We start from the raw sequence: 57671 nt of genomic DNA on the forward strand, positions 1-57671 counted from the left end.
AAAAGCTATCTGCATCTTCTTTTTGATCCGCGACAATCATTTTTTCACCGTTTAAATAGTGTTCTAATCTCATCCACGTTGGGTCATCAAGATTGGAAACCTCAATAATACCTATGGCACCTTTTTCTTTGGCGAGGGTATTCTTTTCTTTTGCTGCAGAAAAAGCAGGTCTGATATTTTTATTGTCTTTAGTTCCTATAATGGCAATTACATATTTCCCTTTTACATCAATACCATTATAATCTTCTTCTAGACCGTGATTTATGAAAACAGCTTTTCCTTTATAACTGGCATTTCCAGATGCTACAGTAGCTATTTTATTAAGCACTAAAGCTCCTGTTTTAAATTCGGTCTTTGTAGCTCCAGATGTTTTCTCCAGATCTACATTTTGAAGATAGCTGGTTGTCTTGGGAATTGGTTTTACTCCGTACCCTCGTAGCATATTAGCAAGGTATTGCGCAGCAATTTTATTTTCGGGGCTTCCGGTTTGCCTACCTTTTAGTTCATCTGAAGCCAGAAAATAAATATGCCCTTCAATTTCACTTTTAGAAACAGTAGATTTTACTTTTTCGACATCATCCTGTGCCGAAATAGAGATTGTAAAAAGAAAAAGTAACGAGAGTATAATAGATTTTTTCATGAGTGAGAATGATATAATTGTGTGATCAAATTAATGGTATAGCGTATAATTAAATATAGCTACCTTCTTTTCAAAGATAACAATTGTTTGTACTTTGTTATAATACAAGAAGTTGTTTTCTAATAAATATTGTCAAAAACAAATGTTAATTCTCATTTCTTCGATAGATAATAAGTTCTTATCTTTTATAAATTATACTAACTTTATCTAATGAAAAAAGAAAAAAAAGTATTTAGAAAAGGCTTTGCATTCAAAATCTTTGAGGCACCAGAACAGTCTCTGTTTGATAAGCTTTTTGATATTTTTCAGGAAGTTATCACTCATACTTCGGGAGATCTTGATGAGGCTTTAGACTGGATGAGAGAATTAGATAAAGAATATCAACTTACTGATGAGAATTACACGCTGGATGATTTTGTAGAGGATTTAAAAAAGAAGGGGTACATTCGAGAAGAGATCAAACCAGATGGTAAAGGAGGGATGTCTATTACAGCCAAAACCGAACAGGCAATTCGCAAAAGGGCATTAGATCAAATTTTTGGAAAGCTAAAACGAAGCGGAGCAGGGAATCACAGAACAAATTATATTGGTAAAGGGGATGAACACTCTGGGGAGTTTCGTAATTATCAGTATGGAGATTCGTTAGAGCAAATATCAATAACAGAAAGCCTTAAAAATGCACAGATCAATCATGGTATTGGTGATTTAAATCTTACCGAAGATGACCTTGTAGTCGAAGAAACTCAGTTTAAAGCACAAATGAGTACAGTACTAATGATTGATATTAGTCACAGTATGATTCTGTATGGTGAGGATCGTATAACTCCTGCCAAGAAAGTTGCAATGGCACTTGCAGAGCTTATTATTACCAAATACCCTAAAGACACATTGGATATCTTGGTTTTTGGTAATGATGCATGGCCAATTGCGATCAAAGATTTGCCTTACTTACAGGTAGGACCATATCATACGAATACTGTAGCAGGTTTACAGTTGGCTATGGACATGTTGCGAAGAAAGCGTAATACAAACAAGCAGATTTTTATGATTACCGATGGTAAACCCAGTTGTTTAAGAATGCCAGATGGACAATACTATAAAAATAGTAATGGATTAGATAGGTACATCGTAAGCAAATGTTATATGATGGCTCAACAAGCCAGGAAATTACATATCCCCATAACGACTTTTATGATTGCACAAGACCCTTATTTGATGCAATTTGTAAGAGAGTTTACCTATGCGAATCAAGGAAAAGCATTTTATACCGGCCTTAATGGTTTAGGAGAAATGATTTTTGAAGATTATGAAACGAATAGAAAAAAAAGGATACGAGGATAAACTCGTTTTGAATTTAAAAGTAATTGTAAGAACGAAAAAGAAAAGATGAAAATTTTAGATATAAAGACATTAGGCCAATTAAAAAAATCGGGATATAAAAGTATATCAATAAAAGATGAATTAAGAAATAATCTAAGAACTAAGATTAGTAATAACGAAGATACTTTTACAGGTATTCATGGGTATGAAAATACAGTGATTCCCGAATTAGAAAGAGCAATTCTTTCTAGGCATAATATTAATTTATTAGGGTTACGGGGTCAGGCAAAAACCCGTTTGGCAAGACAAATGATAAATCTGCTGGATGAATGGGTTCCTGTGGTAGAGGGGTCAGAAATTAATGATGATCCGTTTCATCCTATTTCTAGATATGCGACTAACTTGATAGAAGAAAAAGGAGACAACACGCCCATTAGCTGGTTACATCGATCAGAACGTTTTGCAGAAAAATTAGCAACTCCAGATGTTACTGTGGCAGATATTATAGGAGATGTAGATCCAATAAAAGCCGCTAATCTAAAATTAAGCTATGCAGATGATCGTGTGATTCATTTTGGGATGATCCCAAGAGCAAACAGGAGTATTTTTGTTATTAATGAATTACCAGATTTACAAGCTCGTATACAAGTGGCATTATTTAATATTTTACAAGAAGGTGATATCCAGATTAGAGGATTTAAACTTCGATTACCATTAGATATACAGTTTGTGTTTACAGCAAATCCAGAAGATTATACGAATCGAGGAAGCATTGTAACACCTTTAAAAGATAGAATAGGATCACAGATTCTTACTCACTACCCCAAAACTGTAGCAATAGCAAAAACAATTACCCAGCAAGAGGCTAAATTAGATTCGTGGCAAGCCGATTTGGTTTATGTACCAGAGATTGCAAAGGACTTATTAGAACAAATTAGTTTTCAGGCTAGGGAAAGTGAGTTTATTGATCATAAAAGTGGTATAAGTGCCAGGATGAGTATTACTGCTTATGAAAATTTGTTAAGTATGGCAGAATACCGGGCATTGCGATCTGGCGATGATCAAACAGTATTGCGATTAAGTGATTTTACCGGGGTTATTCCTGCTATTACCGGCAAAGTAGAATTGGTATACGAAGGAGAGCAGGAGGGAGCTGCTTCTGTAGCAAATTCCTTAATTGCTGATGCTATCAAGACTTTATTTCCCGAATACTTTCCGAAAATCGAAAAACTAGAGAAAGAAGGTTATGAAAGCCCATATCAGAATCTGATAAATTGGTTTTTTGAAGAGAGCGGATTCGAATTACTAGATGATATATCAGATAAAGAGTATAAAGAAAAACTAGATGCCATTACGCCGCTTAAGAATCTGATTAATGAATATCATCCCGAAATGAGTACAGAAGAAACTTATTTTATGATGGAATTCTTATTGTGGGGATTGGTAGAATTTAAAAAACTAAGTAAACATAGATTATCAGAAGGATTTCATTTTAATGATCTTTATGGAAGTTATATAAGTGGACTATAGTTGGTAACGTTTACCACCAAACTAAAAAAAACATTAATAAGAATCTTCATTACTTCTCATCCAGAGTAATGGAGATTTTTTTGTGATAATAATATCTGCTCCTGCTCTTTTATATCTTCAAAAGAAAACCAGGCGTCACTATATTTTGGATTAGTAACCCAATGTGTCTTCTCCTTTTTTATAGAATATTTAAAAACATCATTCAGCATTATAAAAATATGTAAAACTTAAGTAACATTTTAGATCACTAAGACATATATAGATACACAAAAAAAACTTAATTCAAATGATTAAAATATTCACATTACTATTAATGTTGTCATCATTTATTTCATTAGGGCAGCAAACAACAGAATTTATTATTTCCGGCGGTATACAGGATAACGATCCAAATATTAATAATGTTTTATCAGATGCGGTTACAAGTCTTAACGGAAACGGTACTATTACAATAAAAGGAGATATAGAAGTTCGTGTTGATTTCAATATTCCTGAAGGTATCGAACTAAAGTTTTTTAAAGGGAATAAATTTATAATAAAGGGTAATACTACACTAACCATAAATGGTAGTATTAATGCAGGTCAATATCAAATTTTCGAATTAGAGGATAATGGAACTGTCGAAGATTGTTTTTGGGATAGATGGGATTTTACCTTAGATGACGGTAAAGTTAGAGGTAATTTAAAAAACAATTATATAATACCACAATGGTGGGATATTGATGATACTGGTGTTATTCCGTGTGGTCAAAATTTTCAAAAAGCAATTGAATCATTTCCAAGTGTTCAAAAATTTGTAGCAAATGGAAAATTTTTACTTGAAAAGACTTTACATTTAAATCAAAACAACCACTATTATGATTTTAGTGGTGCTACTTTTGTCGGGGTTAATGAAGATAGGGACGTATGTCAAGCTTTTAAGGATAGTTATCTATTATGGTATAATACTCCCGCACCTCATGGGTTGCCAACAACATTTCCAGCTACTGATACAGGTGGTTTAATTAATATAGGAAAACTTAGAGACTTAACAGAAACGTCTCCTTATTCGGTTGTAAATGTAACTTTATACGGAGGTATTTATATCCCTAAGAATAAATATGACAATGCACTAGGAATATTAAATGCCAAGAATATAAAAATTTTAAACGTAACTATAGACTGTTATAATGGACAAAGAGGAATTGCGCTCCAACCTCATAAAAACTGGAATGTCCCAACAAGGACAGACCATATAATTGTTAGAGACGTTATTCAACAAGGAGGAACTAACGTTTTCAATATAGATATTGACTCAAATAGTAATACATCTAATGTTATTGTTTCTAATGTTGTTGGACATGATATTGGAGGTCATACAGCTGACCCAAATGATAGTATTAGAGAAGCGGCTTTTAGAATTTCCTCTGGAGGTTCTATTCAAAAAATTCATAATATTACAATTTCTGAAGTAATACTTTCAAGCGTTTATAAAGCTTTTAATGTTAGTGGAGCTAGCGGTATTCTTTCAAATATTCAAGTTATTAATTCAGAAACGAATTGGTTAGAGGGAACTAATCCAGATTTAAAAGTTGAAAATGTTAGAATACATTGATTTACCATTTAATCTAAATCAAATAGAATAAATTACCACCAAACCACAAAAAAACGGTCATAAGAATCTTCATTGCTTTTCATCCAAAGTAATGGAGATTTTTTTTGCGACAATGCTACCTGTACCTGCTCTTTTATATTTTCAAAAGAAAACCAGACATCACTATATTTTGGATCGGTAACCCAATCTTTTTTCTTCGGAATATTAAAATGACAACTACCATATTGTTCTGAAGTAAAATCCTTTAATGGTATCCAAAAACCAACAATGCATTGATTGTTTATAATAGGAAATAGCTCTTTTTTCATAGATAAAGGAACAAAAAGATTTGCCATATAACATACACATTGATGAATACTTTTTGGATCTATATGCAAGTCTTCTAGAATAGGTAAGGTCTCGTTTCTGTAGAGTAAGGGCAATTGTTTTGTCTTCAGTTTTTCTACTTTTTGAAGTAAAGCATCTTTACGGTTTGGGCCAATCCATTGTAGAAGTTCACCTTGAATTAATGGGTCATACAGATAAAATTTGTATACAATTTCAATATGTAAAGTGTTATTATTTCTACGATCTTTTACCAGAAAATCTAATTCTCCGATGGTGATTTTATCCTGGTATACCTGAATATTCTTTGCTATAATCTCGTACTTATCAGTATTGGTAATACCATATTCAAAAAAAAACTCTATACGCTTACCTAATACTTCATTATCCCGAATATTAATTTCTGTTTCGTTAGGTAAAACATCGTTTTCTAGTACTTCTTCGATATCAAAAGGAGATAATCCTAAAAGAGTTTTGTCGGTCCATAAGGGTTTACTATTTAAAAACCCTAGATATTCATTTTTGATTGACATTTAAGCTTTAGGTAAATTTTGATTTTGAAAAAACCGAAAAGTATTTATTAATGATAGGTTTCAGTATTTTTCTATCTACAGGTTTAGAAACAAAATCATCGCATCCTGCATCTAATGCTTTTTGGATATCTTCTTCTGTAGAATACGCCGTTTGCGCTACAATAGGTAATCCGGGTCTCATTTTCTTTATCTTTCTTGTAGCTGTATACCCATCCATTACAGGCATTCTTATATCCATGAGAATTAAATCTATATGTTCATTTTTTTTACAAATCTCTACTGCTTTCTTACCATTTTCTGCACGATGAATTACAAATTTATACCCTTTCATTTTAAGTAATATCGTTTTAAGGAATAAAAAATTTACATCTCCGTCCTCTACAATTAAAATAACTTGTTTTATAGGAATATCCGGAATCTTTTCTTTATCCAAAGGAGTATCAGATGTCACAGGATTAACAATGGGATTGTATGGTACAGTTAATGTAAATATTGAACCTTTATTAACCATTGAAACAAAAGTAACATTACCACCGATTAGATTGGCGTTTTTCTGAGCAATTGATAAACCTAATCCAAGACCATCATAGCTTTTTGTAGCTTCTTTTTCGGATTGTGAGAAGTTTCTAAATATTAGTTCCTGATCTTCGGGTTTAATGCCGATTCCCGTATCTATTATGGTAATGACCAAAGAACTATTTTCAATTTCGCAAGAAATTTCTATCATACCTTTGGTTGTAAATTTAATTGCATTATCAATAAGATTTTGTAAAATCTTGTGGATTTTTAGTTTATCCATAAGTATGATCCCCTGATCATCTGTTAATTTATTATTGAGGTATATTGCAATATTTTTGCTAATCGCTTTACTCTGAAAATCGGAAAATAGTTTTTGCAACGTCTCATTAATATTTATTTCTTCAAAACGAACTTCGACCTGATTAGTCTCTAATTTTGAAATTTCGATGATATCATCGATAATGTTGATTAATTGATTACTACTATTTATAATAATTTTTGAATATTCTTTTTGTTGATCCGATGTAATTTGTGGGTCATTAAGTAATTCAGAAAAACCAATAATACCATTCATAGGCGTACGTACTTCATGAGAAATATTATGAATAAATGCGGTTTTTAATTTATTACTCTCTTCGGCTCGTTCTTTAGCAATTTTTAATTCTTTTGTTTTTTGTTTGATTAAGTATTTAAGATATCTGTTAAGAAGAAGAATAACAATTAACGACAATAGAATAATTCCGGTAAGTGTAATCCAGAAGCTTGCTTTTTTATAAAAAGGAACGACGGCATTATATAGCCAATTGTCAAAAATGATTTCCTTTTCATGATCAGTAATATTATTAGTCGTCTTAGCAATAATATCACTAAGCATAGCATTACTTTTTTGAACTGCAAGGCTTGGAGCGTATGTATATGGAGTTTCTGAAACAATTTTAAGATTATCTAGGTTTTCTGTTTTTATAAGGTAATTGGCTACTGCTTTTGGTCCTATATAAGCATGGTATTTTCCTGAGCTAACTTTTTTTAAACAACTTAAATCATCTATTTCTGTAGAAATGTTGAGGTCTTTTTCATACTCTTTTAGGATCTCATATATCGCATAATCTTTAGGAACTGTAATTATTTTGTCGTTATAGTCTTTTAGATGTGTACCATAATCAACATCTTTTTGAGTTACAATAGTATGACTAGACTCAAAGAGTTGTGAGTAAAAATTAAAGTAAGCATCTCTTTTATTGGTTTGTTGGATTTCTAAAACGATTTCAATTTTATTATTTTTTGCATCATTTAGAAGTTGTTCCCAATTAGTATACAGTTTTCGTTGAAATTTGTGATTTGTTTTCTTTTCGATAAGGGAAAGATAATCGATTAAGATACCATCTATTTCGTTATTCTCATTAATAAATTGATATGGGGCATAATATGGAAAAAGCCCAACAGAAATACTATCATTGTTATGTAGCCAATCTTTCTCTTTGTCACTTAAGACGGTAGATTTCGAACAAGAAAAAAACCCTATCCATATACTAAAGAAACAGAAAATATATAGTAATTTTTTTGCCATAGCTTTTTACTAGTTATCCCTTACTTTTCTTGCTCCTTATTAATAAAGATACTATTTAATAGTAACACTTTCAAGAAACACCAGGCTTATTTATAGAACAAAGTGAATTAATATAAATTGATAAATCATAAACTTTTATATCCTAAGACATTGTATTTCTTTTAGAAAGAATATATAGATAAATGTTTATGGATAACTTTTTTTAAAATTTCTGGATCAATAGGTTTAGCTATAAAATCATCACATCCAGCAGCAAAAACGTTTAGTATATCTTCTTTGTTAGCATAGGCTGTTTGTGCAATCACAGGAAGTTCTGGATGTAATTTTTTTATCAGTTTTGTAGCATCATATCCATCCATTTCTGGCATCTTCATGTCCATAAACACCAGGCTTATGGGATTGTTTTCTTTACAAAATATTACTGCTTCTTTTCCATTTTTAGCACGATGAATGGTAAAGTGATAATTTTCTATTTTTAGTAAGATTGTTTTAAGGACCAAAAAATTAACGTCGCCATCTTCTGCAATCAGGATGGTGTGTTGCCTGGTTTTTGTGTCTTTGTATAATGTAGATGATATTGTATTAAGAGGATTAGAAATGGTAATAGGGCGATAGGGCAACTCAACTCGAAATGTAGATCCTTTGTCAGGAATAGAAGAAAAAGATAACTCACCTTTCATCAGGTTAGTGTACTCTTTGGCGATAGTAAGCCCCAATCCTAATCCTCCATATTTTCTTGAAATTTGATTTTCTGATTGAGAAAAACTCTTAAATATAAGCTGTTGATTCTTAGGGTCAATTCCTATTCCAGAGTCCCGTACATTAATAACCAAAAGATCTGCTTGTAACATAACCGAAATAAGTACAGCTCCTCTTTGAGTGTATTTAACCGCATTTTTAACTAGACTAGTTATAATTTTGATAAGCTTAGATTTGTCAATATGCACATAACGTTGATTGTCCAACAGGTTATTATTAAGTATAAGGGAAATCCCTTTTTTCTTTGCTATTATTTCGAAAGTTGAAAAAACAATATCAAAAACTTCGTATAGGTCAGTCTCTTCCCGAGTAAGAATGACCTGTTTAGTTTGTAGTTTAGAAATTTCAAGTATGTTATCCATACTATCAATTAATTGTTTACTGCTGTCAACTATAATTTTGGTGTATTTTGCTTTTTGGTTATCTGTTGTGCTAGATTCTTTAAGAAGTCTCGAAAAACCAATAATACCATTCATTGGTGTTCGAATTTCATGAGATATGTTATAAATAAATGCTGTTTTTAATTGATTATCCTTTTCGGCATTATCTTTTGCTATTCTAAGTGCTTTTGTCCTATGTTTTACAGTGTAACCCAAATAAAAGTTGATCCCTAAAACAATGAGTAAACCTAGCAATATAAAAAAGACAAGAGGAATCAAAAAATTGGGATTTTTATAAAATGGTTTTGTTTTAGTGTAAAGCCAGTTTTCTACAATATTTTGTTTTTCGCTATCAGAAATATTGTTAATTGTTTTTTGAATGATTTTATTTAAAACAGTATTGTCTTTATCTACAGCAATACTCGGGATATAAGAGTATTTAGTCTCGGCTATGATTTTAAGATTGTCGAAGTTTTTAGACTTTATTAAAAAATTAGCTACAGTTTTTGGACCAAAATACGCATCGTGTTTTCCTGTCTGCACCATTTGTAGTGCTATACTTTCGTTGAGATAAGTTTTCAGTTTGATTTCTGGATGCTTTTTTCTTAAGTATTCTTCTGAAGAATACCCAAGAGGAACTGTTATAGTTTTTGTGCTAAAATCTTTTAAAGTAAGTCCATCAGGAGTATCTTTTGAAGCTACAAGAACAAAAGGAGTGTTAAAGAATTCGGTATAAAAATTTAGATATTGACTACGATCCCAGGTTTGTTGAGCTTCCAGAATCATATCAATCTTTTTACTCTTGGCATCCTTTACCAGTTGTGACCAATTAGAATAATACCTTTTTTTAAATTTATGATCTATTTTATCTTCAATCAGGTTAAAATATTCAATAAAAATACCTTCAATAGTAGTGTTGTTATTTATAAATTGATACGGAGGGTAGTACGGAAATAAAGCAATTGTAATAGAATCATTTTGTTTTAACCAATCCGCTTCAGCGTTCGTTACTATTTTTTCTTTTGAACAAGAAAAAAATAAAATTGAACACAGAAAAAACAGAAAGGGTAAAAGAAATGTTTTTCGATTACGCATTTAAATCAAATCTTCTAAGGTGATGATAATGATGTTGTTAACATATGTTAGAATTAAAGATAAGCATTATTTGTCCAACTATTAAGATAAGATATGCTACTTTTTTATTTCTGTACCGTCGGGATATAAAGCGAACCTGCCTTTAGAAGGGGAATGCACATGATCATAACTATCCCAAGGCCAACCTCCAAATTCTGTTTGTTGATATTCTTGTATAGCTTCCCTGATTTCTATTTGGCTGTTCATAACAAATGGCCCATGTTTTACTACAGGTTCGTTAATAGGCTTACCTTGCAATAGTAATATATGAGCTTCTGTATTACCGTTTTTCAAAGTAAATTCCTGATCTGCGTTTAGAATAATTTCATGCTGTACAGGAATAGTATATCCTTCACTAGTAACTTCGGTTCCTTTAAAAAAATATAACGATCTGTTTATACCCTTAGAAGCTGTAGGAAAGTTAAACGTTGCATTAGCATCCATTTTGATAGTCCATATTGCTATTTCATTAAGAGGATCTGCTGCCCAGGAATCAGGAGCAGAAGCGGGAGCTGTTGTATCATCTAATTTTCCAGCAATTAGGGTAATCTCGGTATCCTGTCCAAACTCATCCTGTTTCTTTATTTTAGGAACTTCTTCACTCCATAACATTTTAAAATGTGGCTCTTCCATTTTCTTATCCCTCGGAAGGTTAAGCCAAATCTGAAACAATAAAAAAGGATTTTCTTTTTCGGTATGTAACAATGGGAACATTTCAGAATGTTGAACACCTTTGCCCGCTGTCATCCATTGTACATCACCATTACCAAAACGTCCTGCAGCCCCAAGTGAATCAGAGTGATCCACTAATCCTTTCTGAACAATTGTAACAGTTTCAAAACCACGATGCGGATGTGCCGGAAAACCAGGAATCTTGGTGCCATGATACATTCGCCATCCATCTTTAAGCGTAAAATCCTGACCGATATTACGTCCTTCTAACGATGCATCGGGACCTAATTCTCCGTTTCCTTTTGGATATTGATCCTCGTGATATGCACAAAATAAAAATGGATCACTGGTTTCCCAAGGGAAGCCTAACGGTTTGATTTTAATAATTGCAGCCATAAGCTTAATATTTTGATCTCTTATTTATAGTAACAGGTGATTGGCAATAAATGCTCTAATATTATCAGTCGCTTTAATCAGGTCTTCATTACGAAGGTACATCAAGTGATCAATACGATACCCTTTTAAAGTATAGACTATTTTTAAATTTTCCATTTGCGTTGAGTTGCCAAATCACATAATTAACATTAAAATAAGTCGTAGCATCATCGTTTTTTTGATTAGTGATTCTTTACTTTAAAGATACTGTTTAATAGTAAAATTTTTTGATTTTTTTGTTTCACGGAAAACAGGGTAGTAGTTGAAGTCTATACTAGATATGTTTGATTTAAATAATTGATATAATAAGTAGATGCAAATCTAATGACAACAATGATCTTTAGAATACTATCTATGTTATAAAATTTACTTAGAAGATTACCTGAAATAGAAGAAAAACATTTTTCAACTATACCATAAATGGATTTATCTATAAACTTAACCGAAGATACTTTGAGACAAAACTTATAGTTCGAGTTACAAAAATTAGAGTGAAAACCAATATTCGATTTATTAATTATTAAATATTTTATACGATGAAAAACATTTTAAAATTAGAAGGAGTTCGAAAACTAAGTAAACATCAACAGTTACATATTAAAGGTTCGGGGCCATCATTACCGCCAACTATTAAATGTTGCTCAAGTGGAGATGGTTGTACTATGGATAATAATCAAAGTTTATGTATCCCTGGTCGCTGTGACAAACGAGGAGGTTGCATCCTATTCTAAATAGTATGAAACAAATAGAGGGTGTATGGTTTTTCATACACCCTCTATTTGTTTCGAACCTTTTTAGCTTAAGGAGAAGAATCAGTAATCTTTAAGAACAATTCAACTGGATTTCAGCCATAAGCTTAATATTTTGATCCCTTATTTATAGTAACAGATGATTTGGTAATAAATGCTCTAATATCATCATTCGCTTTAATCAGATCTTCATTTCGAAGGTACATCATGTGACCACTGCGATATCCTTTAAAACTTAGGCGATCTTTAAGTTTTCCATTTGCGTTAAGTTGCCACATCACATATTTAGCATTAAAATAGGTCGTAGCACCATCATAATAACCCGATTGGATCATCGTATGAAGGTTCGCATTCATGGCCATAGCTCTTCTTAGGTTTTCACCGGTATTATTACCTTTGGTTCTATCCCAGGGTCTAACAGGGCCAAACATATTGTATTTTAAATCGGTTTTAAATTTTAATTCCTGACTGTAATAATAGTTAATAGCAGGTGTAAAAGAATGAAGCCAGGAAGTTAATTCACTGTTATAATCAGGATTATCCCCTGCGTCTTTTATATCCATTCCTTTATAGCGAGAATCCAATCGGCCAATTGTATATCCTTCTTTATCTCGTAAAAGGTCTTTCCAGAAATATGATTTTGGTACTTCGAGATTATGTTGTCGTATTGTTTTTTTAGAAAGCCCAGAGTAGTACGCCATCTTGTTAATAACTTCTTCTTTTTTGGAAGCGTCCAGATATCCGCTTTTTACAATGGCTGGAAGCAGTTCATTAATGGTATAGTTCTCTACTTCTGGAAGTACTTCGAGTAAATCTTTATTCTGAAGCTCTGGAGACAACATCTTATGATACCATGCCGCTGCTGCAAAATAGGGTAATCGATTTGCTACTTCTACAGGGCCATCAAATTTGAAGCCTATTTCAGTAGGAGAGACTAATATTACTCCGTTAAGATACATCCATTGGCGATTTTGAAGCTCTAGAGCCAGACCAGAAACTCGTGTGGTTCCATAGCTTTCTCCGATAAGGTATTTTGGAGATCGCCAACGATTATTTCGGGTTACAAATGTATTGATCCAATCGGCCAGGTATTTTACATCTGCTTTTACCCCGAAGAATAATTTTTTATCAGGCATTTTTCCATCTTTTCCGGGGATCATTCTAGAATATCCTGTATTTACCGGGTTTACAAAAACAATATCTGCTACATCCAATATCGAATTTGGATTAGCTTTAATTCCGTAGGGCTGTACAGGAAACCCTTCATTATCGATCTTAAGAATACGAGGCCCTGTATAGGCAATATGCATCCAAACCGAAGCTGATCCCGGACCACCGTTAAATGAAATGAGTAAAGGTCGATTTTCATCATTTTTAATATCAGATCTTTTGTAATAGGTATAAGATAAAGAAGCTATAGGTACTCCTGTTTCATCCCAAACTGGTTGAAATCCCACCGTTGCTTTATAAGCAATGGCTTTTCCTTTTATCGTAGTTGTATGATTAGTTACTATAGTAGTATCAATAGGAACTTTAACGTTTTGTGCTTCGGCATAAAGCGAAATAGTAAACACTGTAATGAATAAAGAAAATATGTTTTTCATTTTTATGGTATCGTAATTAGTATTTTTAGTTTTTACTGGCATTCTGAGCAATTTGTTGCAATTTTTGATCGATAGCTTCTTTAGATAACCAATGCCCTCTAATCATTACACCAGAAACCTGTGTTAAAGCTTTGATGTCTTCTAGTGGGTTTGCATCCAGAATAACAATGTCTGCATCCAATCCCTCTTTGATTTGCCCAAATGTATCTTCTTTACCAAAAAACAAGGCAGGATTCATTGTTCCTGATTGCAGCACATCTAATGGCGTTAACCCAGCTGCTATCATTCCGTTGATTTCGTGATGAATTGAGAATCCGGGAACATTAAATAATTGCGGGGCATCAGAACCTAATAATATTTGATGACCACTATCGTGTAATTTTTTTAATAATGTTCTTCTTATAGTATTAAATTGTTGCCATTGTTCTTTATTAAAATTGGGGTTCTCTTCGGTATATTGACCTTTTCGTTGCTTCCAATTTTGCAAGGTAGAAGCAGGCATATATTTCATTTCGGGATCTTTCAATAACTCATCGGCAGTGACCGGAGCAAACCATCTTTCGAATAAACTTTGAGTAGGAACAATCCAGGTATTATTGTCTTTTGCAAGTTGTACCAATTCATCAATTTTGGACTCATCTGCCAGAGGAGTGAAATTGTACCCAAAGAAACCATTATCTCCCGGGTTTACATTTTCAGATTCGGGAACCAGCCCTTCTAAAAAGCCATCAATATGATCAATAGAAGCGTATTTACTTTGTATAGCATGTCGTATGCCAACATCAACAGGAACATGCCCAGAAAAAGGAATACCTACTTCGTTGGCAGTTTTTACCAATTGATCGAATACTTCTATCGTAATACCAGGATGGATTTTTAAGAAATCATACCCTTCTTTTTGATACGCTGTTATTTTGGCAACAGCTTCTTCTTTTGTCTTTATAGAATTTCCGTTAAGAGATGGGCTAGAGGTAAAAATTCTAGGACTTAGGAGATCACCGGTCTCTGCACGTTGTCTTAGTTTTAGATGAGAAGGATCACCAAGCATACCTCGTATTGTTGTTATCCCGTTAGAAAGGTATAAAAACAAAACCTCTTCGATACGTTCTTTTGATGTCGAAGGTTGTGGGATATGTGCATGCATTTCTGCTAATCCTGGAATGATGTATTTTCCTTTGGCATTGATTTTTGTAGTATATCCTTCTGGATTTTCTATACTACTAGTGACTCTTTTTATTTTTCCAGAATCGATTACAATCTGTTGTTTTTCGATAGTAGTACCATTACTTACATCTACAATAGTGGCATCTGTAACCAGGATAGCAGTTGTACTCACTTGTTTTTGAGGTTGAGCACAAGAGGTAACCAATGCTGTAAGTAGTATGAAAAGATATGTTCTCATCACCAGAGTTTTAAAATTTGATTGTTGATCTTTTTAGCCCTTGCAAGGGCCATAGATCTAATTATGTCCTATGTGACATCCACATCCTGGTTTCATAAAGCTTTGTGCTTCTTTATGCCATGGGAAAGCTTGACTATAATTAGCATTCTCCCACCAGAATTTAGTTCGTGTTTTGGTTGTATTACCAATCTCATTCATGGTATCGGTATCATATAAGCGTCCGTTTACCATAGTATATTTTACAGTTTCTGTATTTCTGATATTTTCTAACGGATTTTTATCAAGAACGATAAGGTCGGCTAGTTTTCCTTCTTTTAATGAACCAATATCATTTCCTGCACCAATATATTCTGCGCCATTTAGAGTTGCAGCTCTTAGTGCTTCGATATTAGTCATTCCTCCTTGCTGAAGTAACCATAACTCCCAATGCGCTCCCAGGCCTTGTAATTGTCCATGCGCTCCCAGGTTTACTTTAACTCCGGCGTCGGTTAATGCTTTACATGTTTTCGAAACCAGGATATGTCCATTTTCATATTCTTCATCAGGAACCATAGTTCTATGTCTTGCGCGAGCATCTATAATAGCTCTGGGAGTATATTTAAGTAGTTTTTCATTTTCCCAAACCTTATCTTTCTGGTAGAAATAGTACTCCCCATTCATCCCGCCATAATTTACAATTAATGTAGGCGTATACCCTGTATTACTAGTTTTCCATAGTTCATTTACATCTTTATAAACCGGAGCAACAGGAATATTATGTTCAACTCCTGTATGTCCATCCATAATCATACTCATATTATGATAAAAAGTTGATCCTCCTTCGGGTACTACATTGATTTGAAGTTCTCTTGCTGCCTGTATCACTTGTTGACGCTGATCTCTACGTGGTTGGTTATAACTCTTCACAGATTTAGCGCCAAACGCTTTAGTTCTTCTTATAGAAGATCGTGCATCTTCCAGTTTATTGATCACTGCTTTAAAGTCTCCATCTGCTCCGTATAGGATAATTCCTGTAGAGTAGAGGCGTGGTCCCACCATTTCTCCACTTTTAATCATCTCAGACATAGTAAAAATCGACTCTGTATTGGCAGAGGGGTCATGAGATGTGGTTACCCCAAAAGCTAGATTGGCATATAATTGCCAATGTTTTTGAGTTGTTAGACCATATCTAAACCCTCCTACGTGTGCATGTGCATCTACTATACCTGGCATAATTGTTTTACCTTTTACATCATATACCTTTGCGTCGCCTGGTACGGGCACTTCAGAAGTAGTTCCGATTTTTTCAATACGGTTATCTTTAATAATGATAGTTCCATCTTCGATTACCTTATCACCTTCCATCGTGATTATTCTGGCATTGGTAAATGCAATTCTACCTTGTGGTACATCTGTTTTTACCTCTAAACCGATTTTGATCCCTGTTGCGGTTACTTCTCCTACTTTTTCTGGAGAGTTAGGCAAAAATGTAAAGTGGTCTTTAACCTCATTAGAGAAGTACTCATCCCCAAGGGTCCATATTATTTTTTTACTATCTCTGGACCAATGAAGATTAACCCCTGCATCTTTAGAGACTTGAGATACTGGTACAGCCTTAGAGTTATTATCCAGGTCTATTTCTTTACCATTAAGGACGAGTGGAGCAATAAATGCTTTATGCAGATTGGTAAAAGCAATCCATTTATTATCAGGACTAGGTACTAATCGGTTGGCATATTTAGATTTTATATGTGTCTTTTTATCTTTTCCATTAAGATCAACAGATTTTAACTCCTTAGTAAGGTTTCCAAAGTATGTACCTCCGGTTTGATAAAAGATACGTTTTCCGTCTTTAGAAAACATAGGATATTCGCCTTCTTCTGTTATTAGTTTAGCATTACTACCAGAGGATGACATAGTATAAATACCAGTATTTTTAGTAAAACTTAAACCCTGATCACTATTTCCATCTTCTTTTCTGAAAGCGATCAAGTTATTTGTAGCATTAAATACCGGAGTTCTATAAATTCCTTTTTTTGTGGTTAGCTTGGTAGAAGTACCTCCCGAAGCAGGAATTTTATGTATTGCTCCCAGATTTTCATCATTCCAGGTGACATACACAATATGTTGACCATCTCTAGAGAAGCTAGGCTCAAACTCAAAATCAGAAGATTGGGTAGTAAGACGTTGCGGTTTCCCTTTGGGTAGACTTTTACTCCATAAATGCCCAAGAGCACTAAATACTATAGTGTTACCATCTGGAGAAGTAACTGCGTTACGAATTACTTTGGAGGTAAACTTTTCGGGAGAAACCGGAGTGTTAAAATGCAAAGTTTCGGCAATTTTGATAGTAGCATCTACCGTAAACGGGATATTAGTCACTTGCTGATTCTCTACATTGATTTTATTGATTTTTCCACCAGCCCAGAATATGATTTCTTTGTTGTTAGGCATCCAACTAAAATTAGGATATATCCCAAAAATCGCCCACGCCTCCTGTTGATCTTTGTTTAATTTATCATAGATTGGCCATTCTTCACCGGTTTCTAGATTATGAATATACAATACCGTTTTGGTACGAACTCTTTTTACGAAAGCGAGTTTTTTGCCATCCCTAGATACTTGTGGTCGTGCAGCGCCTCCTGGTCCCCCAGTAACAGTAATCGTTTTTCCGGTTTCGAATTCATATCTCTTAATAGCATAAATCTGCTTGTTTGGATCTTTATTGTACTGAAAAAATCCACCAGGATACATATCCTCTGCATAGTACATATATTTACCATCAGGAGAAATATGAGGTTCATTAACATCCTGTTGGTCATTTTTTCTCTTGGTTAATTGTAACCCAGAACCCCCCGTGATATGATACTGCCACATTTCACCTGCACCCAGAGAACGCTGAGAGGTAAAGTGTTTTCTTGCTACCAAATAATTACCATCGGGCATCCAGACAGCATTGTTTAATAATCTAAACTTTTCTTTGGTAATTTGTTTAGGCTGACTGCCATCACTATTCATCACCCAAATATTATCACCTCCACCGGCATCACTGGTAAAAGAGATTTTTTTACCATCTGGACTAAAACGAGGTTGTACCTCAAAAGGGATTCCTGTACGTAATACTTTAGCTTTTCCGCCAGAAACAGGGATACTATAAATATCTCCCAAAAGGTCAAAAACAATAGTATTCCCATCAGGGCTAACATCCAGATTCATCCAGGTACCCTGATCTGTGGTAAATGTATGATCTTTATAATTAAATTCTCCTTTGGGATTAGAAACATCCCATTTCTCTTCTTCTTTTTTGTTTTTTTTGTCCTTTTGAGCTTGAGTATTGAAGATTAAAAATACCCCGATAATCAGAGAGGTAACAATATGTTTGTGCATGATGAGTAATTTATATGATCCGAAAATAAGGATTTATCATACAAAATATCTTAAAGTGATGTTAATGCGATTTTGAAAAAAAATAGAATCTTAGATTCTATTTTTTTCATCTTCAATCCCTGTTTTACGTTTTCTTGATTTTTTTACTTCTTTACTTCCAAAAGTATAGGTTAAATTAAAATTAACCTGTCGGCTATCCCAACCTCCATTACCTTGTATGGATAAGTCTCCAAATCGAGTATCTCCTTTCCATGGAGAAGTATATAAGATATCATTAAAAGCTAAACGAGCATTTAATTTATTAGAGAAGAAACGTTTTTGAAAAGCAAGGTTTAATGAACCTAAACTTTTGATTTGATATGTTCCTCCCCAGATAGATGGTGAGTTAAACCATCCCGAGATTTCCATTTTGTAACCTTTGGGTAATGAAAACGTATTTTGACCATATAAACTTAATGTGTTTTGAGATACTGAAACAAAGTCTTGATTATTAGCTTCAAAAATGGTTCTGTATGCATTAAGACTGTAATATACATTCCACCAGTCGTTAATTTTGGTAGGGTAGGATATACTTAGATTAATAACTTTTTGATCTGCTACATTTCTGGTAATAATGAAGTTTTGATTTTCACCCTGGGATTCGGTTACTTGTGCAAAATAATCACCTATTATACTGTAACTTAAAGCGGTAGTTAGTCTATAGTTATAAGTATGTGCAAGTTTTATGTTATCGGTGTATTGCGGTTGTAAAAACGGGTTTCCTTTTCTAAAAGATAATTCATTAATTTTATATTCAAAAGGATTTAAATTTTGGTAGTTAGGTCGTTGTATTCTTCGACTATAGGTCAATGCAAAAGAATTCTTTTGATTCATTTGATAAGTGATACCTCCGCTAGGAAAAAAATCAACATAATCCCTTTTTACTCTGTCGTCAACTGTATTTTGACTACTAAATAATTGTCCATCAGATTTGGTTTGTTCTACTCGAAGACCAAATTGTATGTTTAGTTTTTTGAATTTACGGTTATAGTTAAAATATCCGGCATGAACCTGCTCATCATACGCAAAATCATTGCTTTGATCCAGATTAAGAATATCTTGCCCATTTATTCTATCGAAGAAATCAAATTCATTCTCAGTATTTATATTAGAATATTTAACACCCAATCCTAATTTTCCTTTAAGAAAGTCTTGTTCGTAATCTACTTTTGCTGTAAAAATGGTAATATCTATAGGTGTATTAAAGAAATTAACGGTTTCACTTTGTAGTTCGGTTTCGTCTCCGTTATAATACCGATTGGGTTGCAGGTTTGCCCTGTCATTATTATACTGCCCATAATCCAGATCTATATTCATGCTATATCCTAGAGTATCTTTATAGCGATAATTTAGATTAGCGTATAGATTACTGGTTTTGGTGTCGGTATCACTTCCGGCAACTAAAACTTCTTCTGGAGTACTATTTCCTGGAGGAATAATAAGCGTTCTGGAATCTGTATTTGAAATAGAATTATTAAAGTTTCCGGTAAGAATAACACCTAAAGTAGATTTACTATTCATGAAGTAATCATATCCCAATTTTAGGTTATTACTATTGTTTTCATTAACCGTTTCTGATTTGGCATCAAGAATAGTATTGTTTTGTGTTCTGTATAAGTCTATAAAGCTAAAACTCTTTCCAAAACGATTACTATACGTCCCAAATAGGTTAGATTTTTTATTTCTGGTATTAAAGGAAACAGAAGTAGTATATCTTGCATAATCTCCATAAGTGATTCCGGCATTTGCAGAACCATTCGTACCTAAGCTTTTATCCCTTTTTAGCTTAATATTGATAATCCCGGCATTACCTTCGGCGTCATATTTTGAAGATGGTTGTGTAATAATCTCAATGGCTTCGATATCACTAGATTGAATAGTTTTTAAGTAATTAATGAGATCTTCTCCTCTAAGTACAGAAGGTTTGTCATCTATATATATCAATACTCCGGTTTTACCCTCTACAATAAGATTATCATTATTATCAACGATAACTCCGGGAGCTTTTCGTAAAAGTTCATAACCAGATGTTCCTGCCGCGCTAAGGGTATTTTGTACGTTAAAAACAGTCTTATCTGCCATTACCTGTACAACTGGCTTTTCTGCAACTATAGTTATTTCATCCAGGTTTTCTGTTTTTACATTAAGTGTAATCTGGTTTAGATCTATATCCTCTCCATTAACTATAATAGGAGCAGACGTATAGTCATCGAACCCAAGGCTGGAGATAATACCTTGATATGTTCCGTTTTTGACATTTTCGATATTAAACTCACCTTTTGTGTTGGTGATCACTCCTTTTATGAATTCTTTGTTAGAAACTCTGATAAGAGAAATTGTAGCAGCATCAATTGGCATTGATTGTTGATCCAGAACAATACCCTTTATCGTATTCTGGGCTTTTATTACATTTAAAGACATAAATACAAGGATGATACATACGATCCATTTGTTGTTTTTTCCACACATAATTGTTTTGTTTTTTTGTTTCGACAAATTTGAAAAATGAAACAATATGGAACATCTGTAAACCGACGAGTTGACTATTACTTCGTTAAACAGGAAAGGACAACTTATCTTGATATAGGACAATTCGTCGAAATATATATGCCGAAGAAGTGTTTTAGTTTTAGCTTTGTACTTATTAGAATACAATTATGAAAAAGCCTTTTCTACAAAGAAGAATTTTTGACATTCGGATTATCGAACTTATTGTTTTTAGCTCTATCTATTTATTTTTTGCATCTGCCTATCATATTGCATTGTGGATAAATCGTGGCGGATATCAGCAAGAGGATAACATACTGTTTGATCCAATAAGTTTTATGGATGATAGCGGATTAGGTTATACCTTAAAATTCATTATCACTCTTCCTATTTGGTGGCTTCTTTTTAGAAAATTAAGGACGTGGTCAATAAAAAAGAAGTTACTGCTACATCTAATATTGCTCCCTTTATTTGTTATCATATGGCAACAATTGTATAGTTTTTTTAGTACTATATTTGGTTTTTTCTATTTAAAAGGACCTGCACAAATTTGGGATATATACCTTCCTGCTTTATTTTATATTTTACAATTTGGAATCTTTCATTCTTATCAATATCATGTTGACAATCAGAAAAAGATAAAAATTGAAGGAGAATTAAGGGCTGTAGCGTTAAAAAGTGAGTTGTCGGCATTAAAAGCCCAGCTAAATCCACATTTTTTATATAACGTATTTAATACCATTAGTGCTTCAGTGCCTCCAGAAAATGAAAAGACAAGACACTTAATCGCAGAATTGTCAGACTTGTTTAGATACCAATTACAAGCTTCTCAAGTCGAAAAAGTTCTTTTAAAAGAAGAGTTAGATTTTGTGAAAAAGTACCTGGCACTAGAAAAAGAACGTTTCGAAGAACGTTTACAGATAGAAATTGATGTAGATGAGAAGGTGATGGAAGAAATGATACCTCCTATGTTATTACAGCCACTGGTTGAAAACTCTGTAAAACACGGACTTGCTTCCCTGATAGATGGAGGAAAAGTATCAATTACAATTTCTAAGAATGATGATAAACTATTTTTTGAAATTGCGGATACAGGTGTTGGAATAAAGGACAAAGAACAAGTATATGGTAAAGGTATAGGATTAACCAATACCAAGATGCGAATAGAGAAGATGTACAATTCTACTCTTAAACTAAGTGATAATACACCACAAGGATTAAAAGTTAATTTTGTTATATAATAGATGAAACCAGCATTAAAAAAATTAAACGTGTGAAAAAAGTACTCATTATAGATGATGAAGCGGCTGCAAGAAAGCTGATTAAGGAATACTTAATTGATTTTCCAGAACTTATTCTGCTAGGAGAAGCTAATAACGGAGTAGACGCGGTTAAAATGATAAATGAATTTAAACCAGATCTTGTATTTATGGATGTACAAATGCCAGGAATGAGTGGGTTTGATGTATTAACGCATATCGAGGAAATACCACAAATCATTTTTTCGACAGCATATGATAAATATGCATTACAAGCTTTTGAAGTACATGCAATTGATTATTTACTTAAACCATATACCAAAAAAAGATTTAAAGTAGCTATCGAACGTTTAAATTCGTATATGGGTGAAAACAAAGTAAGGCCTCTGGCAGAAAGTCTATTGATGGATCAACCTAAATATCCAGAACGAATACTCGTGCAGTCACAGGGAAAACTAATTACAATAGCCGTAAAAGATATTATTAGAGTAGAAGCTTATGGGGACTATTCTAAATTAATAACAGATACAGGAGTGTATCTTAGTAATTTTGGTATTTCGGTTCTGGAAGAAAAATTTAATAATACAATTCTAATTAGAGTGCATCGCTCTTCTATTATAAACCTCAACAAGGTAAAAGAGTTGAATAAGTATACAAAGAGTTATGATGTAATTATGCAAAACGAGGATGTGGTAAGAGTAAGCCGAGGTTATATGGATAATATAAAACGACTAATGTTTTAACTATATATTACCAATTCCCTCTGGATTTTATATTCGCTTCACAGAATTTAATAATCTCTACAATACGTTTATCACGGGTTTCTTGTCGTTTGGCTTGATTAATCCAATAGAGGTAACTTTTACGGTAGCTTTGTGCAAAGTTTTGGTAGTTTTCAAAAGCCAAAGGGTTTTGATCAAAGGCATGTTGTAAGTCTTTGGGAATGACACCATTTTCTACATCATCTAGAGCAACCCATGAACCGTTCTTTTTGGCTACTTCGATACTTATCAAACCACTTTGATGCATCAAATCATTTTTGATAAGATCTATGATGTAGGTTTTATTGACTTTGCTCCAAACACTTTTGGGTTTACGAGGACAGAAATATTGCTTGCGACGTTGATCATCTAGTCTTTTTACCGTAGAATCTATCCAACCATAACATAGTGCTACTTTTACAGCTTCTTCCCATCGCATACTTGGTTGTTTGCTTTCTACTTTATAAAGTATAAGATAAACTCCCTGAGATTGATGGTGATTTTCATGAAGCCAGGAACGCCATTCCTGATCATTTTTAAAATATAATTCGGGTTTGTCAGACATAAAAAATGACCTTGATAAAATTACGTTTTCAAGGTAATAATTTTTTGGAATACAATATATATTCAAAATATAATCAGATTCCTTTTTGATGCCCTGCTTTTTTTTAGTTTTGCATTCTTAAATTAGAAAGATATGATTTCTGTAGACGGAATTGCTGTAGAGTTTAGTGGTGAAACATTATTTAGTAATGTTTCTTTTGTTATTAATGAAAATGATAAAATTGCCCTAATGGGTAAAAATGGTGCGGGTAAATCCACTATGATGAAAATTATTGCCGGAGTGCAGAAAGCAAACAAAGGGCATATTAGATGTCCTAAGGAAGCAGTGATTGCATATTTACCGCAACATCTATTAACAGATGATGATTGTACTGTGTTTGAAGAGGCATTAAAGGCGTTTAGCGATATTTTGGGGATGCAGGAAGAAATGGATCGGTTAAACAAAGAACTCGAAACTCGTACCGATTATGAATCTAGTGAGTATATGTCAATTATCGAAAAAGTAACCGATCTGGGAGAGAAATTTTATGCTGTAGAAGAGGTTAATTATGAAGCCGAAGTAGAGAAAGCACTAAAAGGACTTGGGTTTAAGAGAGAAGATTTTACACGACCTACTAGTGAGTTTAGTGGCGGGTGGAGAATGCGTATAGAGCTTGCTAAAATATTACTACAGAAACCAGACCTTATCCTTTTAGATGAACCTACCAATCATGTAGATATAGAATCTGTGATTTGGCTAGAGGACTTTTTGATCAATAAAGCCAAGGCAGTTATTGTGATCTCTCATGATAAAACCTTTATCGATACGATCACCAATAGAACTATAGAGGTGACAATGGGAAGAATCTATGACTATAAAGCAAATTATTCGCATTATCTTCAGCTACGAGAGGAAAGAAGAGCGAATCAAATAAAAGCATACCAGGAACAACAGAAATTTATTGCAGATACCAAAACATTTATCGAACGGTTTAAAGGAACCTACTCAAAAACCAATCAGGTAAACTCACGAGAACGCATGTTAGAGAAGTTAGAGATTATAGAGATTGATGAGATCGATACTTCATCTTTAAAACTTAGATTTCCTGCATCAGTTCGATCAGGAGATTATCCTGTAATAGCAAAAGATTTATCAAAAAGTTATGATGACCATGTAGTATTTAAAAACGCAAATTTATCGATTTCGAGAGGAGAAAAAGTATCATTTGTAGGACGTAACGGTGAAGGTAAATCTACAATGATCAAAGCAATTATGGGAGAGATTGAGTACGAAGGGGCTTGTGACCTGGGACATAATGTTAAAGTAGGATATTTTGCTCAAAATCAAGCGGCATTATTAGATCAGAACCTTACCGTGTTTCAGACAGTTGATGAGGTAGCAGAAGGAGAAGTACGAACACAGATCAAAAATATTTTGGGACAATTTATGTTCGGAGGCGATGATATCGATAAAAAAGTAAGTGTTCTTTCGGGAGGAGAACGAACACGACTGGCGATGGTTAAGTTACTTTTAGAGCCTGTTAACCTTTTAATTCTAGATGAACCTACAAATCACCTAGATTTAAAATCAAAAGATGTACTAAAGGAAGCTTTATTAAATTTTGATGGTACCTTAATTTTGGTTTCTCATGATCGTGACTTTTTACAAGGGCTATCACAAAAGGTATTTGAATTTAAAAATAAAAGAGTAATTGAGCATTTTGAAACTATAGACGATTTTCTTTCTAGAAACAAGATTGAAAACCTAAAAGAAATTGATCTTAAATCATAACGGTACGACTGTTATTGCTTTAAAAACCAATACATCACTCACCAAGGCGCTATAAATAATATACGATCTATCAAAAAATCCGTTAGATTTGTAGACCAATAATCTGAATGTAATCAAAGAAGGTTAGTTTTTTTTGAATGATAAAAGTATCGATGTATAAAATATATAGCGAATGGAAGTATTAGAAATCATATTATTGATTTTGGCATATTCCCTAATTATCATTGCATTATTTTTGGAGGTTATTTGCTATAAAAAAAACATTGAAACGCTTGAAACTATATATTTTACGATTTCACTACTTTTATTAATCGTTGCATTAACAGTGACCTATTTTTTTAGACCTTTTAACCATTCCGATAATACTAATATTTTTATTTTATTGGCGATGATATTGGTTGCACTTACTACTCCTTTGCATATTCTAGAAGAGAGACGTCACACCATAAAACCTATTTTCAGAAAAGTACTAATAGCCTTTTCTGGAGTGTTAACCATACTTGTTATTGCGGGTCATTTTACTAAAATATTAAATGTTTTACAGTATGTAGTAGCACTATTTTTAGGGATTTCTGTTGTTTTATCTATGATTCTGATAAGAACGACCAAACCAAAAGTAAACATAGCACATCGTGAAAAAATAGAACGGTATATTGCTATTGCCGTCCTAATTATGATTCCACTTTCTTTGTTAACCAATTATGCTGTAGACCTAAATGGCATAAACACAAAAATAGGATTTACACTTCCACTGATTTTTATTGTACTTGCAGGAAGCAAATTATGGAGTGATATAGAACGCCTGTCTCTTTTTAAACCTAAAAACACGGTGAAAGAGCAAAACCTAATTAATTACTCCTTGACCAATAGAGAAAAGGAAATTGCTTTACTTCTTATTAAAGGAAATACATATAAGCATATATCAGAACAGCTATTTATATCAATTCCTACTGTAAAAACACATGTTTCTAATATTTACAGAAAATGTAAAATAAATAACAGAATAGAACTTATTTCGTTGTTATCTAACTGATTACTCTTGTTTTTTTGTCTCTAATACGGGTATCATACTTTTGTATGATATTTAGAATAACCTACTATTTAGTACAAATTCCCTATTGTCGCAATATAGTTTGTTATCCATTTTTGCGGTATTATTTTCATAAACATAATACCAAAACATGAGACAAATTTTTCTAATGACTTTCGTCCTGTTCTATTCATTTAATGTGTCGGCGCAAGGAGATATACTACCTACTACAGATAAAAAAAGATTAGATTTTGCCAAAACCTATTTTGAATTGGGCGGAAACTTGCTCCCATCATTTACAGGGAAACGGCTCTCGGGAAATGAACTTATTAGTTTTAAACATCCAGAAACTCTAAATACAACCTTATATTGGGGTGGCTTTCATTTTTGGGGACATGCAGAATTCTACGTATCCTTTCCTTTAAAACAGTTTAATCTTAAATCGAATGAAGAAACAGATGTAGAATTTACACATTATACCATTACAGGTGCCCGGTTTTTGCCTTGGGCATATCGAGAAAATAAACTCAGACCTTATGTTGGTATTGGTTGGTCTGCGTTAGATTTTAAACAAATTGTAAAGCCAGATGAAGATCAGCCTAAACTTGAAAAAAACTTTGCATGGACTGCCGATGCCGGAGTATTATATGGATACAAAAATTTTACAGCTAGATTAGGAGTCAACTATTATCCTGATAACGTATGGAATTACCCCATATCCAAAACTGAATTTCAAAAGATTAAGACTCCAAATTTTAGTTTACAACTAGGGCTACTCTATGCGATGGATCTTACCAAAGATAATGGAGATCCTACTATTAATAAAAGATGGAACAGTTATCCAGAAGTTTCAAGCCTGGGCTATAATGCTTCAAGTTTTGGTGATTTTTTTGCTGCTGTCGGACCCTCTGTTTCTTTTTCTCTAGCAGAATCTGAATACAACAATAGTGAATACCCATACCTAAATAAAAAACAAGCATCTGGCGGCTATTTTGATATTGCTTTGGGATATCAGTTTAATACTGCTAATATGTTTACAGCAGTATCGTTTAGAAATCCAAAATTTGAACAACAAGCATATGGAACCAGGCAAACCATTAAGAAAACTTCTATCGCATTAGAAACAGCTAAATTCTTAACCGATTATACTGGTTTTGCACCTTTTATCGGTTTAAATGTAGCCTATGATCATATCAAATATTCAGAAATTACAGATGAGGGAAGCAAAAAACTAACATTTAATAAAATTGAACCTGGTATCACTATTGGATGGGATATCGTTCCCGGGAAATCCGAAGAGTATTTAATTTTAAGAACAAATTTACGTTGGTATCCTCTCTCTTCTTTCGAAGTAGATGGGAAAAAATTTAATTTTAATCAATTAGAATACAATTTAATACAACTTGTTTTTTACCCCGAACGATTTTTGAGATCTAAAAAGAACATTTTTAAGTAACCTAATAAAACTTTCTTTAGTACACGATAAAAAACAAACCAACAAATATTTAAAATTATACGTTTTATTAGACCCCACAGGTTTTAAAAACCTGTGAGGTTTTGATAATAAATTAACGATATACTTAATTGGATCAAGAATAGTTATTTTTTGTCATGTACTGAGAAAATTTTCAAATCAGAAAGTATACTGACATAGGGTTGTCATTCCTCCACTTTATTTTTACTTCGAAATAAATAAAAGTAGAAATGAAAAATAATAAAATAAACTTTATAGAATTACAAGCAATAGATTTAAATGAAATCAAAAAATTCTATGGTAATACTTTTGGTTGGACCTTTACAGATTATGGAGATCAATACTGTGATTTTCATCAAGCGGGAATTGATGGAGGATTTGCCAAAGTAGAAAAAATTAGTACAGGAGGTACTCTAGTTGTTTTATATCATGATGACTTATCACATGTATTAGAAAATGTGCGAAAAAATGGTGGAAAAATATCCAAGGAAGTATTTTCCTTTCCTGGTGGGAGTCGATTTGAGTTTATAGATCCCAGCGGAAATAAACTGGCAGTTTGGACAGATAAGTAAAAAGAATAGATATAAAATAAAAAACATATAATGAAAAAAACATTAGTGGTAAGCTACGCACCAAGAAAAGGGTCTTATACGAAGCAATTGGTTGATGAATTTATTAAACTAGCCGATAGCAAAACAGAAATTACATTTTTAGATTTAGTGGCTTCTCCGCCAGATTTATTGCTTGGTGATAATCTAAATTTAATATTGTACGGAGGACAACCAGAATATACAACTGAAGAAAAAGAAAGACTTTCAAATCATTTTCAATTAATCCAACAGGTATTAGATGCAGATAACATTGTATTAGCTTCTCCTATGTATAATTTCTCGTTGCCAGCTACAGTAAAAGCCTGGATTGATACTATAGTAGTTATTAATAAAACATTTGCAGTTACAGAAGATGGTAATTATAAAGGGCTTTGTGAAGGGAAAAAAGCATTAGTATTAGCAGTAGCTGGGGGAGATTATTCTGAAGAAACAATTGATGAATACTTTTCTCCAACTATTAAAAGAAATTTTGAATTTATAGGAATTCCTTCTCAACAAATTTCTGCTTTTGGAGTAACTCAGTACCAAGAAAAAGTAGATACTATTATTTCAAATGCAAAAGCTGAAATTGAGAAAGTAGTAGAGCAGTGGTACTAAACCATTATTAGGCTTGGTGTAACATAATTGAAAGTTTTTAATCTATACATAAAACTTTCAATTATGTCAAATAAACGATCTAAAGTATTTTTTTGCGCATTGCTTTTTCATATTGTAGTTTCCTTAAGTTCTTATGGTCAGACTGATTCACTGTTATTAAACTACGAACAGTATACCTTAAAAAACGGACTTGATGTTATATTACAACCCGATCCGAATGTAGAAGATGTTTCTGTAGAGTTTTGGCTTCGCAAGGGAATTAGTATGGATAAACCTAATCAGTATGGTTTTGCTCATTTTTTTGAACACGTTATGCCATTTGGTATCATGGATAGTCTTAAACGTGCCAAATTGAAAACCTATCGAACAGGGAGTAATGCACAGGTTAAAAAGGATTATACTCGATTTTATGTAAAAGTAAAACCAAAAGGAGTTCGCCTTGCTTTAGCAATGGTAGCCGGACGATTAAAAGCAGGGACTGATCGTATTACAGAAAAGCGAGTAGAATTTCAAAGAAAAAGAGTACTGTCTGAAATTAGTAGAAATGCCAGAAATCCACAATGGAGCGCACCAGGAGGAATGGCGATTTATACAGGTACCTTTGGTAAAAACCACCCTTATGGCAGTAGTGGGTATGGGGTAATCGAAAATAACAAGAATTTTAAACTAAAAGAGTTTAAAGAACGCTATAACGAAATTGTATATGCAGATAACACAGTGCTTTTTCTGGTGGGTAATTTTGATATAGAAGATGTTAAAAAACAAATAGGCGTATATTTCAAAAACCTTCCATCAAAAGTAAGAGATCACAAAATAATAAAGCAGGCAAAACATGTAGAAGAAAATATAACGATGAAAGCTCCTCACCCTAAGGATACTATACAAACAATGGTGTTTTCTTGGGCAGTACCCAAATGGGGATCTCGTGATGATGGTACTTTAAAACTTATTGCAACTATACTCGATACTCGTCTTAATGACAAAAGTCGTTTTCCAAAATCATTTATAAAAAATACGGTGTCTACAGATATGTATGAGTTTGCAGGGCAATTTGCTATACGTACTACTTTTACTGCTGTAAAAGATAGTACACAAATAGAACACCTCGTTTTGGATAAAGTAAATAAATTTATAGAAACTGGAGTTACAAAAGCAGAACTAATAAATGCCAAACAAAGTGAAATTAACGACATAAAAGAAATGCAACAACGACTAGGTTTTCAATGGAGTAGGACAGAACTATTGGGAGAAAGTTTTTTGTTTACTGAAGACCCGGGATTTTATGTTAAGAGACTCGAAGAGCAATTACAACTAAACAGGGAGGATGTGAAAAAAGGAGCAGAAAAATGGCTGAAGCGAAAACCGTTTAGAGTATTATTTGTTTCAGACAAAAAAGAATAAGTGTTTTTTATGAATTCGATAGCATCTTGTTTCAGTATTTTAGCGGTGTAGTATGAACAATACAAGAGAAATGCTGATACAAAACTATCAACCCGGTTGGGCTCATGATTTTAATAGTATTAAAGAAGTGATTAAAGAGGTGCTTTGGGATACAGAAATTACAATCGAACATGTTGGCAGTACTGCGGTTAAAGACTTAGCAGCAAAACCTATTATTGATATCGATATTGTCTACGGTAAAAATATGTCTTTTAAAACAATACAAAGAGAATTAGAAAAACTGGGGTATTATCACAATGGGGATCAGGGAATAAAAGAAAGAGAAGCTTTTAAACGGAAAAAAACAGATACGAAGCATTCTGTATTAGATTTTATCACACATCACCTTTATGTTTGTCCGGTTCATAGTAGAGAATTGCATAGACATATACTGTTTAGAGATTATTTGATAAAGAATACAAACGAAAGAGAAGCATACCAAAAAATTAAACTCGAAATAGCCAAAAAAGCAAACCAAGATAAAAAAGTATATGCCAAACTGAAGGAGACTATGGCAAAGGAATTTATTGAATCTGTTCTTGAAAAAGCTAGAGAAGAGAATACATAAAATACGATCATACATGAATACTGTTGACATAGGGTTGTCATCATTGCGTTTTATTTTTGTTTTATACGATTAGTTTAATTTGTAAATGGTATACTAAAAGAGAGTACATGATGAAGCACGAATGGAGAAAAAAGGAAAAAGGAGTGTATATACCCAAAAACTCTCCCGAAATCATTGAGATTCCCGAATACAATTTTCTTACTATCGAGGGAGAAGGTAACCCTAATAATGAATTCTTTTCAGAATATATTGGTGTTCTGTATGCGGTTTCATACGCGATAAAAATGGGATTAAAAAAACAAGAAACTATACCCAAAGGGTATTTTGATTATACTGTTTATCCACTAGAAGGGGTTTGGGATATTAATGAAGAAGCAAAGAATACATACAAAGGTACTATTGATAAAGATGACCTGGTTTTTAAATTAATGATCAGGCAACCCGGTTTTGTTGATGATGAATTAGCAAAATACATGATTGATCAAACCAAGAAAAAGAAACCTCATGTGTTATTAGAAAAAGTAAGATTTGAGAAAATAACAGAAGGCAAATGTATCCAAATGATGCATTTGGGAAGTTATGACGACGAACCCAAAAGTTTTAAAGTGATGGAAGAATTTGCTGAAAAAGAACATCTTTATAGACCGTCTAAAGTGCATAGAGAAATTTACCTATCCGATTTTAGAAAAGTACCTGCCGAAAAACTAAAAACAGTTTTACGATTTAAAGTAGTTTCAAAATAATTTATATATAACACAAAACATTATTCTCTAAATTAAAAAGCTTGAGGATACATTATGGAGTTATAATATAATTTACTTTATCAACCCCCGTGTTTCCGGTAACTGGATGATAGGCATATACAATGAGCTCATAACTTCCTGTAGTGTCTATATTGATTGTGCCTTCAAACAGATTAGGTGAATTGACGATAAGATCTATTTCATCAATTTTGGCACCGTCTTTTTTTAGGATTCCTTTTACTTCTATTTGATTGGCATCCCAAAGACCACCATCACTAATAGTACAACCACACATCATTACAATATTAGATTGTACAGCAATACTTTTTTTGTCGAGAGCTTTTAAAGAGATAAACTGATGTGTTCTTGGAGTCAAAATGTCAACCACAAAACCAGGAATCTCGATTACAATTCCATCTCCCAAAATATCTTTTCCAGGAATTATCCATAACGCTGTTGATGCGTTTACTGTTGCTTGTTTTTTATTTACAGGAGCAAATACCTCTATGGTTACAAAAACAGGTTCTGATATATCTAATTCTGCTAGAAATCCAGAGGTCTTATCGTCTGTAATCTTTACATTTCTTTTTTGCGGTGTTTTCATGATCAGGGTTGTATTTCCTGTACCACCGCTGGTTTTACCTTGAGAGAGAATCTCGCCTGTGAGCTGATTACGTATAATGATATAAGCACCCCCGATAGAGTTACCGATAAATTTTGCATCTTTTGCTTTTGCTCTTACCATGACTTTGGTAGGGATAGCAAATGCAGTATAACTAAAAAGAGTTACTAAAACGGTCAATATTATTTTTTGGATCATGATCATTTGTATTTTGTAGTGAATGCAGGTATGGTTTCTTATAGCTGATCAAAAATAATAAAGATTATAGCAAAGCGATATGTGTAACAGCTATAAAAATATCTTAAACTTATATCTCTTTTATCATAAGTATAATTGTTATATCAAGTACTTTTTTGAAGCGTAGCATAAAAAAAGTACCTTGATAAGTTTGGTCTGAGTTTGTTAAAATACTATATCACAGTATATCTCGAGATGCTATTGTAACAAAACCTGTAATGAGTCGTCGACACTAATACATCAAAAAACGTATCGTAATGAATTCAAATCAAAAAACAGGAAGAATTGCAGGATTACTATTTCTTACCATCATAGCCGCTGGCATGTTTGCAGAATTTTTTGTTCGCCAAAAGATTTTTGTGACCGATGATCCAGCTACGACTGCAGCTAATATTGCTAATAACGGGTGGTTATATCGACTAGGAATTGTTAGTGATTTGGTGATGATTCTTGCATTTTTCTTCTATCCATTAGTTTTGGATAGAGTGTTTAAGCATGTTAATAAAGAGTTGTCCAGACTTATGGTATCGTCGGTCATGATCTCTGTGGCGATATTATGTGTAACAATGCTTGCAATGATAGCACCATTGTTACTAACTAGTGGGGCTAATTATATGGAAGGGTTTACTACTAATCAGATAAACGGTTTGGTTACGTTCTTTCTAAAACTACATACCAATGGTTACGTTATTTCACAGATATTTTATGGGTTGTATTTGTTTCCACTTGGGTATATGATTTTTAAATCTGGTCTTGCTCCAAAGATTATTGGTGTGTTGTTGATACTTGGGTGTATTGGTGATCAGATCGATGTTATTCGATATTTTCTTTTCCCGAATAGCGAGTCGGTATTATTAGAAAACATAACTATACCAGCAGACCTGGGTGAGATGTCACTATGTTTATGGTTATTGATTATGGGATTGCGAAATAGGAAAGTAGAAACCCAAAGTGTTGCTTAATTACCAAAGGTATTAAAAGACATCGTTACCAAAAATTATTCAAACTGATTGAGTATGTAGTAGAAAATCTACTTAGAAGTTAGCTTAGATGCTGTTTTTAATTCAATATTTATTAGTATAATTAAAATAATGATTTCTACTATAATATATCCCCAACCAAAAACAGTTATTTTCTGGTAATGTTGAAACGTTACACCTATTGAAATAAAGCAATATATAAGATTCATCAAAGCAATAGCAGTTAAAAAATACCTCTGGTTTTTCTTAACTCTTAGGTAGCAATACAAATCATAGAGCGCAAAAAAGCAAGGAAAAAAAGCAAGAATGTAAAGTGCTTTTGCAGGAATCCCGAAAATGTTTTCGAGTTTCACTAAAACAACTCCTAATAAAAAAGCAGAAAGTAGTGCTCCTAAACCATCGATTAGAAAAAGTCGTTTAGGATGCACTACCATTTTATTGATAATCTGTCGAAAAACCATAGTTTTCTTGTCGTATTTAGCTTAAATAGCTTTGTATACAGTATAACCTGTTTATACAAGTATACAAAGAAATACTATATAGAATAAAATCTATTTGACAATTGTTAATAACCGATATTATCATACTATTACATCCGTTAGGTTTTCTATTATTCTTTTGCGAATAAAGGAATAGCTTAGGCTTAATTGTGCGTTTGTTTTCGATTAAAATATCGCCTTAGCACATAATTCCTTAAGATACTTAAAACAGTTAAGTAGATAGTTAGGATTATATTTTTACCAGAATTGTTTTCTATACCCAATATTGGAAATATAATATGCAATGAAATCATGGTGATACAAAAACCAATAGTTACATTCGCTAAACTTTCTATAAAAGATTGTTTTTTAGTTTGCATTGGGTAATAGCTTGATTTTTGAAGTTGTGTTATACTTATCTATTTCGATAACCCTGTAACCAAAAACAGTAGTGTTTATTTCTATAGTATTTAGAGTTTTCTCTACTTGATAAGAAACAGCAGGAGTAATGTGTTGCGTAATATTTTTGTGAAGTATAGTACTCTCCATATGATAATGTCCACAAAAAATGGTAATATCATTAGAGCTACCTTCAAGTAAGGAAATCACATCTTCCCGGTTTTTGAGTTTTCCAATTTCATCGACTTTCAGGTTAAGACCAATAATGGGGTGATGTACAAAAATGATAATTGGGATTGTTGAAATAAGTTCTTTTTCAAGCCAAAGCAATTGTTTCTCATCAATTACTCCTTCAGAGGAATCTAAGTATATGAATTTGTAATACTCTTTTATAGTGCTGCTGTATAATTTTTCTGAATCGTAATCTGCCCCTTTGTTATAATACTTTGAAATTTCAGAAAATGTATCATGATTTCCCAGAGTAATGGATAAGGATTTAGTTTTAAGTTGTTCGAAGAAATATGAGATCCCTTTGTTTTCGCCAATGTCTCCTGTACAAACAATCCGAGTAATCTTTTTATCTTCTATATCCTTTACAATACTGTCGAATTGTTTTCGAGCCAGTACACCATTTTTTAATGGGTATTCTTCATCTAAATGCAAATCGGTTATATGTGCTATTTTTTCATACATAAATTTTTGTTTTAATGAGAACAAAAATAGATATGTACTGTATGATGGATTTATAAAATCTTGCAGATTTTATAAATTTTTTCTGTATTGAGTAGGAGTAGAGCCTGTGTGTTTTTTAAATAGATTAGAGAAGTAAGATGTATTATCAAAACCACATTCGATGGCAATTTCAAAAATAGAATCTTTAGCATATCGTAATTTATGCTTTGCTTTTGCTAAACGAATAGCGGTTAGATATCCTAAAGGTGTAGTCCCGTTAATTTCGGTGAATAATCGGTGTAAATAATACTTGCTGATACCCATATCTCTACTCATACTGTCTAGCGAGATGTCTTCACCAATATTATCATTTAAATATTCTTTAGTTACCGAAATTAATTTAAACAGTTCTTTTTTTGTATTGTGTTTCACTATTTTTAATGTCGCAAACCCGGTATCAATATTAGCCTGTTCTTGTACAATTGTCTCAGAGATACGAATGAATAAATTCTCTATTTGTCGATTAAAATCGAGTGGATTATGCTCATAGAGATTAGTGATTTTATCCAATAAAAACCCTACTTCATTATTTGATTTTTTTTGAGTCACTTCAAGAAATTCAAGTTGTGATGTATCACTAGTATGATACTTATATATTTCGCTGATTAGTTTGGGAGATAAGAAGAAGGATAATCCTTTTGTCCCTTTTTTTGCTTCGGTAGTAATGCAGCTATTATTATTTATAATTAAATATTGGTTTTTTGTAATCTTAATGTCTTGATTGCCGAAATTATAGTGTTTAGTTCCTTCGATTACATACTTTAAAGAATAAGTAGAGGTATATGATATAGAAATATCATCATGATGCTTAGCGTATAATATTTTATTTTCTAATTGATTCGTAAATGTTGGAGTAGTCGTTATTTCTTCAAGTTTTATCATAAAATCAATTATAAATCAAAAGATTTGGCGTGTAGGTTTAAAACTTTAAACTTAGGATTAATCACCAAAACTGTATTAACGATAGTCACTGTTACAGCGTGTTTTTTATTTTAAAATTTTGTCTATTACTTTATCATATCGTGTATCCATACAAACACTAATGTCTGTTGTCATAAATTTTCCATTATAAAAAAGACTAAAAATGGTTGCCGGACTCGGAGCAGATTGAGCTTGTTTCATGGTTTCTAATTTAATTATTTTTAATGGAATTTTTCTGTTTTTTGCAGTTTCGATCAGAGAGTTTTTTGCATGAAACTCTGCAAAAGGGCAACGATTAGAATAATAAACTACGATTCCATTTTTTTCAGAACATTCTCCACTTTTCACAGATTCATTAAATTTTGGTAATTCGGCTTTTGGATTTATTTTTTTTGCTAAAAGACTAAATCCACTCGAAATTCTTTCAACCTCCTCAAACCCTTGTTTTAGAAACCATTTTGTATCACTCATAAAATGAAACTTCTTAGTTCCGACAACGGTGACTAATCCATCTTTTCCTTGACTCTTGGCGTCGTCAATCGCTGTTTTTAGCAATTTTTTTCCATACCCATTCTTTTTGAATTTTCCAGATACCCAAAAACAATTAATATTCAGGTAATTAGATGCTTTAATTGGGATCCAGGCATTTTCTGCGGGGCCATATTCTATAAATACTTTTGCTCTTTGATTAATTCGCCTAAATACATATCCGTTATTAAATTCCTTAGTCAACCAATCTTTTTTGGCCTGATAACTATCAGAACATTTCTTATCAGATATTGCACAGCAAATATGTTCTGCCGATATGTTTTCTGTATTTAAGTCAATTAATTGTTCCATTTTTGTTTTGTTGATGAAGCCTAATCTAAATGTATGTGTCTAAGTAAGAAAAACACAGCCAGATCAATTGGCTATTCAGCATCTGTTTTATATGTCGACATAATCTCTTAATTTTTTTGAGTTAGGTGGGTTTTTTATATCTACAAATTTGGTTGATTTTTGATGATAAAGTTACCTCTTGCTTCCTCTTTTAATTAGAGTGTACTGATTTAAATTTGCCAAGAAATAGTGCGATGAGTAGTATTCCTATCCCAATCCCCGTAAATGCACCTTTAGCCAGATCAGGTAATTCTATATAATGCGAAAATATTTGTGTTAATGCTATTATCAATAAACCCATTGATAATAGCATTAACGATTTTTTTTTAGTAATACTAGTCATTTTATTGTTTTTATAATTAGTATTTCAATGGCACTATTTGTTACAGTATCTATTTCAAATTTTAGCTTGTTTATTAGCCCTTTTAAACCACCGAAAATTAGTGCTGTTAAAAGAACCTCTAAATGAGGAATAGAAATATTACCATCCATTTTCTGGTCCTCCTCCCGAGGATTGACCATTAGATAAATGTATTCTTCTTTCTTTAGTAACAGTTTGACCATTTTTGTATGCTCTAACATAAACTGTTACCAAGCCACTGGTGGTTGGAGTCATTAATACAGAGCTAGAATCAGAGTTATTTACCTGAGATCGTTTTAGAGAACCATTAGGATAGTCAATTCCCCAAACCCATCTGTCTACAGGTATATTACTAGACACCCAAAATTTGTGATACAAGTAACCTCCAATATGAGCATAATCAATATCAATGCTTATAGATGATAATGTTAAATTTATGGTTGGGACACACTGATTAACAGATAAAACTGTTGGGTTCGTAGATGTATTATTACCATTGTAAGATATACCTGATACCTGGTAGAGTTCTACACTTCCGCTATTCATTAAGCCTACGATATCTACATTCTGGTTAGTATTAACAATTCCAGACATCCCACGCCAGCTATCTTTAATCACCCAACGAGAATCACTTGTCCAACCTATAATTGTAAAAGCATGGTAGGATAACCCAGCGGCAGGTATATTGTAGTTTCTGAATTTTTTAGCATCATGAACTCCATTTTGAATACCTGATACTTTTACAACTACAGGACCATCATTTAAAATTTTCCTTTTAATATCATCAACAGAATTAATATCATTCGTACTTAGCTGAATGGCGTTACCTACTGTAATATAATTACCTAAAGTACCTCCATCATCAACAGCCCAAACAGGTGGAGAAAAGTTAGTGTCTAGAAACATCCTGTATGATCTTTGACCGTTTGGATGATTTATGTAAGCTAATACGCTAGCTCTCGGGATACTACACCCATTTATATCGGGATTATTTACAGGACATGTTTCGGGTGCAAAGGCATTAATTCCTCCACCAGATACTGCCAATGGAATTTTAAAACTTGAATTTAAAATAGGAAGGTAATAAGGAGCATTCCATACCTTATAATCAAGGTATGCATCAGAAAGTGAAAACAGACCAGAACCGTATACACTGTTCTCGATACCATAAGTTGTTTCTATAGCTGCATTAAAAGCAAAGGCTAAACATGGCCCTTGATCGATTTGAGTTCTTACAGAGGTTACAAAATCTCGATTACCACTTGTTGTTGGTGCATTATTCCATGAAAAATCGCATGGGATATTTTGAGAAAATAACTGTGTTGAAAATAGTAAGAGTGATAAGAGTAGTGCTTTTTTCATAATTGTGTGGTTTTAAAATTGAGTACTATTTACCTATACATAACTTATGTATAGAATATAGCATATAAAAGATGCTAACTTTTCGATTGGATAAAGAACCGAATTTTTAATGTCTCTAAAATACTAAATTTAAACCTTTGAAGACTAGTAGGATAAATAACAATTTTTTGATTAGACTTAAAACCTTACTTATTACATAGCATAGTGTTTTTTCTTAATCCGAAAATAGGGTAGGTGTGATCAAATAGGATATCGTCTGAATATTGTGCTTTATCATATTTAAAATTGGTCGATTGCTTACCATTTATCTAGTTGGTACAACTCGACCATTTGCTTTTTCATATATTTTTCTGGTGTATATTTTAGGATGAAATTTCTAATGATTTCACTAAATCGATTTGTTATTGCAATTTTTGATGTAATTCTGGATTGCTTAACTAACTTTTCGACTTTTGATTTTCGATAGGCATAAAAATCATCATAAGCAGTTTCTAGGGTATTCGATTCTTTAATAAAGTGTGCTATATAAAAAGCATCTTCGATGGCTTGAGCACCACCTTGTCCTAAATCGGGAGTCATACTATGCGCTGCATCTCCGATAAGACAGATATTCTTTGAGTTCCATTTTTGTAACAACTCTAAATCCGAAAGATCGCCTCTAATAATTTTGTCGATTGATGTATTTTTAATCAAGTCATTAACAAGGGGATGGTATCCCGAAAACATATTCGTTAATTCGTTCTTTAGAGTTTCTCTATCATCCTGCAAATTAGGTTCGCTTAATTTTACGGCAAACCAATATACTTTTCCTTCAGATATTTTAGATACTCCGAATTGAAACTTTTGCCCCCATAACGTAAAACCAACCGATTGTAGTTCGCTACTTAAGTTATAATCAGAAACCCCTCTCCAGCAGGTTTGGCCAGTATATCTTATTTTACTATTAGGAAATAATTGTTTTCTTACACCAGAATTAATACCGTCTGCACCAATAATAGACTTGGTTTGAATTGAAGTCCCGTCTGTAAAATTAACTTTTAGCGATTTGTCACTATTTTGGAAATATTCTTTGAAGGTTTTATCCAGTACTATATTTTCCTGCTTTACGTATTTGTATAAAATTTGCTGCAGTTTTCCTCTATGGATTGCCATTGTGGTGTATCCAAATTTTTCCTGAACAAACTTCTGATCAGAGTTGGATATTGGTTTTAATTTGTGATCAGCTACTAAAATTCGGTTGAAACTATTTCCAGAATCTTGAATCTCTTTTAATAACTCAGGATTAATCCATTCTAATACTTGTAGTGCATTTGGTGATAACCATATTCCGGCTCCCACTTCTTTTAAACATGCTGCTCTTTCGTATAATGTATAGGGGATATTTAATTTATCAAAGGATAGCGCTGTTACAAATCCTCCTATTCCTCCTCCAATGATTGATATAGTATTTGCCATTATTTTGTATTACTAGTAAAACATCACGTATCCTCTTTTTTTTAACCCGAATTCTGCAATAGATTTTCTAATGCAAAATTCGGGTTTAGCTTACCAACTCTTATTTTGATATGCGTATGTTTCACCTTAGGTGTATACAAAGATCGGTTCAAATTATTAGTTATCATTTGATATAGATCAAATTTTGCTACTAAATTAAAGTTTAATTTCTTCTACTTTTCGCACATTATCATTGTTATACTCTACTATTGTTAAAGTTTTAACGGTTCCGATGATTTCAAAATCATCCTTGTTCCATTCATCAACCATTTTTTTGCAGTCTAATTTGTTTAACGAATTTCCGATTCCGATATGTGGTATAAAATCCAGGTCTAATCTGTGGTTTTCTTTTAGGGTTCCGCTATAAAGTTTATCATGGATTTTAACAATATTGCTATAGCCTTGATCTGGCACAAGGAATGTATGGTAATATTCGTTAAAAGCATCTTTGTTTATCGTAGCACAACGCAACACAAAATCGAAACTATTACAGGTTGCTACTTGTTTTTTTATTTCGGCTATAAAATCGGTTTCTGTTTGATCAAATACAGGAAATACGATGGTAAAATGGGGGTCGATTACATCATAAAAAAGTTGGTCCTTTTCTTTTCGGTAGTTTTGTATTACATCAAAATCCATCTTTTTGATTTCTGGGTATGCCAGGACTAAATATGCCATTTTTTTAATTCGGTTGGGTTTTTTATGTACTGTAATTTTTGTTGTATAGTGCTTAGAGAACTATATAAAGTAAGTACCTTGTTACTTCTAGTGCATTCTACCTTTAAATTTATGTTTTTCTCTACCAGGAATGTAGATGAATTTTCCACTCTTATCTATATAACGGCTGGTTATAGAATTTTTCAACACAACTCTAGCCACACCATTAACAAAACGCTCTGCTTCCTGAAACTGAGGTTTAATAACAATTTCTCCTTTTAAATTCATATATCCATAATTATTTGAAGATAGGTTATCATCTTTTACTTGAAATAGAATCATTCCTTCAGAAACCTCGCCTAAGGCTATGTTTTTTTTGACTTTAAAAACAATCTCTCCTTTTGTATTAATGAGCCCAGTTTCTGTTTTAGTAAAAAATCGTGCTACTCCTTCATTAAAATTATCAATAGCTTCAAATCTATCATCAGGTTTAATTACGATTTCTCCTTTTTTATTTATGAAGCCGTGACCTTTCTTTCCTTTTTGATTAAACATAGCAAGCCCATCACTAAAATTATACCCGATATAATAACTATCAATCTCAAGTATTACCTCTCCTTTGGTGTTTATGAATTTTGTTTTACTTTCGGTATCTCTTACAGCAGCCAACCCTTCTTTAAATTTGGTGGCAGAATAATATTTTGGTTCAATTGCTATTTCTCCTAATTTGTTTATATAGCCAAAATTGCTATTTATTTTTACTAAGGCTAAGCCATTATAAAAATCTCCCACATTTTCATATTTGGGCTCTATTGCAATCTCACCATTTTTATTTACAAAACCATAAGTAGAACCATATCCGCTACCATATTTTTCTATTCTTCCCATTCCATCCTTAAAAGGATAGCACATATCAAAATATTGGTTAAGCAGTTGTCCATCTTTCTTAACGTAGGTATGTTTTCCTTCATTAGTTGTAACTTTTGCAAAGCCATCTTTAAAATCACCTGCTTTTCTAAAAATAGGTTTAATCACAATATCTCCTTGCTCATTGATGTAACCAAATTTGCGCTTCATTCGTACACAAGCTAAGTTTTCTGAATATTTTTTTGCAAGTTCATATTGTGGTTTTAAGATAGAATCACCTTTATGATTTATATACCCATAAAGTCCATTATTCATCTTAACCGGTAAAAAGTTTTCACTTTTTTTATTTTGCGAATTACAACTTGTTATAAATAGTAGTGTAACCGAAATTAGTAAAGTAATTTTTTTCATTTTTTAAATTAAATAGGATGCTAGAAGTATGTGTTACAGCAGAGCAAAATGTTACCGGGTTGTTGATATTTTATACTGTGTTGATTACTGGGTTTTTGTGTATTTCTATTCATTTCGAACTATATTTTTTTAGTTGATAAATCGAGAAAAGCCCAATTAAAAACTCTGCAGTTATTCCAAAAATATAACCTCCTGTGGGCAACCCGTCTATTACCATGCTCAATGCACGTCCGGCCGCAAGAGTGAGCATAAATAACATATTTAGCTCAGTAGCACGTTTCCAATATTTTTTTTTACAAACCCCCAAAATCCATACGATAGCAACCCCAATATATAAACACATTATAGCTTTTAGCATATTAGAAAGGTCAATTGTATTGACTTGAATATCTAATTGCTTAGACAAAATTGAAGGCGAACCGTAAATTATTCCTGTTGGTAATACAATTGATATAGAAACGAGAAGATGTAAGTTTTTTAAAATCCAATTTATTTTACCCGTCATATTTTTGGTCCCGATTTCAGGTTTTTGATAGTTTATTTTTTGAGTTTATATGTTTAGCTAAATTAGTAAATCTTTAAGGATACTACGGTATTTAAATCCTTAACAGGATTAAGAGAGCCCAACGCGATGCTTATAACATCGTATTGAGCTACTCGATGGGATAATCGAATTTTTCTTAGTCTAACTCTTTTCCTTTCTTTTTGCTGTAGGCAGTTTTTTTAGCCTAATTACTACTACAATAAACATTAGTAAGCAGTAATAAATAAAAATATCACCTACAAGAGAATATACAGTCGTAGTTCCTTTTGTTGGTAGTTGCGTTATGAGAATCTTACTATTATCTGTGAAGTGATCCATTTCACTAAGTGTTTTTCCGGTATAATTAAAGCCAGCTGATAATCCAAAACTTGTTTGGCGCACCAGATTAAAACCTTGTTCTATGGCTCTAAATTTTGCCATGTTCGTATGAATGGGGTCAATGCCTTTCCAATCATTACTTGGTACCAACATAATATCAGTGCCTTTGGCTTGTTTTAGATATTCGGGAAAATCCATATCAAAACAAATAACCGATCCAATTATTCCATATGGTGTTTTTGATGTTTGGATGGTAGAACCTTTTATATTACTCATAGCAGCTTCTCCGCCAGGAACAGGAATCACTTTCCAATAATCGATAGTTTTTTTACCATTTGGGTCAAATAAAACAAATTTGTTTTCTAAAGGTTTGTCATTTGTAGGATCAATAACAGCAACGGCTGCGCCAAGATATATTTCATTTTCCTTAGCCATTAAACTAGCAGATTCATATAATTTGTTTTCATCTTCTTTTAAAACAAGAGCATTTCCCTCTGCCCAAAAGACTATTTTTGCTCCTGCTTTGGCTTCTTTTAAACTTCTATCTAATAAATTCTGATTTAAGTCGAGGGCTTGTTTTTTAAATTTTTCTTTACCACCTTCCAAATTAAGACCATAAAAATCGTTGTCGTAGATTCGTAAGTTATCTATGGCAGAAATAGAAGCTATTCTGATGGTCTCGGCATTAGATTTTTGAAATAATAAACGATAACTACCATACCCTAGCGTTAGACCGATAGTTACACTATATATCAAAATCCCTTTTTTAACTTTTACCCATTGCAACTCTCGAATTAGTATCCAATTGATTATAGAAGCAAACCAGCCTATCAAAAAAGTAATATATCCCATTCCAAAAACAGAAACCGATTGTAATAAAACATTTTGTGATTGTTGTGTATAGGCTATGTGTCCCCAACTACCATACGGTAGAAATAGACTACTTACATACTCAATAAGAACTAATGCTGTCGGAAAGATTAAGGTATGTAAAAACGTGTTCCGATTTTTTGAAAAAAGCAAATCTATAAGATAAGGTATTGCAGCTATCAATCCGTAGGGAGCCATTATAAGGGCATACATGAGAAAGGGAAATGGAAGAATCTCAGAATTCTGAAATAGAGTTGCAATTACTAACAGCACACATGCTAACAAAAAGCCTTTAATAACAGAGAGCTGGCGAACTGCATAAAGTAACATAGTGATTGAAATCCAGGGAGCAAAAAACATAGTGTAACCACCATTCGAAATGAGGAGTACTAATAGTAGTATTACTAAAAATGTTAATTTACCGAGTGTATTGTTTACTGTTTTCATTTGTTTTTATGGTATTGATTATATGAAACAAAAGTAAATTGAACTACTCGTTAACCCCAGTGTTTTTAGGGTTTAGGTATAAAACTATCGTTTTTAGGGACAAAAATTTTAACGATAATTAGCACTGTTATAAAACAGTTGATTTTAGGTACAGAAAATTATAAGGATAATAATTGTTTCTTATAACTTTTAGAAACAGGAAGCTCTATTTCGGTCAAGTAAATGGTATTTTGATCCTTCCAAGATTTAAAATGAGATGGATTAATGAGATGCGAACGGTGTACCTGAAACATAAAATCTAAGTCTTCTTGTAGTGCTTTTAAAGAAGACCGAATTAGTTTAGAATGCAGTATATTATTTTTTAAGTAAAAAATCTCGACATAATTCTGTGCATTAGAAATACAAATTAATTCTGATTTTCTAATTTTTAATATGTCTAACTTATTCTCTCCTTTAATCGTTACCACATCTTCTTTTATAGGGATTAATTTGATTAAATACCTTCTGGCTATAACAACAACAGGAAGTGCTACTAAAGCGATTCTTAAAGTAATGATAGTATTGAATTCAAAAAAAGTATAATTACCATTCAATAACGGACTTTTATAAAAAATAAATGTTCCTATAGTATAGAGTACTTGATAAAAAACAATAGCTCCTATTTCATAACTAAAAGACCATTTCTTTGTTTTATCATAAATATATTTTTGAACAACACTTAAGCATCCATACACCAAAAATGCAATGAAGTTAAATCCTACACTTATTCTAATCCAACCCGTTAAACCTATGCTTCCATCATCAAATGGTCTTACAAAAAAAGCAAAAACAAAACCCCAAAGACCAATAAATATTCCTACTAATAAGTGATGTTTGATTGATGGGTTTAGTGTATTCATCTCCATTTTTTGCTTGTTACCAACGTGTAGTAAACTCAGTCTTAGCATTGTTGATTAAATCGTGTTTGTGTAGCGATAGCTAGAGCAAACTATTTAATCAATAGAGTTTACGAAGTGTTATGTTTAGTTTATTTGCTCAAAGCTAAGAAATTTTATTTTCCATCCACAGCGAAAGACAAACAGTGTTATAAAAGCAGGTCTGAGATGATAGCGTACCCCCATATCGACAAGGGTATACCCCCTCGTTGATATGGGGTCGAATGTATCAAAAGGTAGTTCGAGCTGATATTTTAATGCTTCGAAGAGTGATAATGACCTTTCGAAGGGATACAGTGAGGGTTCGAACTGATATTATATGGCCTAGAGGGCTTGGCAGGAGGGATAAAAGTGATCCTTGTTGGGGTTCGATGCCATAAAGGGAGTCTTCGAAGGACTTCGGTAACGCTTCGAAAGATATCTTTAAGAGGTATAAGCATTCCAATAAGGGGTAACTGCTATAAGACAATTGTACCAGGTAATGCTTTGGGTTATGATTTTGATATGTTGATGTATCTAAATAATCCTTACATGCACCTCGATGAAGATTCGAGTTATGTTTCTTTAAATAAGATGCTATTTGTTTACTATTGAAAAAGTTTAAATCACTTCATTATACCCCGTTGTACTTAACAACTAATGATGTAAAAAAAGCGTCAATTCGATTTCAATTATGTAACCAAACGATTTTGATAAAAAGCAGTATATTTTTTAAAAAAGGGGGTATATTTAGTAATCAAATTCTTTTTTAGACGATAGTACCAACTTAAATAAATAATCAAATGAAATCCATAAACTTTATTCTAAAAATTAAACGAAAAGTATTAATTGTTATCATAATATTCGCCAATATTTCTTGTGCTTACGAAGCAATTGATGAATTAGATAAAAACATTACAAAAGAGGTAGCATCTATCAGTAAGAATACTATTGATCCAAGTGAAGCTTATCAAGAAAAATTTTATTTAACCGCCATGGATGGAGATCAAATACCAGTAATACTGCTTAAGCCTTCAGCGACTGGTATTTTTCCTTGTGTATTAAGTATACATGGTCTTACAGCATCAAAAGAGTCAAGTATCATCGAAGACTTGTATGGTAAGGGAGGTAATTTAACCACTAAATTACTAAATAATGGTTTTGCTGTAGCTGTATTTGATGTGCGTTTTCATGGAGAAAGAAAACCACAAGAATATACAAGTCAACAAGAACATATTAATGATGTTTTAAATAACTGGTCGACCATTTATCCAAATACTATTGATGATGTTTTAATAATACACGATTATCTGAAAGAGCGTATGGATATACAGGCAGATAAGGTTAATTTGTTTGGATATAGTATGGGAGGAATGTTTACTTTTACTATTGCAGCTAATTACGCAGATAGAATAAATGCAGCCTGTGCTGCTGTTACACCAATATTTAAAGAAATTGAAATACTTGGTACTCCTCAATTAGTAGCTGCTAATATCAAAAATATCCCATTTTTAATGTTAGCAGCTACTAATGATAATAATTATTCTATACAAGAAGCTCAGTGGGTTCATCAATTAGTTGGTACTTCTAATAAATCATTAAACATATATGGTTCTGGTCACGATTTGCCTATTTCTTATACTTATGATGTAACCAGTTGGTTTGTAAATAATAGATAATATTTTACTGGCATCCGAAAGTATGTATTTTAAAGTGGACTGAGAATCTTGTATTTTAGTTTCGCAAATCGAAAATACATTTTATGAGACTTTAACGCTTCGAAAGGTGTCTTTATGAGGTAGAAGCATCCCAATAAGGGGTAACTGCTATAAGACAATTGTAGCAAGTAATGCTTTGGGTTATGTTTCTGTATATAGAATGCTATAAAAGCTATCTGTAAGGATAGCTTTTTTGGTTACTATTTGTAATTCTTACTATTAAAACTCTCTAACAAAACTTACGTTAGTTATCAATCCTTTCTCTATTTTATAAATAGAAACATATTTAGTCGGTTTTCCATCATTGGTAACTATTTCATGATTTATAACATAAGGGCCATTGGTGATTTGATTCTCTATTTTAACCGACACCAATTTATTTTCGAAATCTGTTTTAAAGATAGATGCTAACCTATCTGAACCGGTTCCCATTAATTTATCTGGATAAGTAAACACTTTTACATTTTTATGGTACAGCTTTATAAATTCATCGTAATTATGGGCATTAAAAAGCCTCATTCTTTCATTTACTATTTCCAAAGGTGTTAAATTTGATTCAAATTGTTCGCTTGGATTTGAATCTACTGCGTTTTTTTCGGCTTCAGTATCACATCTTGTTATTAAAAGAAGTACTAACAATAGTAGTAGTGGTGAATAAATAATTATCTTTTTTTTCATGATGAAGTATTTTAGTTTTTAGGGAAATTTTTATCGTTTTTTATCTCTTTAATTTGCTCAATATGGCGATTGGTATGTGAAGACATGTAGAGAAAAACCTGGTAAAGATCTATGCTTCCAAAGTTGGCAAAATGGTTTCTTAAGTCATCTTCTGTGGTCTTTATATAATTGATGTGTTTTTCTCTTTTTGCTTTAAATTCATTAATAGTTGTTTTGTGATTACCATACTTTCCTATGGGTTCAAAATCTTTTTGAGTTTTTGTTTTTTCTGTACGATTGTGTACATGTTCTATTAATTCTTTATCAGTGAATTTTAAGTCTTTCCGCCTTTCAGGATCCGAAGGAAGCTCCAAAGATTCTTTAAGTATTTCAAATACCTCATTTTCTAAAATTGTAATGTGTTCTGTGCATTGTAGTATTGACCAAGACGATTCATTAATTTTAAAATTGAGCTGTGCTTCACTTAATCCATTTAATATGTCTAATAAATTACCTTTAGAGTTATTTAATTCGTTGATTGCAAAATCTCGCTCTACTGGTGTCAATTTATTATTAGAAACCGAACAGTTTACTAGTAAAACAAACAGGATAATTAATTTTTTTTTCATTTTTTAAGGGGTTTACATATTATCTGATTTTAATTATTCGCTCTGTTAAACCTTTATTTTTAAAATAATCTTCCAACTCCAAAGATTCTCCAACTTGAGCATGGTGTAGTAAAGTGAGTCCATGTGGCCCTTTTGCAAAAAGCAATTCGGGATAAGCATCCAAAACTGAGGTTACTAATTCTGTTCTCCCTAGCATGGTAAGAGCAAAAAGGTTAGCTCTTGCACCTTTAGATATTAAATAGTTTACAATCTCCTTATTACCTAAATGAGAAGCACCTTCAATGGCTTCTTCAAAGTCACCATTACCCCAATCATAAGAGGCATAAATTAGATTTGGATATTCATTAAGCATTTCTTTAACCAGTCCTAATTTTGAATGTCCGGCAACAACAAAATCCTTTACTAATTTTTCATCTAATTGATTAGATTCTTTTTTTTGTTGGCTTGAACTACTTTTCTGTGCTTTTAAAAGTAGATAAGTAGGTATCGTAACAGCTGTTCCAATTCCTAAAAGCGATCCATATATAAATTTTTTTCTGTTCATTTATTTGAATATTATACAATGAACTCATCTTGGGTAATGCTTTTGCCTGCAAAATTCACATTTTGCACCCTAATTTTGCTATTTTTTTCACCGTAGCTAAGACTATGCTGAAAAAAAATAATTTTACTATGGTACAAAAGCCAAACTTTTCGGCTTAAAACCACTACTCAAGATGAATTCAATACAATATTCTGTAATAAATGATAGAAATACTTTAAAATACATGTACCTTTTAACGAAAAATAGAAGTTTTTACCGCTTTCTATAGACCGAAGGAGTAAGTCCCGTTTTTTTCTTGAAAGCAATATTAAAAGAAGTCACATTACCAAAACCAGATTCGTAGGCAATAGTTGCAATTTTTTCATTAGAGTATTCGGCATCTTTTAATAGGACTTCAGCTTTTTCAATACGATACTGATTTACAAACTCGTAAAAATTTTGTTGGGTGTTTTCGTTTATAGCTTGTGAAATTTCCCGTGCTTTTACATTTAATTTTTCAGCAACAATTTTTAGCGTAATAGTATCATCTAAAAAAACATGTTCCTTTTCAAAGAGTTTCTTAATATTTTGAAATAATGCTCTAGAGCTGCTTTTGTCTAAACGCGAACTATCATATTTTTGGAGATTAAACTTATGTCTATTTAAAAAAAGATAGCTAAACGCATAAATTAGTAAAGAATAAAATATCGGTCCTCTTATATAATACATTCTAAAATCGAAAAGATTTCCTACATAATGCAGCCAAATGAGTGTAGAGCCTATTAATATATTACGATACCAATTTACAATACTGTTAGATGCATTCGAACTATTTTTTCGTAAATATGACCATGATAGTATCAGGTAAAAAAGCAAATGAAAAACGACAATCCCATAGTTCCAGAACGATTCAAAATTTCCGTTTCTAGGTATAAATGGGATCAAAAAAAGAAACAAAACGAAAGGCGTAAAATGGATGTAGTATGTATATGTAATTTCTTTATTCTTCTCAAAAAGAGTAATTCCATATAACCAAAGAGAAGGCGCAGCAAATAGAATACCAGAAACGCCAATATTATTTTGCCAATTCTCTAATGGTATGTAATAATTTAATACCGATTTACCAATTCTAATAGTAAGACCTAATAAAAAGAGTCCTAGAAAAATATTAGACTTTCTATGGTTATTCTTAAGGGTAATTAAATATATACTTAAAAAAATCCCCTGTGCTAAACCAAGGGATGCAAGAATTAGGATAAGACCTGTTGTTAACATTTAATTAATTTAAAACTTTTTAATCAGTATTAGACTTATTAACGACAAAAATCAATTTTTTTCAACTAAAATTCTTTAATGAACATGTTTATTTAAATAAATATTATGATCTAAATCGATCTAAATGTGCTACAACAAAGATATATATACCGGTATATATATTCGTTTGTAACCGATAGCACAGCACGGATTTGCAATCTGTACTATTAAAACTTTAAAATAAATTTAAAACAATTTTATCTATAACTGGACTGTAGTTTACCGATAGGAGATTATGATTTCATATACAGTGTTATGAGATGTTTATTTCTTTTGGATCAATTGAAAGTACTTAATTGTTATATATCTTCTTCAATTTTTATTTCGCCAGTCTTTTTACCACAATTGATGACATTAATAATTGTTGGTTTTTCTGGTTCAGTCATATCAAATATTATAACCGGATACTTTCCTTGATTAGTCCAGGCAAAACAAATAACATAATTTTCAAAAACACTAATTCTTGTCAAATAGAGTGTTTCATTAGGTTCTGTAAAAGAAAAAGCATAAACTGTTTCTTTTAATTTTGAATCTGTTACAACTATCCTGTATTTATCCATTGCCAGCGCATATCGGTCTGTTTTAGCTTGAAGCTTATTTATAATAGAGAACAACTCCTTATACTTTAAACTAAACATCTTTTTTGGGTCGATTGCAACGATTGATTCATTTTTTCTTAAGGTAATAACATAAGGATTACCTGAAGAAACTGTGCCAACAATCTGTTGGTCTACTTTAAAAAGCTGTTTTGGCCCACTATTAATAGAGATAAAAGATGTCATGTGAGGAAATTCAGGAACAATAATTCCCATTTCTTCAATTGTATCACCTAATTTGAACCACCTGATTTGATTTTCTTCTTGAATTAAAAACAGCGTATCATCTATTATCTTTATAGATGAATACCACGGAGTTCTACCATCAACCTTAATTTTAACCTCAATTTTTTCTACCTCTTCTAAATCTGGATTGAGGATATAAAAACCATATGCCAATACGTTACATGCATACAATTTATCATCATGTATAACAAATCCTCCCGTTTTTTCACGTTTTGTTTCTATTTCTAAGGAATTTTCATGAATGGCGATTTTCCATAAAGTAACTCCTGTTTTTTTTGCTGCTAGTAAATTATTAGCTAGTATTTCCTCTGATTCTTCACTGTCATCCGAAACCTCTTTCCTAAAAGGTTTAGTTAAGACATATATATTCGATTGATATAACTCAACTTGTACCGGCTCTTGATCTAACCTAAGGGATAACAGCTTACTCGAGTTCAAGTATACCAACGAGATGTCTCCATTTTTTTGAGCTATTATCGCTTTCTCAGAGTCTAATGTCTCTGCCAAAGGTTGACTTTCAAGTTCCGTTTTTATTATATTCATTCGTTTTATTTTATGCGCGAAACTAAATCTTTAAATTATTTATTTCAACCCTGTTTTCCGTGAAATTTGTTAAGCATTTCTCATAACGTTTGGCTAAACTGCGTTTTAATGCAGTTTAGGTGTTGTTGTAGCCCATTTTAAATTTTATTCATTTTTTATTTTCCAATTTTTTATTAGTTCAGTTCTTTGTTCTTCTTCAATAAAAGGCTTAATATTTCTTAGTTTAAATAAGTTTTTAAAATCTTTTGATATAAGATTTGATTGATCGTTTAAAAAGGTGTTAGAGTCTTTATTAAATTCAGTTCTTTCATCTGAGTTTAATTCTAAAATTAGATTTCCTTGAAAAAAACCTTCTTCATAATAGTAATCTATAAAAATTCTATTTTCAGCCATTGATTTATAAACAACACTATTAAAAGGTTTGATTAAGATAACTTCTAAGTCCTTTGGAATAGTATCTTTTTTCCCTATAGTTGTTTTCGTATTATTTGACTTTGAATTACAACTTATAAAAGTCATTAATCCAATGGTAATTAAAAGTCCGATTATTATATATGTTTTTATTTTCATTCGTGTTCGGTAATGTGCTACAACAGATATATATGCAGTTTTACTCTTCTATTTTTCTCAAAACAAACTTTTCGCCTTTTTTGATTATTTTAAATAATATCTTATCACCTACTATTTCTTCGTGCATAAGCAACCCATCAGGTGATTTGGTGTCTTGGGTAGAAATTATAAAACTTATTTTATCTTTGTCGTAAAATTCATATTCCCCTTGAATCGATATGCGTCGGTCATTACCACAAAACGATTTATAATCGCTACCAAAAAGATTCTGTTGATTATTAAAAGACAATAAATTGCCTGCAAACTTCCTTTCAACAAATTTTGTTAAAATATATTCTCCATCATTATCCAACAAGACAGTTTTATCTGTTTCCCAAATGTGATTTTCCAACTCTTTTTTATACATATTATCAACTCCATTTCTTTCTTGTGAAATTGCATTTAAGTTTAAAAATATAAAACAAATTATCAATATATTTAGTACACTTTTGTTTTTCATAAAATCCGTCTCCTTATATTTAATTTCAACTAATGTCAAAGTTAATTACCTTATTTTTAGCTAATTAATGTTTTTTAAAAATTATTCATTTCACACCGATAGCGCAGATTTGCAATTTGTGCTATCGGGCAGTTTTTATTTTTTAGGTAAATACAATTTTAGTTTTCTAATTTCCAATTCGTCTACATGTCCCATTTTACTTTCGTCTTTTGTTATCAAGTGCATATGTACATATGAATCGTGATGTGTAAATACTCCTTTATGTTCGGTCGAGAAAAAACCAACTATTTCAACATTTTCATTAAACAATTCATAATTGGTTTGTCCTTGATGGGCTTCTTGAGGTGATGATACTTTTGTTCCTTCTGGCAAGTTCTGTATATGAATAGTTGCACTTGTTTGCCCCATTAATTTGAATACAAAAGGTCTTTTAAAATCAGTTGTTGTATTGTTAATGAATTTCTCTACATCTTTAATTGTCCTAACATTGGCAGGTAATTCAATTTCATTCCATTCTGTTACGTTTCCGTAAACCAAGAAAGGTGCAGAAACATCAAATGTTTTTTTAACGGTCATTGTCGAATCAGAAGTTACTTTTGACACATAACTTTTTCCATTATTAATCAGCAATTCTCCTGTTAAATAGCTTTCTGGTCCAATTGCATAGAGGCCATTTTTGTCAGCAATAGTATCAAGGTTAATACTGCTACCTAATTCTCCTTTCCACATCACATTTTTCATCGCTCCGACAATTTTAATATCGGTGTAGGTTTCTATTTTTTTAGAGCTATCTTTTTTGTGTGTAGAATGACAACTTATCAGTCCAATTGCCAGAAGTGTAAATGCTATTTGTTTTATATTCGAATTCAATTTTTTTCGTTTTGCCAAATTACCACCAACAAAGATATATATTCATCAGTAGATATATCTGTTTATAATGATCGGTAAACGTTTGTTTGTGTTTTTTGATAACTATACTTTCTCTAATACCGCTATTGGAGTCCCAAATTCGTCAATTCGAGTGCTTCGACCATAGGAAGAAGTGTATCGAGAATAGAATTTGGGATCAAAAAAGCTATTCTCGATAGTCCTGCTGAGCCCTTCGATAAGCTCAGGATAGGCCTTGCCGAAGTACATTTTGTCTTTATTTCATTACGACAAAACACTCGAATTGATGCTTTTTTATTTTTTTGAACATGGTGATAATCTAATCCATTAGGTGTGCTTTATAAATCAAAAGTCGTATCTTCGCATTGCGAAACTTATCAAAATATTATTAATGATGCATTTATCATTCACTAGGTTTAAATAAAAATACTGGAGAGGCAAACGGGTGTAAGTCCCGAAGACCTTCAAGGCATCGCTTTGATGAGTTTCGCGGTGACCTCTCTTTTTTATTCATCTTAATCCATTAAATTATGCGAAACTCAAATGGTCAATGTCCTTGTACTATAAACGAGGCGAATGAAACAACACTCAACACACCTTTACATCCCAAAGAAGTAGATCTTTTAGGCTATCTTAGATATCATGGGGTTGATGATCTTATTAATTCTCTAAAAATGATTCATGACTTTGCATTGTATCACACCGATTTGTGTTTTGATACCGAAGAAAAACAAGCACTACTAGACCTAAAAATCTTATGGCAAGGATTAGAACAATTAGAAACTTTGTAGCGCCAGATTCTTTAAAATGGTATAAAAAGCTATCTGTAGGGGTAGCTTTTTTTGGTTCTAGTTTTGTGTAGTTGGTTTATTGTGTTGATCTGTATGTGTTTCTCAATGATGGTTTGGATTTGAGGTGAAAATCTAAGCCATCGGGTTATAACCTTTATTCTCAATAATTTTATTTTCTTAATTTCTCAATCAGTTTTTCAATCTGATTTTTATGCCTTTTGATCTCAGTATTTACTAATTTAATTATCTCTTCATCTGTTAATTGTTCAGAATATAATTTTTCAATGAGTACCTGATTTTTAGAAGCCATTACTCGATATTTAGCGTAATCAAATTGAAACTCAATAGAAGAATGGTAGTTAGATTCTTGAAATCCTTTTTGATTAAAAGCAGTATAAACGAAATTAGGCCTTACAGAATTAGTATCTTCATTAATACTCTTTCGAGCGACCTCAAGTGCACTTTCCTTGCTTACTGTTTTTGAGCCATTATTAACAAACAAATGAAATTCATTTTTGACATAAAACTGTTCGAATTTTTCTGCTTTTTCAATAAATTTGTTAGTTAGCGGTACAATTGAGTTATCAAATATTTCTAATATAGAATCCTTATTTTTGGATATTTCTATTGGTTGGGAAAATGACTTCAATCTTTGTTCCAACAAACTAATTTCCTTATCAATATCATCGGGTTCTTCGATACTTTCGCCTTTGGCACCTTTAATCATAATTTCTAAAGAATGTATAAGGTTCTTTCCGATATAATCAATAAAAGGTTCTAAAACTCCTGTGTCTGCCTGTCGTAAAACACTAAAATAGCTTAACTTATCGTCAGTCTTTATGATTACTGGTGGAAAACCGTACTGTAAAAGAATAAAATTCATTAGAATTCTAGCCGTTCTTCCATTTCCGTCATCGAAAGGGTGAATTCTAATAAATTTATAATGAAATTCAGATGCAACTAAGATTGGATTGAAATTGGATTTGTTAGTTTCATTTCTATACCAATCAATCAAATCTCTCATTAAAGCTGGCGTTTCTTCTGGAGTAGCAAATCTAAAAATTTCTCCAGTTTTAGTTTTTACATGATTTGGACTTGATTTATATTGACCAATTTTAATTCGTCTTTTTGTTGGACTTCCATCTGGCGTTATAGCATCAACCTCATAAGGTTCTTTTAATATTACTTTGTGAAGTTCTCGAATAAAATTTTCTGTTAGCGGTCGATCTTGTTTAATTATGTCCAAAATCCATTTTACTGCTTCATCGTGACCAGAGATTTCAAAATGATCTTTCAAGGGCTTTCCTTGAGCTGTTATTCCAAACAAGATTAAAGCCTTTGTTTCTCCATAAGTTAAAGAGTTTCCCTCTAAATGATTAGAATGATAATTCCAGTCCAATCTAAACTTTTGCATTATTCGTAATTCATCCTCTTTACTTAAAGGTCGTAAAGAATCTAAATGGGATTTTAGTTTTGTAGCTATTTTTATATTATTCATGATCTATTTGTTCAGGTTGTTGAGAGCGTTCCGGCTATGGTTAGTGTGGTATTAAAAGTAACTAAATTTCGATTAAGCACTTAGCTAAAGTTTATGTTTTGTTTTTATATTTTCTAAAATACTAAATTTAAATCTTTGGAGACAAACTAAATAGACAAAGACTTTTCGATCAAACCTAAACCCCGCATTATTGTATAGATGTTGTTGTACCTCATTATTATTCAATTGTGAAATAGGAATTCACATTTAGAACTTATCGCCAGAAGTCTTTCGTTGATTTTCTCTCCTTTTTATTGCTAAATAAGCAAGATGCTGGAAAGCTTTCAAGAATCGTACCTGCCACTCTTTATCAGCAATTGGAATAATGAAATAATTATTTCTCAAGTTTAAACCATTTTTTTCCCATTTCCCACTTAAGTTGCTACGAGTATAACAGTAGTTCCCTGTGAGTACTAATGTTAAATAGTGCCCATCTCCTATTTGTGATTTCTTATAACCTTCTATTTCCAATAAATAGTTTAAATCAATTACAGTTTCAGTTACGCTAGTATTATAAATGTACATTATGTATTTATCATCAATTTTTTTTACATCTTCTAGCTTATCGGAATATTTCCTCAGAAAACCTATTGTTTCCTCCCAAGTGGCATCATTTGATTTATCTTGAGCATATGTCGTTGAAACTAACCCTAATAATAGTATTATGATTGCTGGTTTAAATAATCTCACTGTTTTAATTTTTAAGTTCCCTTATAATGAAGCACAACGTCTTGGCTATGGTTAGTGCGGGAATTAAAAGTAGTGAACTTTCGATTAAGCACTTAGCCAAAACTTTTTATTTTGTTTTATTTTTTTATTCTAAAGCCAAATCAAAAGATTTAGTGGGCTCTATAAAAACGCACTAAACTTTGGGTTAAACACCAAAACCCGTATTAATTATAGTTATTGTTGTAAACTGGCTTTTTTCATTCACCTTGATTATTTTTTTCTTTGAACTTGTCAAGCTTAGTTTTGTCATAATAGTCATTTTCAACAGACCATTTTTTTAAATACTCTATACGATTTAGCATTACATCACTAAACTCTTTTTCCTTTAATAATTCAAGTACATTTTTTTGTTGTTCAAGCCATTTCTTAAATCCACAGCCTTCAATAGTCATTTTGTCAAAAAAACGAACTTGTTCCTCAACTTCTTCCTCTGTTTTATCTGGAAATGATTTTATCTCTTTTATTGTTTCTTGCGTTTGAATATCATTTTTAGCTATTTCTTCGATACTACTCAAATAATGGTTAGGTAAAATATTTCTTATCTTCTCAATGTTAAATGTTTCTAATCCTCCGAAACTTGGAATGTCGATTCCAAATTTTATTGAATAGTCATATTTTACTACTGCGATTGGATATTTGAGTAAATGTAGAGAGCAAACAATTGAAGCGATTTTTTCATAAGTTTCCAGCCAAGAATCTATTAAGTCTGGCTCAAAGGTTTGGAAATTACTTTTAAATCTCCCAAGTTTATTAGAAAACTTATTTCCTTTGGTATGAACGTAATTATGTAAAAATCCAAGTTCTTTAAAGTTTTCTTTTAGTTTATGCTCGTTATCGAATTTCTTAATGTTCTCGTTTGACAAAAGTACTTTCCAAATTGTATTTGCTCTTGGTGTATTGGCATCATTAGAATCTTTTGACGAAAGCCAATCCTTTACCATTTTATGCCCTTCATCATTTATGTTATAGTAAACAGACAACAACCCTAATTCTAAAGCACTTCTTAAAGACACAAATGCTTGTTTGTATAATCCGAAACAGATTAGATTATAAGATACCTGAAGT

At 32.2% G+C, this 57671-nt stretch carries 54 protein-coding genes (2 of these 54 cut by a window edge); 17 read left to right on the forward strand and 37 right to left on the reverse strand.

Annotated elements, in window-relative coordinates:
- Positions 1-640, reverse strand: the beginning of a protein-coding gene (locus Z053_RS0109275; protein ID WP_025664749.1) for a M28 family peptidase. 830 nt of this gene lie to the left of the window's left edge; the window shows 640 of its 1470 coding nt (coding positions 1-640); it begins with the start codon at positions 638-640; the stop codon falls past the left edge of the window.
- Positions 641-850: 210 nt separating this feature from the next.
- Here Z053_RS0109275 and Z053_RS0109280 point away from each other — a divergent pair, with 210 nt between their 5' ends.
- The 3 genes from Z053_RS0109280 to Z053_RS0109295 all read left to right on the forward strand — a co-directional run bounded on the left by Z053_RS0109280 (position 851) and on the right by Z053_RS0109295 (position 5084).
- Positions 851-1981, forward strand: coding sequence for a vWA domain-containing protein (locus Z053_RS0109280; RefSeq protein WP_025664750.1), 1131 nt, complete (start codon positions 851-853; stop codon positions 1979-1981).
- A gap of 45 nt (positions 1982-2026) precedes the next feature.
- The gene (locus Z053_RS0109285; protein ID WP_025664751.1) at positions 2027-3490 is read left to right on the forward strand and encodes a sigma 54-interacting transcriptional regulator; all 1464 of its coding nucleotides are present in this window, start codon (positions 2027-2029) and stop codon (positions 3488-3490) included.
- Positions 3491-3776: 286 nt separating this feature from the next.
- On the forward strand, positions 3777-5084 hold the full coding sequence (locus Z053_RS0109295) for a hypothetical protein (protein ID WP_152538282.1): 1308 nt from the start codon (positions 3777-3779) through the stop codon (positions 5082-5084).
- A gap of 32 nt (positions 5085-5116) precedes the next feature.
- Here Z053_RS0109295 and Z053_RS0109300 read toward each other — a convergent pair whose 3' ends face one another.
- The 5 genes from Z053_RS0109300 to Z053_RS32070 all read right to left on the reverse strand — a co-directional run bounded on the left by Z053_RS0109300 (position 5117) and on the right by Z053_RS32070 (position 11524).
- Positions 5117-5941: a DUF1853 family protein gene (locus tag Z053_RS0109300; protein WP_025664753.1), complete on the reverse strand. Its 825-nt coding sequence runs from the start codon at positions 5939-5941 to the stop codon at positions 5117-5119.
- Positions 5942-5948: 7 nt separating this feature from the next.
- Positions 5949-8027: a response regulator gene (locus Z053_RS30005; RefSeq protein WP_025664754.1), complete on the reverse strand. Its 2079-nt coding sequence runs from the start codon at positions 8025-8027 to the stop codon at positions 5949-5951.
- A gap of 161 nt (positions 8028-8188) precedes the next feature.
- Positions 8189-10261 (reverse strand): ATP-binding protein, encoded by a 2073-nt coding sequence (locus tag Z053_RS0109310; protein WP_025664755.1) that lies wholly within the window; start codon positions 10259-10261, stop codon positions 8189-8191.
- A gap of 96 nt (positions 10262-10357) precedes the next feature.
- Positions 10358-11368: a pirin family protein gene (locus Z053_RS0109315; RefSeq protein ID WP_025664756.1), complete on the reverse strand. Its 1011-nt coding sequence runs from the start codon at positions 11366-11368 to the stop codon at positions 10358-10360.
- Positions 11369-11392: 24 nt separating this feature from the next.
- Positions 11393-11524, reverse strand: coding sequence for a hypothetical protein (locus Z053_RS32070; RefSeq protein WP_262482477.1), 132 nt, complete (start codon positions 11522-11524; stop codon positions 11393-11395).
- A gap of 419 nt (positions 11525-11943) precedes the next feature.
- Here Z053_RS32070 and Z053_RS31055 point away from each other — a divergent pair, with 419 nt between their 5' ends.
- The gene (locus Z053_RS31055) at positions 11944-12138 is read left to right on the forward strand and encodes a hypothetical protein (RefSeq protein WP_152538283.1); all 195 of its coding nucleotides are present in this window, start codon (positions 11944-11946) and stop codon (positions 12136-12138) included.
- 125 nt (positions 12139-12263) lie between these two features.
- On the opposite strand, the gene Z053_RS0109320 is transcribed toward Z053_RS31055, so the two are convergent.
- From Z053_RS0109320 to Z053_RS0109335, 4 genes are all read right to left on the reverse strand, one after another.
- Complete coding sequence (locus tag Z053_RS0109320) at positions 12264-13760, reverse strand: S10 family peptidase (protein ID WP_025664757.1); 1497 nt, start codon at positions 13758-13760, stop codon at positions 12264-12266.
- A gap of 25 nt (positions 13761-13785) precedes the next feature.
- Entirely contained in the window at positions 13786-15162 is a 1377-nt protein-coding gene (locus tag Z053_RS0109325) for an amidohydrolase family protein (RefSeq protein ID WP_025664758.1), read from the reverse strand.
- A 57-nt stretch (positions 15163-15219) separates the two neighbouring features.
- Positions 15220-18528 (reverse strand): amidohydrolase family protein, encoded by a 3309-nt coding sequence (locus Z053_RS0109330; RefSeq protein ID WP_025664759.1) that lies wholly within the window; start codon positions 18526-18528, stop codon positions 15220-15222.
- Between the two features lie 90 nt (positions 18529-18618).
- On the reverse strand, positions 18619-21036 hold the full coding sequence (locus Z053_RS0109335) for a TonB-dependent receptor domain-containing protein (RefSeq protein WP_025664760.1): 2418 nt from the start codon (positions 21034-21036) through the stop codon (positions 18619-18621).
- A 188-nt stretch (positions 21037-21224) separates the two neighbouring features.
- Between Z053_RS0109335 and Z053_RS0109345 the strand changes: the two genes are divergently transcribed.
- Positions 21225-22295 carry a sensor histidine kinase gene (locus Z053_RS0109345; RefSeq protein ID WP_025664761.1) on the forward strand — a complete coding sequence of 357 codons (1071 nt, stop codon included), beginning with the start codon at positions 21225-21227 and terminating at the stop codon, positions 22293-22295.
- A gap of 32 nt (positions 22296-22327) precedes the next feature.
- Positions 22328-23056 carry a LytR/AlgR family response regulator transcription factor gene (locus Z053_RS0109350; protein ID WP_025664762.1) on the forward strand — a complete coding sequence of 243 codons (729 nt, stop codon included), beginning with the start codon at positions 22328-22330 and terminating at the stop codon, positions 23054-23056.
- A 7-nt stretch (positions 23057-23063) separates the two neighbouring features.
- Here Z053_RS0109350 and Z053_RS0109355 read toward each other — a convergent pair whose 3' ends face one another.
- Positions 23064-23639 (reverse strand): YdeI/OmpD-associated family protein, encoded by a 576-nt coding sequence (locus Z053_RS0109355; RefSeq protein WP_025664763.1) that lies wholly within the window; start codon positions 23637-23639, stop codon positions 23064-23066.
- Between the two features lie 132 nt (positions 23640-23771).
- Here Z053_RS0109355 and Z053_RS0109360 point away from each other — a divergent pair, with 132 nt between their 5' ends.
- The 8 genes from Z053_RS0109360 to Z053_RS0109395 all read left to right on the forward strand — a co-directional run bounded on the left by Z053_RS0109360 (position 23772) and on the right by Z053_RS0109395 (position 31872).
- Entirely contained in the window at positions 23772-25409 is a 1638-nt protein-coding gene (locus Z053_RS0109360; protein WP_025664764.1) for an ABC-F family ATP-binding cassette domain-containing protein, read from the forward strand.
- Between the two features lie 172 nt (positions 25410-25581).
- Positions 25582-26442: a response regulator transcription factor gene (locus Z053_RS0109365; protein WP_025664765.1), complete on the forward strand. Its 861-nt coding sequence runs from the start codon at positions 25582-25584 to the stop codon at positions 26440-26442.
- A 148-nt stretch (positions 26443-26590) separates the two neighbouring features.
- Entirely contained in the window at positions 26591-27895 is a 1305-nt protein-coding gene (locus tag Z053_RS0109370; RefSeq protein WP_152538284.1) for a hypothetical protein, read from the forward strand.
- A gap of 248 nt (positions 27896-28143) precedes the next feature.
- Positions 28144-28485 (forward strand): VOC family protein, encoded by a 342-nt coding sequence (locus Z053_RS0109375; RefSeq protein WP_025664767.1) that lies wholly within the window; start codon positions 28144-28146, stop codon positions 28483-28485.
- Positions 28486-28515: 30 nt separating this feature from the next.
- A complete protein-coding gene (locus Z053_RS0109380; protein WP_025664768.1) occupies positions 28516-29121 on the forward strand; it encodes an FMN-dependent NADH-azoreductase in 606 nt (201 codons plus the stop codon).
- Positions 29122-29184: 63 nt separating this feature from the next.
- Positions 29185-30522: a M16 family metallopeptidase gene (locus Z053_RS0109385; RefSeq protein WP_025664769.1), complete on the forward strand. Its 1338-nt coding sequence runs from the start codon at positions 29185-29187 to the stop codon at positions 30520-30522.
- 52 nt (positions 30523-30574) lie between these two features.
- On the forward strand, positions 30575-31129 hold the full coding sequence (locus Z053_RS0109390) for a GrpB family protein (RefSeq protein ID WP_025664770.1): 555 nt from the start codon (positions 30575-30577) through the stop codon (positions 31127-31129).
- Positions 31130-31236: 107 nt separating this feature from the next.
- Positions 31237-31872 (forward strand): GyrI-like domain-containing protein, encoded by a 636-nt coding sequence (locus Z053_RS0109395; protein WP_035095620.1) that lies wholly within the window; start codon positions 31237-31239, stop codon positions 31870-31872.
- 52 nt (positions 31873-31924) lie between these two features.
- Here the strand turns inward: Z053_RS0109395 and Z053_RS0109400 are convergent, their stop codons facing one another.
- A complete protein-coding gene (locus Z053_RS0109400) occupies positions 31925-32692 on the reverse strand; it encodes a hypothetical protein (RefSeq protein WP_025664772.1) in 768 nt (255 codons plus the stop codon).
- 296 nt (positions 32693-32988) lie between these two features.
- Between Z053_RS0109400 and Z053_RS0109405 the strand changes: the two genes are divergently transcribed.
- Positions 32989-33693, forward strand: coding sequence for a DUF4386 domain-containing protein (locus tag Z053_RS0109405; protein ID WP_025664773.1), 705 nt, complete (start codon positions 32989-32991; stop codon positions 33691-33693).
- 68 nt (positions 33694-33761) lie between these two features.
- On the opposite strand, the gene Z053_RS0109410 is transcribed toward Z053_RS0109405, so the two are convergent.
- The 13 genes from Z053_RS0109410 to Z053_RS0109470 all read right to left on the reverse strand — a co-directional run bounded on the left by Z053_RS0109410 (position 33762) and on the right by Z053_RS0109470 (position 45351).
- Positions 33762-34172, reverse strand: a complete 411-nt coding sequence (locus Z053_RS0109410; protein WP_025664774.1) for a hypothetical protein — start codon at positions 34170-34172, stop codon at positions 33762-33764.
- Between the two features lie 182 nt (positions 34173-34354).
- Entirely contained in the window at positions 34355-34570 is a 216-nt protein-coding gene (locus Z053_RS32245; RefSeq protein WP_035095623.1) for a DUF7220 family protein, read from the reverse strand.
- Positions 34560-35282 (reverse strand): metallophosphoesterase family protein, encoded by a 723-nt coding sequence (locus Z053_RS0109415; protein ID WP_025664775.1) that lies wholly within the window; start codon positions 35280-35282, stop codon positions 34560-34562. Before Z053_RS0109415 ends, Z053_RS32245 begins: the two co-directional genes overlap by 11 nt.
- Positions 35283-35351: 69 nt before the next feature.
- Positions 35352-36203, reverse strand: coding sequence for a helix-turn-helix domain-containing protein (locus Z053_RS30010; RefSeq protein WP_025664776.1), 852 nt, complete (start codon positions 36201-36203; stop codon positions 35352-35354).
- A gap of 105 nt (positions 36204-36308) precedes the next feature.
- Positions 36309-37082 carry an N-acetyltransferase gene (locus Z053_RS0109425; RefSeq protein ID WP_025664777.1) on the reverse strand — a complete coding sequence of 258 codons (774 nt, stop codon included), beginning with the start codon at positions 37080-37082 and terminating at the stop codon, positions 36309-36311.
- A gap of 190 nt (positions 37083-37272) precedes the next feature.
- The gene (locus Z053_RS0109430) at positions 37273-37464 is read right to left on the reverse strand and encodes a hypothetical protein (RefSeq protein ID WP_025664778.1); all 192 of its coding nucleotides are present in this window, start codon (positions 37462-37464) and stop codon (positions 37273-37275) included.
- Positions 37465-37602: 138 nt separating this feature from the next.
- Complete coding sequence (locus Z053_RS0109440) at positions 37603-38844, reverse strand: C1 family peptidase (RefSeq protein WP_025664779.1); 1242 nt, start codon at positions 38842-38844, stop codon at positions 37603-37605.
- Positions 38845-39141: 297 nt separating this feature from the next.
- The gene (locus Z053_RS0109445) at positions 39142-40299 is read right to left on the reverse strand and encodes an FAD-dependent monooxygenase (protein ID WP_025664780.1); all 1158 of its coding nucleotides are present in this window, start codon (positions 40297-40299) and stop codon (positions 39142-39144) included.
- Positions 40300-40494: 195 nt separating this feature from the next.
- Positions 40495-41016, reverse strand: coding sequence for a 2'-5' RNA ligase family protein (locus Z053_RS0109450; protein WP_025664781.1), 522 nt, complete (start codon positions 41014-41016; stop codon positions 40495-40497).
- 87 nt (positions 41017-41103) lie between these two features.
- Positions 41104-42273: a WG repeat-containing protein gene (locus tag Z053_RS0109455; protein ID WP_025664782.1), complete on the reverse strand. Its 1170-nt coding sequence runs from the start codon at positions 42271-42273 to the stop codon at positions 41104-41106.
- A 109-nt stretch (positions 42274-42382) separates the two neighbouring features.
- Positions 42383-42778, reverse strand: a complete 396-nt coding sequence (locus tag Z053_RS0109460; RefSeq protein WP_025664783.1) for a DUF4345 domain-containing protein — start codon at positions 42776-42778, stop codon at positions 42383-42385.
- A 180-nt stretch (positions 42779-42958) separates the two neighbouring features.
- On the reverse strand, positions 42959-44452 hold the full coding sequence (locus tag Z053_RS0109465; protein ID WP_025664784.1) for a nitrilase-related carbon-nitrogen hydrolase: 1494 nt from the start codon (positions 44450-44452) through the stop codon (positions 42959-42961).
- 158 nt (positions 44453-44610) lie between these two features.
- Positions 44611-45351 carry a LytTR family DNA-binding domain-containing protein gene (locus tag Z053_RS0109470; protein WP_025664785.1) on the reverse strand — a complete coding sequence of 247 codons (741 nt, stop codon included), beginning with the start codon at positions 45349-45351 and terminating at the stop codon, positions 44611-44613.
- 818 nt (positions 45352-46169) lie between these two features.
- Here Z053_RS0109470 and Z053_RS0109475 point away from each other — a divergent pair.
- The gene (locus tag Z053_RS0109475; protein ID WP_025664786.1) at positions 46170-47045 is read left to right on the forward strand and encodes an alpha/beta hydrolase family protein; all 876 of its coding nucleotides are present in this window, start codon (positions 46170-46172) and stop codon (positions 47043-47045) included.
- 258 nt (positions 47046-47303) lie between these two features.
- Here Z053_RS0109475 and Z053_RS0109480 read toward each other — a convergent pair whose 3' ends face one another.
- From Z053_RS0109480 to Z053_RS31460, 9 genes are all read right to left on the reverse strand, one after another.
- Positions 47304-47762, reverse strand: a complete 459-nt coding sequence (locus Z053_RS0109480) for a nuclear transport factor 2 family protein (RefSeq protein ID WP_025664787.1) — start codon at positions 47760-47762, stop codon at positions 47304-47306.
- A gap of 11 nt (positions 47763-47773) precedes the next feature.
- A complete protein-coding gene (locus Z053_RS0109485; RefSeq protein WP_025664788.1) occupies positions 47774-48370 on the reverse strand; it encodes a DinB family protein in 597 nt (198 codons plus the stop codon).
- 19 nt (positions 48371-48389) lie between these two features.
- The gene (locus Z053_RS28235; RefSeq protein WP_025664789.1) at positions 48390-48914 is read right to left on the reverse strand and encodes a hypothetical protein; all 525 of its coding nucleotides are present in this window, start codon (positions 48912-48914) and stop codon (positions 48390-48392) included.
- Positions 48915-49166: 252 nt separating this feature from the next.
- Entirely contained in the window at positions 49167-50168 is a 1002-nt protein-coding gene (locus tag Z053_RS0109495; RefSeq protein WP_025664790.1) for a helix-turn-helix domain-containing protein, read from the reverse strand.
- A gap of 338 nt (positions 50169-50506) precedes the next feature.
- On the reverse strand, positions 50507-51592 hold the full coding sequence (locus Z053_RS0109500) for a hypothetical protein (protein WP_025664791.1): 1086 nt from the start codon (positions 51590-51592) through the stop codon (positions 50507-50509).
- Positions 51593-51736: 144 nt separating this feature from the next.
- Positions 51737-52162, reverse strand: a complete 426-nt coding sequence (locus Z053_RS0109505; RefSeq protein ID WP_025664792.1) for a hypothetical protein — start codon at positions 52160-52162, stop codon at positions 51737-51739.
- A 40-nt stretch (positions 52163-52202) separates the two neighbouring features.
- The gene (locus tag Z053_RS0109510; protein WP_206539208.1) at positions 52203-52700 is read right to left on the reverse strand and encodes a hypothetical protein; all 498 of its coding nucleotides are present in this window, start codon (positions 52698-52700) and stop codon (positions 52203-52205) included.
- Between the two features lie 96 nt (positions 52701-52796).
- A complete protein-coding gene (locus Z053_RS0109515; protein WP_241459815.1) occupies positions 52797-53531 on the reverse strand; it encodes an acetolactate decarboxylase in 735 nt (244 codons plus the stop codon).
- A 102-nt stretch (positions 53532-53633) separates the two neighbouring features.
- A complete protein-coding gene (locus tag Z053_RS31460; protein ID WP_160170073.1) occupies positions 53634-53798 on the reverse strand; it encodes a hypothetical protein in 165 nt (54 codons plus the stop codon).
- Between the two features lie 281 nt (positions 53799-54079).
- Here Z053_RS31460 and Z053_RS0109520 point away from each other — a divergent pair, with 281 nt between their 5' ends.
- Positions 54080-54340 carry a hypothetical protein gene (locus Z053_RS0109520; RefSeq protein WP_025664795.1) on the forward strand — a complete coding sequence of 87 codons (261 nt, stop codon included), beginning with the start codon at positions 54080-54082 and terminating at the stop codon, positions 54338-54340.
- 169 nt (positions 54341-54509) lie between these two features.
- Here Z053_RS0109520 and Z053_RS28240 read toward each other — a convergent pair whose 3' ends face one another.
- From Z053_RS28240 to Z053_RS0109540, 3 genes are all read right to left on the reverse strand, one after another.
- Positions 54510-55838 carry a Fic family protein gene (locus tag Z053_RS28240; protein WP_025664796.1) on the reverse strand — a complete coding sequence of 443 codons (1329 nt, stop codon included), beginning with the start codon at positions 55836-55838 and terminating at the stop codon, positions 54510-54512.
- Between the two features lie 246 nt (positions 55839-56084).
- Entirely contained in the window at positions 56085-56567 is a 483-nt protein-coding gene (locus Z053_RS0109530) for a hypothetical protein (RefSeq protein WP_025664797.1), read from the reverse strand.
- 236 nt (positions 56568-56803) lie between these two features.
- Positions 56804-57671 carry the 3' portion of a hypothetical protein gene (locus Z053_RS0109540; RefSeq protein WP_025664798.1) on the reverse strand. 206 nt of this gene lie beyond the right edge of the window, so 868 of the gene's 1074 nt are visible here — the last part of the coding sequence; the start codon falls outside the window, past its right edge; the stop codon is at positions 56804-56806.

Origin of the sequence: Aquimarina megaterium XH134 (assembly GCF_000520975.1) — a bacterium.
GTDB classification, from domain to species: Bacteria; Bacteroidota; Bacteroidia; order Flavobacteriales; family Flavobacteriaceae; genus Aquimarina; species Aquimarina megaterium.

Coding starts and splice junctions, on each gene's coding strand:
- Z053_RS0109280 (WP_025664750.1), top strand. CDS start 851: ATGAAAAAAGAAAAAAAAGTATTTAGAAAAGGCTTTGCATTCAAAATC.
- Z053_RS0109285 (WP_025664751.1), top strand. CDS start 2,027: ATGAAAATTTTAGATATAAAGACATTAGGCCAATTAAAAAAATCGGGA.
- Z053_RS0109295 (WP_152538282.1), top strand. CDS start 3,777: ATGATTAAAATATTCACATTACTATTAATGTTGTCATCATTTATTTCA.
- Z053_RS0109300 (WP_025664753.1), bottom strand. CDS start 5,941: ATGTCAATCAAAAATGAATATCTAGGGTTTTTAAATAGTAAACCCTTA.
- Z053_RS30005 (WP_025664754.1), bottom strand. CDS start 8,027: ATGGCAAAAAAATTACTATATATTTTCTGTTTCTTTAGTATATGGATA.
- Z053_RS0109310 (WP_025664755.1), bottom strand. CDS start 10,261: ATGCGTAATCGAAAAACATTTCTTTTACCCTTTCTGTTTTTTCTGTGT.
- Z053_RS0109315 (WP_025664756.1), bottom strand. CDS start 11,368: ATGGCTGCAATTATTAAAATCAAACCGTTAGGCTTCCCTTGGGAAACC.
- Z053_RS32070 (WP_262482477.1), bottom strand. CDS start 11,524: ATGGAAAATTTAAAAATAGTCTATACTTTAAAAGGGTATCGTATTGAT.
- Z053_RS31055 (WP_152538283.1), top strand. CDS start 11,944: ATGAAAAACATTTTAAAATTAGAAGGAGTTCGAAAACTAAGTAAACAT.
- Z053_RS0109320 (WP_025664757.1), bottom strand. CDS start 13,760: ATGAAAAACATATTTTCTTTATTCATTACAGTGTTTACTATTTCGCTT.
- Z053_RS0109325 (WP_025664758.1), bottom strand. CDS start 15,162: ATGAGAACATATCTTTTCATACTACTTACAGCATTGGTTACCTCTTGT.
- Z053_RS0109330 (WP_025664759.1), bottom strand. CDS start 18,528: ATGCACAAACATATTGTTACCTCTCTGATTATCGGGGTATTTTTAATC.
- Z053_RS0109335 (WP_025664760.1), bottom strand. CDS start 21,036: ATGTGTGGAAAAAACAACAAATGGATCGTATGTATCATCCTTGTATTT.
- Z053_RS0109345 (WP_025664761.1), top strand. CDS start 21,225: ATGAAAAAGCCTTTTCTACAAAGAAGAATTTTTGACATTCGGATTATC.
- Z053_RS0109355 (WP_025664763.1), bottom strand. CDS start 23,639: ATGTCTGACAAACCCGAATTATATTTTAAAAATGATCAGGAATGGCGT.
- Z053_RS0109360 (WP_025664764.1), top strand. CDS start 23,772: ATGATTTCTGTAGACGGAATTGCTGTAGAGTTTAGTGGTGAAACATTA.
- Z053_RS0109365 (WP_025664765.1), top strand. CDS start 25,582: ATGGAAGTATTAGAAATCATATTATTGATTTTGGCATATTCCCTAATT.
- Z053_RS0109370 (WP_152538284.1), top strand. CDS start 26,591: ATGAGACAAATTTTTCTAATGACTTTCGTCCTGTTCTATTCATTTAAT.
- Z053_RS0109375 (WP_025664767.1), top strand. CDS start 28,144: ATGAAAAATAATAAAATAAACTTTATAGAATTACAAGCAATAGATTTA.
- Z053_RS0109380 (WP_025664768.1), top strand. CDS start 28,516: ATGAAAAAAACATTAGTGGTAAGCTACGCACCAAGAAAAGGGTCTTAT.
- Z053_RS0109385 (WP_025664769.1), top strand. CDS start 29,185: ATGTCAAATAAACGATCTAAAGTATTTTTTTGCGCATTGCTTTTTCAT.
- Z053_RS0109390 (WP_025664770.1), top strand. CDS start 30,575: ATGAACAATACAAGAGAAATGCTGATACAAAACTATCAACCCGGTTGG.
- Z053_RS0109395 (WP_035095620.1), top strand. CDS start 31,237: ATGATGAAGCACGAATGGAGAAAAAAGGAAAAAGGAGTGTATATACCC.
- Z053_RS0109400 (WP_025664772.1), bottom strand. CDS start 32,692: ATGATCCAAAAAATAATATTGACCGTTTTAGTAACTCTTTTTAGTTAT.
- Z053_RS0109405 (WP_025664773.1), top strand. CDS start 32,989: ATGAATTCAAATCAAAAAACAGGAAGAATTGCAGGATTACTATTTCTT.
- Z053_RS0109410 (WP_025664774.1), bottom strand. CDS start 34,172: ATGGTTTTTCGACAGATTATCAATAAAATGGTAGTGCATCCTAAACGA.
- Z053_RS32245 (WP_035095623.1), bottom strand. CDS start 34,570: ATGCAAACTAAAAAACAATCTTTTATAGAAAGTTTAGCGAATGTAACT.
- Z053_RS0109415 (WP_025664775.1), bottom strand. CDS start 35,282: ATGTATGAAAAAATAGCACATATAACCGATTTGCATTTAGATGAAGAA.
- Z053_RS30010 (WP_025664776.1), bottom strand. CDS start 36,203: ATGATAAAACTTGAAGAAATAACGACTACTCCAACATTTACGAATCAA.
- Z053_RS0109425 (WP_025664777.1), bottom strand. CDS start 37,082: ATGGAACAATTAATTGACTTAAATACAGAAAACATATCGGCAGAACAT.
- Z053_RS0109430 (WP_025664778.1), bottom strand. CDS start 37,464: ATGACTAGTATTACTAAAAAAAAATCGTTAATGCTATTATCAATGGGT.
- Z053_RS0109440 (WP_025664779.1), bottom strand. CDS start 38,844: ATGAAAAAAGCACTACTCTTATCACTCTTACTATTTTCAACACAGTTA.
- Z053_RS0109445 (WP_025664780.1), bottom strand. CDS start 40,299: ATGGCAAATACTATATCAATCATTGGAGGAGGAATAGGAGGATTTGTA.
- Z053_RS0109450 (WP_025664781.1), bottom strand. CDS start 41,016: ATGGCATATTTAGTCCTGGCATACCCAGAAATCAAAAAGATGGATTTT.
- Z053_RS0109455 (WP_025664782.1), bottom strand. CDS start 42,273: ATGAAAAAAATTACTTTACTAATTTCGGTTACACTACTATTTATAACA.
- Z053_RS0109460 (WP_025664783.1), bottom strand. CDS start 42,778: ATGACGGGTAAAATAAATTGGATTTTAAAAAACTTACATCTTCTCGTT.
- Z053_RS0109465 (WP_025664784.1), bottom strand. CDS start 44,452: ATGAAAACAGTAAACAATACACTCGGTAAATTAACATTTTTAGTAATA.
- Z053_RS0109470 (WP_025664785.1), bottom strand. CDS start 45,351: ATGAATACACTAAACCCATCAATCAAACATCACTTATTAGTAGGAATA.
- Z053_RS0109475 (WP_025664786.1), top strand. CDS start 46,170: ATGAAATCCATAAACTTTATTCTAAAAATTAAACGAAAAGTATTAATT.
- Z053_RS0109480 (WP_025664787.1), bottom strand. CDS start 47,762: ATGAAAAAAAAGATAATTATTTATTCACCACTACTACTATTGTTAGTA.
- Z053_RS0109485 (WP_025664788.1), bottom strand. CDS start 48,370: ATGAAAAAAAAATTAATTATCCTGTTTGTTTTACTAGTAAACTGTTCG.
- Z053_RS28235 (WP_025664789.1), bottom strand. CDS start 48,914: ATGAACAGAAAAAAATTTATATATGGATCGCTTTTAGGAATTGGAACA.
- Z053_RS0109495 (WP_025664790.1), bottom strand. CDS start 50,168: ATGTTAACAACAGGTCTTATCCTAATTCTTGCATCCCTTGGTTTAGCA.
- Z053_RS0109500 (WP_025664791.1), bottom strand. CDS start 51,592: ATGAATATAATAAAAACGGAACTTGAAAGTCAACCTTTGGCAGAGACA.
- Z053_RS0109505 (WP_025664792.1), bottom strand. CDS start 52,162: ATGAAAATAAAAACATATATAATAATCGGACTTTTAATTACCATTGGA.
- Z053_RS31460 (WP_160170073.1), bottom strand. CDS start 53,798: ATGTACTTCGGCAAGGCCTATCCTGAGCTTATCGAAGGGCTCAGCAGG.
- Z053_RS0109520 (WP_025664795.1), top strand. CDS start 54,080: ATGCGAAACTCAAATGGTCAATGTCCTTGTACTATAAACGAGGCGAAT.
- Z053_RS28240 (WP_025664796.1), bottom strand. CDS start 55,838: ATGAATAATATAAAAATAGCTACAAAACTAAAATCCCATTTAGATTCT.